At 35.4% G+C, this 40835-nt stretch carries 40 protein-coding genes and 1 tRNA gene; 6 read left to right on the top strand and 35 right to left on the bottom strand.

What is annotated here, in order from left to right:
• From Q4Q55_RS00515 to Q4Q55_RS00525, 3 genes are all read right to left on the bottom strand, one after another.
• Nucleotides 1-5468 (bottom strand): DUF4011 domain-containing protein (locus Q4Q55_RS00515; RefSeq protein ID WP_303370869.1); only part of this gene is annotated, 5468 nt, incomplete at its 3' end.
• Between the two features lie 152 nt (nt 5469-5620).
• Complete coding sequence (locus Q4Q55_RS00520) at nt 5621-6442, bottom strand: PfkB family carbohydrate kinase (RefSeq protein ID WP_303370870.1); 822 nt, start codon at nt 6440-6442, stop codon at nt 5621-5623.
• 11 nt (nt 6443-6453) lie between these two features.
• Nucleotides 6454-7302 (bottom strand): cation diffusion facilitator family transporter, encoded by an 849-nt coding sequence (locus Q4Q55_RS00525; protein ID WP_303370871.1) that lies wholly within the window; start codon nt 7300-7302, stop codon nt 6454-6456.
• Nucleotides 7303-7413: 111 nt separating this feature from the next.
• Here Q4Q55_RS00525 and Q4Q55_RS00530 point away from each other — a divergent pair, with 111 nt between their 5' ends.
• A complete protein-coding gene (locus tag Q4Q55_RS00530) occupies nt 7414-7593 on the top strand; it encodes a hypothetical protein (RefSeq protein WP_303370872.1) in 180 nt (59 codons plus the stop codon).
• On the opposite strand, the gene Q4Q55_RS00535 is transcribed toward Q4Q55_RS00530, so the two are convergent.
• The 18 genes from Q4Q55_RS00535 to Q4Q55_RS00620 form a co-directional block, all read right to left on the bottom strand.
• Nucleotides 7585-8274, bottom strand: coding sequence for a HisA/HisF family protein (locus tag Q4Q55_RS00535; protein ID WP_303370873.1), 690 nt, complete (start codon nt 8272-8274; stop codon nt 7585-7587). The genes Q4Q55_RS00530 and Q4Q55_RS00535 overlap by 9 nt on opposite strands.
• A gap of 581 nt (nt 8275-8855) precedes the next feature.
• Nucleotides 8856-9140 (bottom strand): DUF3194 domain-containing protein, encoded by a 285-nt coding sequence (locus Q4Q55_RS00540; RefSeq protein ID WP_303370874.1) that lies wholly within the window; start codon nt 9138-9140, stop codon nt 8856-8858.
• A gap of 34 nt (nt 9141-9174) precedes the next feature.
• Entirely contained in the window at nt 9175-9522 is a 348-nt protein-coding gene (locus Q4Q55_RS00545; protein ID WP_303370875.1) for a prefoldin subunit beta, read from the bottom strand.
• A 38-nt stretch (nt 9523-9560) separates the two neighbouring features.
• Nucleotides 9561-9827 carry a KEOPS complex subunit Pcc1 gene (locus Q4Q55_RS00550; RefSeq protein WP_303370876.1) on the bottom strand — a complete coding sequence of 89 codons (267 nt, stop codon included), beginning with the start codon at nt 9825-9827 and terminating at the stop codon, nt 9561-9563.
• The gene (locus tag Q4Q55_RS00555) at nt 9820-10305 is read right to left on the bottom strand and encodes a Brix domain-containing protein (protein WP_303370877.1); all 486 of its coding nucleotides are present in this window, start codon (nt 10303-10305) and stop codon (nt 9820-9822) included. The genes Q4Q55_RS00550 and Q4Q55_RS00555 overlap by 8 nt, the downstream gene beginning before the upstream one ends.
• A 42-nt stretch (nt 10306-10347) precedes the next feature.
• Nucleotides 10348-10479, bottom strand: a complete 132-nt coding sequence (locus tag Q4Q55_RS00560) for a DNA-directed RNA polymerase subunit P (protein ID WP_292608962.1) — start codon at nt 10477-10479, stop codon at nt 10348-10350.
• Between the two features lie 3 nt (nt 10480-10482).
• Nucleotides 10483-10752 (bottom strand): 50S ribosomal protein L37Ae, encoded by a 270-nt coding sequence (gene rpl37A / locus Q4Q55_RS00565; RefSeq protein WP_292874571.1) that lies wholly within the window; start codon nt 10750-10752, stop codon nt 10483-10485.
• A 265-nt stretch (nt 10753-11017) separates the two neighbouring features.
• A complete protein-coding gene (gene guaB / locus Q4Q55_RS00570; protein ID WP_303370878.1) occupies nt 11018-12502 on the bottom strand; it encodes an IMP dehydrogenase in 1485 nt (494 codons plus the stop codon).
• A gap of 12 nt (nt 12503-12514) precedes the next feature.
• Nucleotides 12515-13228, bottom strand: coding sequence for a (5-formylfuran-3-yl)methyl phosphate synthase (locus Q4Q55_RS00575; RefSeq protein WP_303370879.1), 714 nt, complete (start codon nt 13226-13228; stop codon nt 12515-12517).
• Nucleotides 13229-13330: 102 nt separating this feature from the next.
• A complete protein-coding gene (locus Q4Q55_RS00580; protein ID WP_303370880.1) occupies nt 13331-14533 on the bottom strand; it encodes an LUD domain-containing protein in 1203 nt (400 codons plus the stop codon).
• Entirely contained in the window at nt 14520-15191 is a 672-nt protein-coding gene (locus Q4Q55_RS00585; protein ID WP_303370881.1) for a (Fe-S)-binding protein, read from the bottom strand. Before Q4Q55_RS00585 ends, Q4Q55_RS00580 begins: the two co-directional genes overlap by 14 nt.
• A 5-nt stretch (nt 15192-15196) precedes the next feature.
• Nucleotides 15197-15544, bottom strand: a complete 348-nt coding sequence (locus Q4Q55_RS00590) for a DUF2304 family protein (RefSeq protein ID WP_303370882.1) — start codon at nt 15542-15544, stop codon at nt 15197-15199.
• A gap of 12 nt (nt 15545-15556) precedes the next feature.
• The gene (locus tag Q4Q55_RS00595; protein WP_303370883.1) at nt 15557-16261 is read right to left on the bottom strand and encodes a glycosyltransferase family 2 protein; all 705 of its coding nucleotides are present in this window, start codon (nt 16259-16261) and stop codon (nt 15557-15559) included.
• A 12-nt stretch (nt 16262-16273) separates the two neighbouring features.
• On the bottom strand, nt 16274-16732 hold the full coding sequence (gene ribC / locus Q4Q55_RS00600) for a riboflavin synthase (protein WP_292608987.1): 459 nt from the start codon (nt 16730-16732) through the stop codon (nt 16274-16276).
• A gap of 141 nt (nt 16733-16873) precedes the next feature.
• On the bottom strand, nt 16874-17707 hold the full coding sequence (locus Q4Q55_RS00605; RefSeq protein ID WP_303370884.1) for an ATP-binding cassette domain-containing protein: 834 nt from the start codon (nt 17705-17707) through the stop codon (nt 16874-16876).
• A gap of 1 nt (nt 17708) precedes the next feature.
• A complete protein-coding gene (gene cbiQ, locus Q4Q55_RS00610) occupies nt 17709-18401 on the bottom strand; it encodes a cobalt ECF transporter T component CbiQ (RefSeq protein WP_303370885.1) in 693 nt (230 codons plus the stop codon).
• A gap of 39 nt (nt 18402-18440) precedes the next feature.
• The gene (locus tag Q4Q55_RS00615) at nt 18441-18728 is read right to left on the bottom strand and encodes an energy-coupling factor ABC transporter substrate-binding protein (RefSeq protein ID WP_303370886.1); all 288 of its coding nucleotides are present in this window, start codon (nt 18726-18728) and stop codon (nt 18441-18443) included.
• Nucleotides 18729-18738: 10 nt separating this feature from the next.
• Nucleotides 18739-19404 (bottom strand): energy-coupling factor ABC transporter permease, encoded by a 666-nt coding sequence (locus Q4Q55_RS00620; protein ID WP_303370887.1) that lies wholly within the window; start codon nt 19402-19404, stop codon nt 18739-18741.
• Between the two features lie 199 nt (nt 19405-19603).
• On the opposite strand from Q4Q55_RS00620, the gene pyrF reads away from it, so the two are divergent.
• Both pyrF and Q4Q55_RS00630 read left to right on the top strand, forming a co-directional pair.
• A complete protein-coding gene (gene pyrF / locus Q4Q55_RS00625; protein ID WP_303370888.1) occupies nt 19604-20251 on the top strand; it encodes an orotidine-5'-phosphate decarboxylase in 648 nt (215 codons plus the stop codon).
• An 85-nt stretch (nt 20252-20336) separates the two neighbouring features.
• Complete coding sequence (locus Q4Q55_RS00630) at nt 20337-20582, top strand: DUF5654 family protein (RefSeq protein WP_303370889.1); 246 nt, start codon at nt 20337-20339, stop codon at nt 20580-20582.
• A gap of 146 nt (nt 20583-20728) precedes the next feature.
• Here Q4Q55_RS00630 and Q4Q55_RS00635 read toward each other — a convergent pair whose 3' ends face one another.
• The 4 genes from Q4Q55_RS00635 to Q4Q55_RS00650 all read right to left on the bottom strand — a co-directional run bounded on the left by Q4Q55_RS00635 (nt 20729) and on the right by Q4Q55_RS00650 (nt 25813).
• Nucleotides 20729-21652, bottom strand: coding sequence for a deoxyhypusine synthase (locus Q4Q55_RS00635; RefSeq protein WP_303370890.1), 924 nt, complete (start codon nt 21650-21652; stop codon nt 20729-20731).
• A gap of 15 nt (nt 21653-21667) precedes the next feature.
• Entirely contained in the window at nt 21668-22570 is a 903-nt protein-coding gene (locus tag Q4Q55_RS00640) for a CBS domain-containing protein (protein ID WP_303370891.1), read from the bottom strand.
• A 143-nt stretch (nt 22571-22713) separates the two neighbouring features.
• Complete coding sequence (locus Q4Q55_RS00645) at nt 22714-23703, bottom strand: ATP phosphoribosyltransferase (protein ID WP_303370892.1); 990 nt, start codon at nt 23701-23703, stop codon at nt 22714-22716.
• Between the two features lie 64 nt (nt 23704-23767).
• On the bottom strand, nt 23768-25813 hold the full coding sequence (locus tag Q4Q55_RS00650; RefSeq protein WP_303370893.1) for a cation-translocating P-type ATPase: 2046 nt from the start codon (nt 25811-25813) through the stop codon (nt 23768-23770).
• Between the two features lie 205 nt (nt 25814-26018).
• On the opposite strand from Q4Q55_RS00650, the gene Q4Q55_RS00655 reads away from it, so the two are divergent.
• Nucleotides 26019-26153 (top strand): zinc ribbon domain-containing protein, encoded by a 135-nt coding sequence (locus Q4Q55_RS00655; RefSeq protein WP_303370894.1) that lies wholly within the window; start codon nt 26019-26021, stop codon nt 26151-26153.
• Between the two features lie 173 nt (nt 26154-26326).
• Here Q4Q55_RS00655 and Q4Q55_RS00660 read toward each other — a convergent pair whose 3' ends face one another.
• From Q4Q55_RS00660 to Q4Q55_RS00670, 3 genes are read right to left on the bottom strand one after another with little or no spacing between them, the layout of a single operon-like run.
• Nucleotides 26327-26455, bottom strand: coding sequence for a hypothetical protein (locus Q4Q55_RS00660; protein WP_303370895.1), 129 nt, complete (start codon nt 26453-26455; stop codon nt 26327-26329).
• Nucleotides 26456-26468: 13 nt separating this feature from the next.
• The gene (locus tag Q4Q55_RS00665; protein ID WP_368660124.1) at nt 26469-27593 is read right to left on the bottom strand and encodes a TIGR04083 family peptide-modifying radical SAM enzyme; all 1125 of its coding nucleotides are present in this window, start codon (nt 27591-27593) and stop codon (nt 26469-26471) included.
• Between the two features lie 2 nt (nt 27594-27595).
• Nucleotides 27596-27805, bottom strand: coding sequence for a TIGR04165 family Cys-rich peptide (locus Q4Q55_RS00670; RefSeq protein WP_303370897.1), 210 nt, complete (start codon nt 27803-27805; stop codon nt 27596-27598).
• Between the two features lie 158 nt (nt 27806-27963).
• On the opposite strand from Q4Q55_RS00670, the gene Q4Q55_RS00675 reads away from it, so the two are divergent.
• On the top strand, nt 27964-28146 hold the full coding sequence (locus Q4Q55_RS00675; protein WP_303370898.1) for a hypothetical protein: 183 nt from the start codon (nt 27964-27966) through the stop codon (nt 28144-28146).
• On the opposite strand, the gene Q4Q55_RS00680 is transcribed toward Q4Q55_RS00675, so the two are convergent.
• Both Q4Q55_RS00680 and galU read right to left on the bottom strand, forming a co-directional pair.
• The gene (locus tag Q4Q55_RS00680; protein WP_303370899.1) at nt 28143-29366 is read right to left on the bottom strand and encodes an aldo/keto reductase; all 1224 of its coding nucleotides are present in this window, start codon (nt 29364-29366) and stop codon (nt 28143-28145) included. The two genes, Q4Q55_RS00675 and Q4Q55_RS00680, sit on opposite strands and share 4 nt — an antisense overlap.
• 45 nt (nt 29367-29411) lie before the next feature.
• Complete coding sequence (galU, locus tag Q4Q55_RS00685; RefSeq protein WP_303370900.1) at nt 29412-30266, bottom strand: UTP--glucose-1-phosphate uridylyltransferase GalU; 855 nt, start codon at nt 30264-30266, stop codon at nt 29412-29414.
• 58 nt (nt 30267-30324) lie between these two features.
• Between galU and Q4Q55_RS00690 the strand changes: the two genes are divergently transcribed.
• Nucleotides 30325-30579 carry a hypothetical protein gene (locus Q4Q55_RS00690; RefSeq protein ID WP_303370901.1) on the top strand — a complete coding sequence of 85 codons (255 nt, stop codon included), beginning with the start codon at nt 30325-30327 and terminating at the stop codon, nt 30577-30579.
• A gap of 121 nt (nt 30580-30700) precedes the next feature.
• Here the strand turns inward: Q4Q55_RS00690 and Q4Q55_RS00695 are convergent, their stop codons facing one another.
• The 5 genes from Q4Q55_RS00695 to Q4Q55_RS00715 form a co-directional block, all read right to left on the bottom strand.
• Nucleotides 30701-32446 carry a hypothetical protein gene (locus Q4Q55_RS00695; RefSeq protein WP_303370902.1) on the bottom strand — a complete coding sequence of 582 codons (1746 nt, stop codon included), beginning with the start codon at nt 32444-32446 and terminating at the stop codon, nt 30701-30703.
• Between the two features lie 51 nt (nt 32447-32497).
• Nucleotides 32498-36157, bottom strand: coding sequence for a hypothetical protein (locus Q4Q55_RS00700; protein ID WP_303370903.1), 3660 nt, complete (start codon nt 36155-36157; stop codon nt 32498-32500).
• Nucleotides 36158-36237: 80 nt separating this feature from the next.
• Nucleotides 36238-36321: transfer RNA gene (locus Q4Q55_RS00705), tRNA-Leu, on the bottom strand.
• Between the two features lie 675 nt (nt 36322-36996).
• The gene (locus tag Q4Q55_RS00710; RefSeq protein ID WP_303370904.1) at nt 36997-37410 is read right to left on the bottom strand and encodes a DUF371 domain-containing protein; all 414 of its coding nucleotides are present in this window, start codon (nt 37408-37410) and stop codon (nt 36997-36999) included.
• A gap of 258 nt (nt 37411-37668) precedes the next feature.
• Nucleotides 37669-40835: Ig-like domain-containing protein (locus Q4Q55_RS00715; protein WP_303370905.1), on the bottom strand; the 3167-nt coding region annotated here is incomplete at its 5' end.

Here is a 40835-nt window from a genome sequence, read left to right on the forward strand (position 1 = left end):
GCAATACTATCTTCAAAGTCCAAGTCAACTTTATCATCATATTCCCGAGCAGATTCATCTTTAACATCCGATTTTAGCTCATTTTCAAATTCTTCATGAGCAATACTATCTTCAAAGTCCAAGTCAACTTTATCATCATATTCCCGAGCAGATTTTTCTTTAACATCTGATTTTGAATCTTTTTTAAATTCTTCTTGAACAATACCCTCATCAAAGTCCAAGTCAACTTTACTTTCTTCAACAGGTTCTCCATTAACCTCATCCGCTTCATCAGGATTTACATCAACTTTACTTTCTTTGACAGGTTCTTCATAACTATCAAATACGAAGGGTTCATCTTCATCATCCAAGACCCTTTCATCATCATGACTGTGATCCACATAAATGTAATCATCATCAGAACCCAAATCAACTTTGTCATCATCACTTTGAGAATCAGATGAAATATTTTTCGCTGCTGCGGCTGCTCCTGCTGCAAATTTTACATTTTCAGAATTTTTATCCAGTGATTCTTCGAATTCTTTTTCCAAATCAGAATTTTTACCTAAATCTTTAGTAAATTTAAGTCCTGAAAACAATGGGTTTTTATCCATTTTTTCTTCGGAATCATCTCCCTTAAAGAAGGATTTTATTTTTTCGCGTATTGGATTTGATGATTTTTCATCGGTAGCTTCATCAGAGTAGTCTTTTTCATCTTCCCAAACTTCTGCATTGTCTTCTGGTGAAATTCCTTCATCATCTTCCCAGATTTCCGCATCATCATTTTGAGGGGAATCGTCATCTTTTAATTCCCAAACTTCAGCATCATTCATGTTACTGGTTTCATCAGCTGCATTAACATCCTCTGAAACAAAGTCTGATTCTTCTTGAACATATTGTGCATTTTCAGTTTTAACTTCTTCGTGAGAATCAACAACAAATTCTGAATCATTTTCTACATAAACTTCGTTAATGTTTTCATCCTCAACACCAACAAACTCAGAAGCATCCTCCACATCAGAAGTCTTTTCTTCGTTTATTGATTTTTTAGGAGATTCCTCTTCAAAGAATTCGGAAGGATCTATTTCGCCTTCATCAGTACCAACATCCTTAAAACTGATAAATTCAGAAGCATCTTCCACATCAGAAGTCTTTTTTTCGTTTATTGATTTTTTAGGAGATTCCTCTTCAAAGAATTCGGAAGGGTCGATTTCGCCTACATCAATAGGTTTTTCCATGATATCCCCATCGTCAACCTTTTCAACTTCCACAAAATCGCTTGGTCCAATATCTTCAGGATTTATTTCAGCTTCTTCCTGAGCTTTTCTTTCAGCTTCCTCTCTTTCACGGGCCAAACGTAATTCTTCAGCTTTTTTCTCAGCTTCAAGTCTGCGTTTTTCGGCTAATTTTTTAGCCTCTTCGGATTTGCGCCTTTCCTCTTCACGTGATTTTTTGATAGATTTTTCAACGAAATCTAGGAGTTTTTTACGACCCAGGTCCCTGTTTCTATACCAGTCGGTTGACCATAAATGGTACAGTTTCCAACCCAGACCTGTCAGCACCTGTTCACGGAGCCTGTCCCTGTCACGGGCAACTTTGCTTGAGGAATACATTTTTCCATCTGTTGTGATTCCCAAAATATATTTTCCAGGATTTTCATCATCGACAATAGCCAAATCAACTCTGAATCCTGCACATCCAATTTGTCTATCTACAGTGTATCCATTTTCCTCTAAAAAGCTTGCTATAGCGTCTTCAAACGGTTCCCTGCTGTGGATTTCAGGACCGTGTGTTCCCAAGGTTAAGTTTTCAGCATATTCCAAAAATTCCTTTAAGGATTTTACACCATATGGAGGGTTGGCTGTTAGTTTCATGTCGTATGCCTTGAAGTTTGAGAATACTACACATTTTTCTCTTGCACGTGTAATCAGAACGTTAAGTCTTCTTTCCCCTCCGTCCTGATTTAAAGGACCGAAGTTGAGTGACATCTTTCTGTCATTGTCATAACCGTAACCTACACTTATCAGAATGACATCCCTTTCATCACCCTGTATTGTTTCAAGGTTTTTGACGAAGAAATGCTCATCACGGTTATCTGAGAATAACGGTTCATACTGAGGGTTTTCCTTACGCCTGACTTCCAGTTCCTCAAGGATTGCATTCTTTTGGGCTACGGAAAATGTTCCGACACCAAGACTTTTTGTATCACCATACTTTTCAAAGTGATTGAATATTTCTTCTACAACGTCTTTTGCTTCCAGAGGATTTGCAGATGATGAACCCCTGTCGTATGCTGTATTTGGATTATAATGTAATTTCAGACCTAACTCAGGGTCTGAATGTGATGGGGACGGATATACCAGTAAATCGTCATCATAAAATTCCCTGTTTGAGACTGCAATCAATGATTCGTGACGGGACCTGTAGTGCCATTTAAGCATTTTGACAGGGAATGAGAGCTTACATAAGTGCAGTATGCTTTCCATGTCCAGGGAAGTCGCTTCCTCTTCATCGCTGTCCGCATCGGACATCTGATCGAAAAATGAAGTTGGTGGCAATTGCTGGGTATCTCCCATTACGACAGCTGTTTTTCCCCTCATGAATGCTCCTAAAGCGTCTTCAGGTTTTACCTGACTTGCTTCGTCAAAAATAACTACATCAAATTGCAATTCCTCATTGGTCGGATCGAGATATTGTGCGATGGACAACGGACTCATCATAAAACAAGGTTTGATTTGCTTTATCATTCCGCCGGCTTTTTCAAGGAGTTTTCTGACTGGCATGTGTCCGCTTTTTCTTGTGAATTCACCTGCAAGTATTTTGGCTTGAGGGTTTTCAGTTCCGCCGAATATTTTTGGTATGTTGCTATTGAGTTTATGATAAATTCTCTTTCTGTTTAAAACCAGGATTTTTTTATCCAAATCCTTGAATTCACGAATTCTGTTTTCATGCAGTTCCCCGATGAATGTGGCCAGTTCCTGATTTTCAACGAATAATATGTTTAAAAGTGAGTCTGCAAAGTTTCCTTCTACCAATGCTTCTATATCCTCTTTTTTGATGTTTCTTTTTTCAATTGAATCGACGAATTTAGATGCATTTGAGCTTTTCAGGGCATTTTTAGTATTCAGGTATTGGGACCATAAATGAAGGCTTGACAGCTGTCCTCGCCATTTGTATAACTGTTCCTGCCATGCCTCAAAACTTACATCTCCTGTTTCTCTTTTGAATATTAATTTGCTTCTTGGATTTAATTTGTCTTTAAGTTTGGAAAGTACGCTAACAAATTCCTCTCCTGAATCTATGTAATCGGCAAGGTCCCTTTCTGGATTAATGTCAAAGAGGTCTTTACTCATCAAATCAATGGTATTTTGTGAGAATGTTCCTTCACGCACCAGTGCTGAAAATTCATTCATCCATCTTGCAATTGATTTTAAATCATTAGGATCTGCATTCAGATGCCAATATGCACCATAGTATTTTTCACCTAATGACCTGTTTGCTTCTAGATTATTTCTTATTTTAATAACAGCTTTTGCCTGCTGCAAATCCCTTATGATTTCATCAACACTGCCGTTGACGGGCACTGCATAGTACCTTTCGACAAGTTCTATGTGCTGTTTGTTGTTAAAGAACCTGAATTTTTTGTTGGAAATGTTTCGCAACTCGTATATCAGACGGTCAATATCTGCCTGAAAAATGTTTTGGTTGAATCTATTTAAAATTCCGGAGTATTTCTGATACCTTTCAAGCTCCTGTATTAATCTGTATGCATCATCATTGTTATTATTCCATGCCCCTGATTTCAGGATGCTTCCGTCTATCAGCTCGGCATTCTGAGACTTTATAATTTCAAAAGCTGAAAGTGAATTCTGAAACTCGTTTAGAGTATCCGGCTTTTTGATTCCATAAATGTCATATACCCTTCCACGTTCCACCAAAAAGTTATCAAGGGAATGGAGAGTATCGTTGATAAGCATTTCAATTTCCCTTAAGTCTGCAGGTAAAAGACTTTTAGGAGAACATTTGCTCCACGGATTCTCTTTGGAAATTGTCTGATAAAGCTCAGCCAGGTTTTCCAAAGACACCTTCATGTCATCCAAATCTTTTAGAGATATTGTTTCGGGATTCTGAAATCTTACCAAAGGCATTATTGCATTTTTGCGGGCAAAATGATCATCTGCAGATTCTTTCATCCCATATAACTGGAACGGTGACAGATTAACCGCAAAGGCAGGGCGGTGAATGATTTGAGAATAGTCATCAAGCTGGCGACGTAGAGTCTCCAATTTACGGATAGTCTGGTCAATGTTCAACGGCTCCTGAGCCCTCACATTAGTTGCCTTTTGCAGGTCTTTAAGGAATTTCTTACGTCTGGTCTTATGGGAATGCAACTCCAAAACAAACTTGCCCAGACCCACGCCTGTCAGCCTGTCCTTTACAACATCTAGTGCAGCCATCTTTTCTGATACGAATAAAACTGATTTGCCTTCAGCCAGAAGCTCAGCGATTAAATTAACAATAGTCTGTGATTTACCTGTTCCCGGAGGTCCTTCAACGACCAGGTTTCTTCCTGCCTTGACATCCTGTATCGCTGCAATCTGAGAGGAATCAGCATCCAGAACCTGATACATGTCCTGATATTCAAGTTGTGAATCAATATCCTCTTCCCTAAATGCCTCCTGGTCATTTTTGGCGGGGTTGAAAATCGCCTGTATCAGTTCGTTTTTGGTCAAATCAACATTTTCAGCCCATGATTCCGGATTCAAATCATTATACATTACGAATTTTGTAAAACTAAAGAAACCTAATGCCACATTACTGTTTACTTCCCATCCATCCATTCTGCTGACTGCACGGCGCACGCTTGCAATATAATGATCTATAACTTCCCCATATCTTTTAAACTCAAAATTAGGAAGTTCAATACCTGCCTCCAGCAGTTTGGCCTTAAGTGAAATGTTGGTCTGAATATCCTCTCCAGTCCATTCGAGGTTGAATGATTCTCCAACTTTTTTTCTCTCCATTGCAACAGGAATCAGCACAAGAGGAGCATTGTTTTTCTGTCTTGGTTTTGATTTGTCTTTCCACTCAAGGAACCCAACAGCCAAATACAGAATGTTATAACCCTGCTCCTGAAGCATTGTTTTAGCCTGGTTGTTGATGTAATAGAGTCTTTTCTGAAGTTCCTTTGGAGTCAAATCAGTGGCCAACTTCTTGTCCCCTTCAGAAAACTTGGAAAAATCAAAGGGAATGTGATCCCACACTGAAGACTTGTCTTCCTTCTTGTCCTTTTTATTGGCTACAAAATACATTTTGTTTTCCTGCAGCACCAATGTCTGAAAAAGGTTTGTAGGGGATTGATTTACTACAGTGATGGTTTTAGCCCTTGTTTTAAAGTTAAGAAGCTGATTTCTTAAAGTTAAATCTAAAAGCTCTTTACGTAAATTCTTAAATTCCTTCTCGATTATATTTGATGATTTGTTTAACATGATGACCCTTTGTAGTGTTTAAAAATACATTATATAATTATAATAATATATATTAATAAACTTTTCTAAATATTGCAAAACCAAATAAAAACAATGAATAATAAGATAATTTACAATTAAAAATAAAAGTAATACTTTTATAAAAAAATAATTTATTTTTTTGATTTATACGGTCCAAAATAGTTAATTTTTTCACTAGCAATCAAAGAAGCGAAGTTACCTGCTTGTTTTGATGATTTAGCTTTTAATCTTTGAGAAATATATGCCGCCATATATGTGTCCCCACAGCCTGTCGTATCAACAACACTACCGCATCCGACAGCATCAATTTTTATCTCATCATCTGAAATAATTCTAGAACCATTAGACCCGTCAGTTATAACCATCTCATCCACATCAAAGCGGTCTGACACAATGCTCTTTTCAGACTCATCCAAAAATATTATAGAAACCCCTTTTAAAATGCTATGCAATTCATCGAAGTCCTGCAAATCTATTGTGAAATTTTCATTTGCTTTATCAAAAGGTGTTCTTAAAAATCCCTGCAAGGATATGAAAACAGGAATCTCAAAGGATTTCAAAAATTCAACAGTTTCGACAGGAAAATCAAAACGATTCAAAGGATTTAAAACAAAACCGTCAATGTTTTCAGGCAAAATATCTTCCAAATCCCCTTTCAAAATAGGGATGTCAGCAAAATTACTCAACTGCCTTCTGATGTCCAAATCATCAGGAAAAGGATATTCATTGATGAAAAAATGAGTATTGTCCTTTTTAATTATTTTCACTTTATCAGGGTCTGGAAAATTACAAGCAAATTTATCATCTGCACAGTTCACAATAGCCAAATAGTCCGGATAAAACTCTTCAAAAACAAATGACTGAAAATAAGTTGCCCCACCTGTTTTGGAGTACTTATCCTCACCAATAATAACCAGATCCTCTGTAACAGGACCAATAACCACCAGAGTCATGAATATCAATCCTAATCCAATTCTATTGTAATGTCTACAACATGATGCCTGTTTGAAATGACATAGATTTCCTTTTTGATTTCCTCAACATTCTCCACAAAGTCAACGTCAACCTTCAATGTCATGACCGAATCGATGCCGTCCAAAGACCAGATATGAAAATCATCAATCCCATTGACACCCTCAATCGCCATGATTGCATTTTTAAATTCATTTACATCAAAGTTGTCGGGTGTCTTTTGAAGAAGGACTTCAACTGACTTATACAGATTCCTTCCAAGATTAAATATTAGCCATAATGCTATTCCAATTGATACGAAAGGATCCAGATATGGTGCTCCATCCCAGAACATCAGCACCAGACTTAAAATCAGAATTGCAATCCATTCAAAGACGTCCCCCAGCTGATGAAACAGGATTGCCTTTTCATTGAACGTCTCGCCCTCATGGAGCTTGTAGACTGAAACTGATTTGAAGACAATTCCGACAACTGCCACCAAAAGCATTCCCCCGGCATCAACTCCTTCGGGTTTGAATAAACGTGGAATCGCTTCCTGAAGTATCACCAAAGCCATGACAATAACAAAAACGGAAATTATTACTGCACCGAGAATTGAAAATCTCTGATAGCCGTAAGAGTACTTGTCGGTTGAATCTTTTTGCGCCACATGCTCAAGCACCCACGCAAGAGCGATTGAAATTGTATCTGACATGTCATGAATGCAGTCTGCCAATATGGCCATACTGTTTGTTGCAAGACCTCCTACGATTACAAGAATATTGAATGTCAGGTTCATGAAAAACACGAACGCCAGATTCTGACCTGCCTTTTTGTGATGTTGATGCATATCAATTCTCATAGTTATTAATATTTGAGGTAATACAATAAAAAAGTTATTTAATCTGGAGAATACAAATATTAAAGTTATATTTATATAATTAAAAAATGTAAATTATAATAGTGATATAAAATGGCATTAATTGGAACAACAATATTTTCTCATATTTTACCTGTAATTTTAGGATTTTTTGCAGTCGTGATGATTATTTCCGGTTCTTTAGAAGAAAATAAAGGAAAATTAGCTTTAGGAGCAATATTATTCGTTGTAGCTTGCGCATTCCCATATGTAATTTTAAGCATTCTAGTCTAGAAGCCTTACTTCACCGGAATGCAGACTGGTTCCAATCAACACTTTTTTTATGCCCAATGATTCAAGCTCACCTAGGGAATCCTTATTCAAACCACCTGCTATTATCAGTTTATCTTTCATGTCAGAGAACTTGTCCAAAAGCTCCTTATTGTAACCCTTTTCCGTGCCGACACCAGTAATATCCAGAAGGATTATTTCATTGGGATCAAGCTCCTTTAGGATTTCCTTGAATTCCAGCAGGTTCAAGTCAATGTGTTTTGCCAGAAGCTCATCGTTTTTGACATCGACACTTATCACTATTCTTTCTTTGGGATATTTTTCAAAGATTTTTCTCATCTCATCGATGCTTTCCAACGTTTCTGTTGGAATTATTATTTTATATGCACAGTCAAGGAAGAATTCGAATGATTCGCAGTTTTTTACGCCGCCGTCAAAGATTACCGGCAGAATTGTGTTAACCATCTTGATGTCTGTGATGTTGTGTCCCTTTGATTCTATCAAGTCCAAATCTGCAATATACATTTCATCGGCACCGTTGAGTTTTAAGCCCTGGGCTATTTCAACGGGGTTTGATGATGGTGCAAATATTGTCCTCAATGGCTGGTAGGTATCCCTCATGCCGGATTTGCCGCTTACGGCCTGGTGCTGTTTTAGGTCTATGACAGGTATTTTCTTAATCATAATATTAAGTTAGGAAAAACAAGTATTAAAAAATTTGTACACAAGGAGGTGAGAAGAGCCGAATTGTTCTTCAGCCCCTCTCGAGTATACTAAAAATAATGATCAATTTCGATTAATAACAAATATGTTATGAACCTCTATTTAATTAATTTATTTACATAGTATATAAATGTTACTGAAGTTTAAAAAAATTAAAGTAAACTTGAATATATAATTTTTAATAAAATAGAAAAAACTTTAATAAAAATTTAATTCAAAATATGATTAATTATACAAATTAGATAAAAATTTAGGAAATTTTGAAATTGGCTTTTTTAAAGGGCTAATAAAACGTAGTTTATAATAAAATCAGATTGATAAAGTCAAATTGAGAAAAATAAAGTAAGAAGTTTGAAGTAAAAAAAAGAGGGAAAATTGAAAGATAGTATTACGTGTTTGTCGATATATTGCTAAGCTATTGAGATTACTTCAAACCTAATTAATAATAGAACATAATAATATAAATACTTTTTTATAAAAAAGTATTACTTAAATAGTAACAATTTTAAAAAAAGTATTACATCAATTTTAAAAAAAAATAATCAGACCCTAAAATTGTCATCAATATAAGAATCAAACTTCAAATAGGCTTCATCGATTGCCTTGATGATTTGGTCTTGAGTGATCTCTGAAAGCTCATCAAAAATGACTCCAACGTCAACATCAACGTCCAACTGTTCGTTTTCATAGATGATAACGATGTCCAAGTCCAAGTCTTCCAATTCTTTGGTGGAAATTGTTTTTGAAACTTCACGTTCAAGAATTTCACCGAAATCGTCAGAAATAGTTGACAAATCTTCATTAGTTAATACTTTTAACTTTGACATAAAAATCCAAAAAAAAGAAATAAAGAAAATAAGCCTATTGGCCCATTCCTTGCATTGCAGTTTGAATAGTGTTCTGCATCTCTTCAAGTTTTTTCATGACTCTTTCCTCTTGGCGAGCCATGGTCTGTTTTCTTAACTCGAGAGTTTCTAATTTATCTTCCATTTCAGCTAAAGCATCAGCATATTCCACTTTAATAAGTAAAGTGCCTGCCTGTTTGAATACTTCAGTATTTTCATCGGTTTTTTTGAGTTCATCCAATGCTTTTTCAGTTTCTTGAATTTGAATTTCAACATTTTGAACCTGCATGGTTACAGCCTGAGCCTGTTGTTGTAACTGTTGAAACTGATTTAATTGATGTTGAATATTTTCAGGAATCTCCATAATATCACCTTGTATTTTATTTTATAATCATATGAACATTAATTTGTCAAGTTATTTATTTCCAATGCCAGTTTAATCCACTTTATTGCAGAGTTAACAGAAGCCCTGAAGGATGTGGAATCCTCCGCGTCAATGTTAATCAGTATTTTAGAGCCATCCAGATTTATTGTCATGGATGACCTGTAATCCGGAGCCGTATCAAATTCCAAAATAATTGAATCATAAATTATTTTAGCCTGAGAGTCGCTTTCAAATTCAATAGCTATGTCACTTTTAACAGATTCAAGAGGGCTTTCATCAGTCATTAGCTACCTCTAAAACTTTTTTAACGTTGATTTGGAAATTAATCCTATCGCCGAACTTGTTGATGAAGTTGATCTTAGCTATCAAATCGTCACTACTAGAGATTAAGATATAATTATCCTCTGCATTATCGACAAGCTCAATGTCCAGAATTTCACTTAAAACATCGAGCCTTTTAACTTGTGAAACCATTTTCAATTTGGATGGAGCTATATTCATCTTGTCATTTTCAGCAGAAGCTCCGATGAGAACTGCAAGTAAAATTTCACCTTTGTTTGAATAAAATGTTATTTTACTTGGATTTCCTTTAATCTCATTTACAATTGCCAAGTTAAATTCATCTAATTGCAAAGCCTTCAAAAGAAGCTCACGCATGTTCATTTTTCCTCTATTGACGGATGTTGAACCTGTTGCATGTGCCAAATCTTTACAAAACTTTCTAGTTTTTTGAGAAGGTTTTCTAGAAGTTGAAATTAACATATAAAATCAAAAATAGTAAAAAATATAGAAAAGCAGATGTGATTATCTTGCTTTTATAACTCTAGTTGTCTCTGGAACATTCTTGAATAAAATCCTATATCTGCATTTAGGACATTTATTTTCCATGTAGCTTTTATGGTCTACTTCAGCTCCACAACGTGGACATCTATACAACGTCTATTCCTCCACTTTAATGTCTCTGATACTGCGTGCAGCAGATTTTGCCATAGGAGTTTGAGGAACGTAAGCTCCACCGGTGAATACTGCACCACATTTTCTGCATTTCCAAATTCCAGCAGCTTGTCTTTTTACATAAGGTCTATCACATTTAGGACAAACATGATTCTTTTTCATGTTTTCTTCGATGATTTTAACAGATCTTTTTGCTTTTCTTCCGTATCTTGCACCAAACCTTCCTGTGATACCTACTTTTTTAGTTCTTGCCATTTAATATCTCTCCATAATAAATAAAATTTAATCAAAAAATGTAAATTAATTTAATTTACATAGATTATCTAAAATAATCATAAAATTATCTAATATGATAATATAGTATTTACTTATATTTAAAGGTTTGCTAAAAATTAGTTAATTTAATAAAAAACAATGATATTGGAATAAAATATATATAATTTTGATGAGAATCACTTCCCCCTATAAATCAGTTATTTTATCAGATGCTCATCAAAATATAATATTAAAGAATATCCAACTAGTCAAGAGTTGGATAATTAGGGCTTTCATTAGTAATTAACAGGTCATGAGGATGAGATTCCTTAATTCCACTGCTTGTAATTCTAACGAAGTTTGCTTTTTCCTGCATTGCCTTAATATCTTTTGCACCACAATAACCCATGGATGATTTCAAACCACCCACCAATTGGAATAGAATTTCTGCAATTGTACCCCTATAAGGTACAGCGCCTTCAATTCCTTCAGGAACATATTTAGTGTGGTTCATTTTACTTTTATTTCCTTGGAAGTATCTGTCTGATCCTCCATCATACTCACTGGTCATCGCACCCATGGATCCCATTCCACGGTATTTTTTGTATTGTTTACCGTTCATAACAACAATATCACCAGGAGCTTCAAGAGAAGCGGCAAGTAAGTTTCCAAGCATTACTGCATCAGCACCTGCACCAATAGCTTTAGCAACATCACCGGAGTATCTGATACCACCATCAGCAATTACAGGGATACCTGAATCCGCTGCAGCATCAGCAACATCTGAAATTGCAGTAAGTTGTGGTACACCAACACCAGCCACAATACGAGTAGTACACATTGAACCCGGACCGATACCGACCTTAAGCGCATCAACACCCATGGAAATTAAATCTTCAGCAGCTTGGGCGGTAGCAATGTTTCCCACACACAATTCCGCATCAATATTATCCTTAATGGTTTCAGTGAATTTGACCACATTCATGTTATGTGCATGAGCACAGTCAATGGAAATGATATCCGCACCAGCCTCATCAAGTGCCATTGCCCTGTCCAAATCAAACGGACCGCATGCAGCGGCAACCAAAAAGTTACCGTCATCATCACGGGCGGCATCAGGATACTGATTTTGGTTTAGGATATCCTTAATAGTGATAATTCCAACCAATTTGTCATCGTGGACAACCGGAAGTCTTTCAACTTTATTTTCATAAGCAACATTCAACGCTTCTTCAGCAGAAACCCCTTCTTCGACAGTCACTACATCAGAAGTCATTATATCCTTAATTACAGTGTTAGGTTCGGATTTTAAAACCGGTCTGATATCCCTTTTTGAGATAATACCCATGATTTTATCACCATCAACCACCGGCAAACCACTGATGAGCTCATCACGCATTAAAGATAAAGCTTCTGTAACAGTTGAATCCGGAGAAATGGTTATAACATCACGAATAGTCAAATCTTCAGCATTTTTTACCTTTTTGACTTCCTCAACCTGCCTTTCCTGTGAGATGTTTCTGTGGAGTACACCTACACCACCTTGCTGTGCCATGGCAATTGCAAGTTCCGCTTCAGTTACGGTATCCATAGCTGCGCTTAAAACAGGAATGTTAAGTTTAATTCCTTTGCCCAGTTCAATTTTGGTATCAATGTCCTTAGGTTCCACATAACTTGCATTAGGGGTTAAAAGAAAATCATCAAAAGTATAAGACATTCTTGCTTCCTGAACTTTTTTTGAAAATGACATAATTACACCTGATTAGAATGAATCCAATAATTCTTTAAGCTCAGCTACGGCAGTGCGGTGTATTTTACCAGTATTTCTGTCACCACCCACACATGCAGCTCCCCTGATACCAACTACATCACAACCTATGTCATGTAGAGGTTTTAACTGTTCTTTTTTAACAGAACCTGCAAGTGCGGTCAACAAATCGTAACTGTGAGCCTCTTCAACAAATTCCTTTAATTGGTCAATATCCAAATAATCAAATAAGGTATGACCGTCTTTAACTGCAGTATCCAGCATTGCAAGGTCGCATCCTGCATCTTTTGCCACTTTTGGAATTTCCATAGGATCGACCGCACCTACACGGTGAGCATCAGCATAACCTGCAGCCACAATAATTGTATCTTCACTAACATCTTTTACAGTTTTAACAACATTTTCCATGACTTCAACAGCTTCGTCATGGTCTTTTGTTCCGTATAATCCAACTTTAATGTAATCCGCTCCGGAAACGTGAGCGCCCATTGCCGCAAGGGAAACAGTACCTGGTTTGTAAGGTACATCACCTAAAGTAGCGCTTACAAGCTTGTCTTCAGGAGTCAATTCCCTGATTTCTTTTATAACCCATGGGAAATTGGCACCCAGGGAACCTTCCTTAGGGTTTTTTACATCTACAATGTCTGCTCCACCTTCAATTGATTCAAGAGCTTCTTCACGATTTATAGGACTTATTAATAGAAGCATGTATTTCCTCCAATAAAATATAATATTATAATATAATAATATTACTTCTTTATTATTTATAATAGTATTGGTTTTATTGAAAATTTTTAAAAAAAAGTAGAATTAATAAGGTGAATCCTTATTGGATACATTATCTTTAATTATGCCGTGAGCTTTCGGATAAAAACCGACATCTGCTGATAACTTTCTCATGTTTTCAATAATTTCATTAGTGGGAATTGCCACAGGACAGTTTAGTGTGCACAATCCGCATAAGGTGCACATGTAGAGGCCTGAATTGTAGCATGTCTCATCATCCTCTATGAATTTTGACATCGCAACACCACGGCCGCCCAGGTAGTTATTGAATCCGAATTCATTTCCTACGGCATTGTATACCGGACAGTGAACAACACAGTTTCCGCAGCCTATGCAATAAAGACATTCTGGAGTTGCTTCACTTCTTCCATTATCCAGAAGTATAACCACAACCTTTTCGGCACCGTACATATTCTTTAAGAGTTTTTTCTCAATGTCTGCTGTTTTTGATGGGCCTGAAATTACGTTCATGTATGAGGTCACATAGTTTCCGGTTGCAAAAATTGTCTCAAGCTTTACAACGGAGATTGCGTCCTCCAGACAAGGCACTATTTTATCGATTCCAGCTACAATTATATGCAAATCTTTTAGTGAAACTATTGAAATATTACCCTCATTGTGCACCATTACAAGGGACCCCTCTTCGGACGCTATTGCATTGGCTCCACTTATACCTACATTGGCATTTTCAAGGCGTTTTAGCACATCACTTCTTACAGTTTCCATGATTTCCCTGGCCTCGGGATGAACTTTAACGTCCAGTGATTCATTGACAATGTCTGTAATCTTTGATATATTCAAATGGGAAGCTGGTCCTGTCGGATGAACAGGCTTATTGTCGGTTTTCTTAAGCTGCAGAATCCGATCTCCCAAATCAGTTTCGACAACATCAATACCCGAATCTTTCAGATGATTTTTAAGATTGATTTCACCCAACGTATTTGATTTGGCTTTGGCTATTGTAGTGCAGCCATATTCTTCAAGCAATTCGTCAATGATGTTCAATGCATCCCGTGATGAATCGGCAATATTAAAATCGATACCATTGCGTTTAAATGACTCCAAAACCTGGCCAAAGAGCTCTTCATTATGTTCGATGGAATATTTTTTGATTTCCCGGACTCTTTTTGTCAGCCTTTTGGTGGAGGGTGAGTCCTTAATGGTATTTGACCTTTTTTTAACTGTGTTGAATGATTTTCTCATTGTTTCTAGTTCACTGGCTTTCATCCATCTCACCATATTCCATTAAGAATTCTGTCAAATCAAGTACTTTCAAATCATCATTTTCAAGATTGAGCTTGCAGAAAGGACATGAGGTTATAAGTATCCCGCATCCTGTCTCTTTTGCCTGGGAAATTCTTGTTGATGCCATCTGGTCTGCAATTTCGGGATATGCTGATTTTACGCCCCCTCCGGCGCCGCAGCATAAGCTGTTTTCATGGCTGTTTTCCATCTCAACCAGATTTGCAGCTGACCTGATGACATTTCTGGGTTCGTCGAATACATTGCAATGACGTCCCAGGTGGCAGGAATCATGATATGTAACGTCCAAATCCTTCTTAGACACCTTAAGTTTTCCATCGCTGATCAGTTCATCCAGCAATTGGGATATGTGAATAACATCAAGACCTTCATAGTCATCTTTCAATGTCTTATAGCATCCCGCACAGGAAGTGATGATTTTTTCTCCTTTTAAAATCCCAGTATTCTTTTCAATCTGATTTTTGGCATCATCTATAAAACCGGTTCTAAGCAAAACAGATCCGCAGCATTTCTCATCTTCCAAAATGTGAAAATCAACGCCTGCAATTTCCAGAAGCCTTTCTGTTGCTTCGCCAATGGCTGTCTGTTTTTCCCGTGCAGTGCATCCTCTAAAATATAACATGATAATTATTCCTCTTCATCTTCAAGAGTAATCTCGTTTTGTATGGCCACTTCCTTAACAATTTTGTTTAAGTCATTTTGCATTTCATCCACAATGAAGTATAGTTTCAAAACAATGTAGAACAGTATGATAAATACCAGAATAATTACAAAATCCAAACCACGGGTTATGCCGAAAAAGCTTGCAAACGAAGTACTTAAATGTGGGAAAAGTGCAAATACACTAACAAAAATCCAGAATATGGACCATAAAATGACTGTAGTGAAGGAATTTTTCCTTTTCATGTATCTTAAAATAATTCCCACAATAGCTATTATAGAAATAATCGGAAATATTAAAGAATATAAAAACATAAGTATCACCATTTAAAATTGATGTTTGATCATCTGGAACAATATCTTAATTGCAACAGTGACGTTTGTTCCTTTTGCTTGAGTTTCTGGAGTGTAAATAGTTTCAATCGGAACTTCTGCGAATGGAATATCATTATCATTAATTTCACGTATAAATTCTGAAGATATTAAATATCCGGTTGCATTAATAGTAATCTTGTTCAATGCATTTCTTGTCAGGGCTCTGAATCCTGTTTGAGAATCGCTTACATTCACCCTATAAAAAATTCTAGTTAAAATATTCATTATCGCATTTGCAAAATTACGGGTGAAAGGCATGTCCTTAAGAGGCCTTACTCCAATAACTGCTTCGGCTTCGCCTGTAACCAACGGCTTTATTACATCATCCAAATCATCGGCAGAGTGCTGTCCATCAGAATCCATGCTTACAATATATTTTGGATTGTATTTTAAAACAGCATCAAAACCTGTTTGGGTTGCAACGCCAACGCCCCTATTTATAAGTAGGGAATAAACATGAATCCTGTTCGGATATTTCCTTTTGGATTCCATAATAACATCCAAAGTGTTGTCTGATGACCCGTCATTGACAATTACCATATTATATCCTTTCTCTGCAATGGCTTCGATTACAGGTTGGATTCTTGTTGCTTCATTATATGCGGGAAGAACCACATATGTTGCATCCTTATCTTGCGCAGTTATTTCATATTCCATTTTACACCTTTTCTATAATGGTCCTGCATCCTCTTTTCCTTCACGCATTCCCATTCCGGCTTCCTTTCTCATTGCTTTTCTGTGATACATCATTTTAATCAGGTTCTGTGCATGTTCACGGGCTCTGTTTTCTGCAAGCTTTGCAAGTTCAACCGGATCTTCCTCCTCATCCTCATGGACAAAAACTTCCAAAATATGGGTGTTTGTCATGAGCTGTGCATTGATTAGACCAGTTGAGGCCTCATGAGCACACATCTTATCTTTTTCCATCGGACCGGGCATTCCAAGTGCCATAACTATATCACAGTTTTCCTCTTCAATGAGAATCTTTGCAGTCACCGGCAAGTCCTTAACGCCAGGGACTGTCTCGCGGATTATCTTTAAATCATAAGCGTTATTCTTAAGCTCATCTATGGCAGCGGATGCCATGTCAAAGCGAGCGAATGTAGTGTCACAAATTCCAATTCTCATGTAAGTTCACCTTATGAAAAAGTATGTTCTTAATAATATAAATGTTTAGTCAAAATAAGAAAGTATTATGAATTATTACCGAAAGTAATACTTTGAGCTTTATAATTATGAAAAAAATTTTTTACAAAAAAAATATGTAAATTATTTATTTACGAATTTCAAAAACTTATCCTTAGCCTCATCAATTGTCAAAGGATAATCACCCTGCATGTCAAATCCATGTTCTGATTCAAGCTGCTGGAACAACTCGGTAACGATAGGCACCTTTAGATTTGCCTTTTCAAGAATTTCAGGTTGTGCAAAAATCTCTTTAGGAGTACCTTCACCAATTAATATCCCATCAACCAAAACAAAGACTTTATCTGCATAGTTTGGAACTAAATCCACTTCGTGAGTTGAAATGATGATTGTAATTCCTTCCTCATTAAGCTCATTCAATAAATGATTTAAATTAACCACACCCTGCGGGTCAAGACCGGCAGTAGGTTCATCCAAAACCATTATTTCAGGTTTCATTGCAAGAATTCCTGCAATGGCCACTCTTTTCTTTTGACCTCCACTTAAATGATGAGGGGCTGTCTTTTCAAATCCGCTCATACCAACACGTTCAAGCGCATCAGTTACCCTGTCTTGGACTTCCTCCATTGATAATCCTAAGTTCAACGGCCCAAAAGCGACATCTTCTTCAACAGTCGGTGCAAATATCTGATCATCAGGATTTTGAAATACAATGCCCACTTTTTGTCTGAATTTAAGTAAAGATTTTTTATCATATTTTAACTCTTCACCATCGATGAAGACCTGTCCTTCATCAGGTTCGTAAATCCCGTTCAAATGCAGAAACAAAGTAGATTTACCTGCACCGTTTTTACCTAAAAGAGCCACCATCTGACCTTTTTCAACTTTTAAGCTTACGCCTTTCAGTGCCTGATAATCCTTATTGTACGAATATTTGATATTTTTAACTTCTAACATATTAATTCTCCTGTTTTGGTTCATAAAGTGGGAGTTCACCGGTATACCCTCTTGAGTCCAGAGCAAATTGAAGTGTTTCACTTTTATCAAGAGACCTCAGAAATATTGTACTTGTAAGGGCACCTAATGATTTGAATGATGTCCAGTAAGAATGATATCCCAATCTTGTATCCTGTGCCTTCTGCATGGTATCAATTTCGTTTAAGAAAATAAATATTGCATTATACATTAAAAGACCAATTTCAATCATGATTTTTGGAACTTTAAGAGTTGCCAAACAATGTAGGATTTTTGCAATAGGAGTTGTAAGTGCTAAAAAGCCCAAACAAGGAAAACAACCCAATACTCTCATAAATGTATAAACTGCATAATGAAAAGAGTCAGTTGTTACAACAATCCCAAAAATGCCTGTTTCATAAATCACATCTCCCTTTCCAAAAAAGAACATTAAAAATAAACAGGTAATCACTAGAAACGCAACAGGAATTGTTAAAAATTTCAAATATGACCAGATACTTATTTTTGCAATAAACAATATCGCAATTGACATTACAATAAAAATTAATACATCAAAATATAGATTATCAAGTGCCAATGTAACAATTAACAATACAATTGTTAAAAACAACTTAAGATAAGGATTTGTTTCTGTTAATTCATTGTGATGAGCAATATAATCCATATCAAATTTCATAATATCCCTAAAAAAAGAAAAAATAAAAGAATAAAAAAATTATTCTTCTTTACCTTGTCCTCTCCAATAACCAAATGCATATCCGATAATGATTGCACCTATAGCTGCTTGAAGAGCAAATAATAAACTTTCTATTTCACCACTAGGTGGCTCCCATATAGATGAAAACCATGGTTTAAAGTGAGTAGATTCGATAGCTTCACTTGCCGCATCATCGGATCCACCAAAGTATCCATCATCTTCCCCATGACCATTATACATTGCCAATGGCGCAATGAAGATAATTGCACATATAATTGCTAAAATTATTAAAGTTGATGTTTTCATTTAAATCACCTTATGCTTCATTAGGAGCTAATGCGTTAAGTTTATCCAACAATTTTGGTTTGTAAGCTTTTAATCTGTCCCAGATAATTACTGTTAAGATACCTTCACCAATCGCTAATGGAACTTGAGTTACTGCAAAGATAACCAAGAAGTTAGTTAATGCTCCGGTAAAAGTAGGAGCAGGGAATGCGAAAGCTAATTGGAATGAAGTAGCTACATATGTTAATAAGTCTCCTAAAAATGCTGCAAAGAATATTGCGATTGTAGAAGATACATTAGCTTTAGTAAATCCTTTATATACAAGCCAAGCTACTAATGGTCCTACGATACCCATAGACACAATGTTTGCACCTAAGGTAGTTAATCCTCCGTGAGCAAGTAAGATTGCTTGGAAGAGAAGCACAATAGTTGCAAGTACTGCAGTTACTGCAGGACCAAATAATGCTGCACCTAATCCGTTACCACAAGGGTGAGAACAGCTTCCAGTAACGGAAGGTAATTTCAAAGATGATAAGACGAACATGAATGCACCACTTACTGCAAGTAAAGCTTTGGATTCAGGGGTTTCATCTACGATTTTCTTAATTTGATAAATACCAAATGCGACCACGATGAATGCTACGACAAACCATATAATACACCAGGTCAATGGTAAGTATCCTTCCATAATATGCATAAATAATTTCCTCCAAATAACCTATCAATACAATTTGATATATTACTCAATAAAAATTTAAATTATAGTTAATATTTATTAAAGTTTTATTGATAATCTTATTATATACCTTATTATATATAAATATTATTAGTAATACCATAAACAAAATTTAGGATAACCTAATATTTTTAATACGAACAAAAACAAAGAGGATACTATGAATATAAAAAACAACCTGATTTTAGCCCTTGACGTGGGAAGTGAAAGTGAAGCCATCCAGATATGCGATTCAATCAAAGATTATATTGATACAATCAAGATAGGATATCCGTTAGCACTTGCGGAAGGCCTTGAGATAATAAATAAACTAAAGGACAAATTCGGTTTTCAGGTGATATGCGATTTTAAAGTGGCAGACATCGACGCAACAAACTCCAAAATATGTGATGAAACATTCAAAGCGGGAGCTGATGCTATAATCTGTCACGGATTTGTCGGATCAGACAGCGTTCAGGCATGTCTTGACATGGCAAACAAATACGAAAAAGAGTTATTTTTACTCACGGAAATGTCACATCCGGGAGCAAAAATGTTTCTGCAAAAAAATGCTGATGCAATTGCACAAATGGGGGTTGATATGGGAATAACAAACTATGTTGCACCTGCAACCAGACTTGACAGATTATCAGACATTCGTAATATTGTTGGCAGAGATGCATATATAATCTCTCCAGGCGTTGGAAAGCAAGGAGGAGATGGTAAAAAAACTTTGGAATATTCAAATGCCATTATTGTAGGCAGAAGTATTTACGAATCAGAAAATCCAAAGAAATCATGCGAAGAATTAATTGAATCATTAAAATAAAGCTAAACTATTTTAATTAAAAGAATTAAAAATAATATTGTTCTTATTATCTATGAACAGAATAAGTTAAATGAGGTGAAAAAATATGGCAAGCGAAGTAACAAAATTAATTATGGAAACAATTTTAGGATTAATCACCACTGCATTCGCATTTGTTGCAGGTTTAGCATGGAACGACGCAATCCAAAAATTAATTGAACAGTTTATCGGTGCTGGAGATGCTCTTCCAAGTTTATTCATTTACGCTATCGTTGTAACTGTTGTTGCAGTAATTGTTACCGTATTACTCGCTAGAGTAGCTGCTAAAATGGGTATCGAACTCAGCGAATAGACAATCATAAAGGAATTTTAAATTCCTTTTTTAACTTCTTTTTTTAATTCAAACCATCAAAAATAACTGCCACCAGGATATTTTAAAGATTAAATGGAGACAAATATCCCAAGATAAATTTAAAAAAGTAATATCATATTACAAAATCAATCACTACTGAGTTTATCCAGAGCCGCCGCATAAATAAATGGGAAAATAATAGTCACATCACCAACGACACTAGCCAAATTAGACCCGCATTTAGCTTTTGCCCAGGATTTAGCCTCTTCAAGAGGTGCTCCCCCAAGACTGCCTGCTTCAGGTCTGTCCATAGTAATTTGAATAGCCGCATCCAAACCTCCTTTAATGACATTGGATGCCAGGGTATAATGCTTTGTTAGGCCACCGCCCAAAAGTATTGCTCCCACTTTTTCTGCTTCAAAAACAATATCCGACAGATATGGCATGTCTCCTGCAGCACTGAGTGTAAAATCATGGTCCTGTGAAAAAATCCATAATTGCAAACCCATCATTGAATCAATAAGGCCCGGTGCAAAAATGGGAATGTTGTTTCTTGCGGCAGTTGCTACAAATGATGCATCATCATCCACCAGAAGACCTATTTCATATAATAATTCCTGAATTGAAACTACCTTTTTTCTGTCGGATATCTTTTCGAATATTTTAATAATTTCATTTTCAAAAATAGTAAAGTCATCTGAACCAACATTGATGTCAGCAATACGACCTATTCCCTCTTCATTTAATTCTTCATCATCTTTTCCTTCGTGGCGATAATGAGATCCTCCAAACGCTTCAACAAGATCATGTGTGATATTGGCTCCGCTTGAAACAATTAAATCTACATGACCATCTTTAATCATTTTTGTTATTATGTTTCTCATGCCTCCGGCAATTAAAGGTCCTCCAAGACTCATGAACACCTTCATGTCCTCATCGAGAATCATGTCAACTAAAATATTAGATGCTCTTGCCACTCTGCCTGCGCCCAAAACACCGGATTTATCAAATTCATCCATCAAATCGGACACTTTCATACTGCTATCTACATTAATTTGGTTTACTTTCATTCAATCACATGAAAATTAGTTTGTAATAATTGGAAATTGATCCAAGTTTGTTATGGTATTAATCAAGTCTGTTCTTGTAACAATTCCAAGTAAAACCTGATTGTTATCTGCAACAATTAGTCTGGAAATGGATTTCTTGAGCATTACTTCAATAGCATTGGCTATTTTCAAATCCTCATTTACGATTACAACATTTGTAGACATCACTTCACCTACAGTTGCATCCCCGTTATCATTGGCTACTGCCTTAACAAGGTCTGTTACGGTAAATACTCCAACTACTTTTCCATCCTCCATTACCGGAGCACCATCTATCTCATTTTCATTCAATTTTTTTGCAGCTTCCTTAATAGAGCAATCCATTTTAAAGGAAATAACATCTTTACTTGCAATTTCTCCGACTGTCTTTTTGGGAATGCTTCTAATGGTAGATGTGTCAACTAAAAGAATATTGTCCATATCGTCCCGACCTACGATTTTACCCATTATTCCAAGGTTATTTACAGGAGTGGGACCTATTCTAATAATGTCTCCCAAATTCAAATCCTTGATACTTCCCAAAACTTTAATTGCTGCTTCACATTCACTTGGCTGCGGCACACTGGTGAATTCAATTTTTGCAACGGAAATGTCTTCAATCCTTTCATCATTTTTATAAATGGGAACTTTGGAATCCTCATCAGACACTGAAATATTTAATGAATGATAAGCTTCGATGGTTGGTTTGTAACCTCCCCTCGGGCCAGGAACACCTTTAACCAAACCTAAGCTCCTTAATGATTGCATCTGGTTACGTATTGTTCCGGGATTTCTTCCCATAACCTCAGCAATATCTTCACCCTTTATGGATTTGCCCTTGGAAGATTGGTATAAATTAATCAGTGTTTGTAAAATTTCTTTTTGTACAGATGTTAACATGTTAATCCCTTAAATTTAATATTCTAATATATTTAATTATATCAAGTATACCTTATAAATGTTAATGATTTATAATGATATTTTGATTTCGAAAAACAGAGATATTAAAAAATATTTAAAAAAAAATAAGGAAAATGAAATGATTATTCAACCAGTTGTTTTAAATCATTTCTGATAATTGAAGTTGCATCAAATCCCTTGATGGCATCAATCATTTCAGGGAATTTTGATTTTGGAATCAATACGTTAATCTGTGAGAAATCAGAACCTGGAGTTAGTGTAGGCTCATCGGCACACAGTTTATTTTCAATCAGATAATTGGAAACCTCTTCAATTTTACTGTTGGCAATGTTAAACTTAACATCAAAGTATTTTTTAGCTGTAATGGCTCCAAACAATTGCTTGTAAATCATTTGAGCTTTATCCATTTTCTCACCGGTACAGCTTACACCTGCATAAAGACCTGCTGAAGAGTGCAATATTGTTTCAATTTCTTTTAAACCTGCTTTTCTTAAACTGCTTCCAGTTTGTGTATTATCCACAATCAGATCAGCACCTTTTGCAATGTATACTTCAGTAGCGCCGTCGGAGTTGATGACCTGCACCATCTCATTATCACCGTCAGTCAGCCCCCTAACCTGGACAAATGGTACTGCATCCCCATATATTTCCTGATATACCTCATTTTCCATGATGAATTTTCTAGTTAAATTAGGATATTCCGTAAAACATAAAATTGGAGTTTTTCTATCTTTATTTGCTCTTAAAAGATCTGATAAACTATTATATGGAGAGTCTTTAGGAACAGCAACAATCAAACGGGTCTGTCCGTAATCAAGATCACCAATTTTAACAGTATTAGTTTCTCTTAAAACTGATTCTTCTTTAATCCAGTCTTCCCCAACAATAGCAATATCTACCATTCCTCTGTTAAGCTCAACAGGAGTGGACTGCGGACGAGTTAAGAAAGCTTTGATTTCATCATCATTTAAAATATTTATTTCATAAGATTCATTTCCAGGTTCATAGCCTCTGACTTCATAACCTGCATCAACAAATAACTGATAAGTATTTCCTCTGTTTACATTATTTAAACTTCCTTTTGGAAGTCCTAAAATTATTTTATCGTTCATAATAATACCTACAAATAAGATTATTCATTAAAATATTTAATGTTTATGGAAAAAAAGAAAAAGTTCAGTTGTGATATGCTTCACAACTTTGTCTTGATAGAGCATGCTTGTGGGCATGCATATGTTTAACACCATTATCAGTTACAATCTCATCAATGATTTCAACGCCCTCGTGGGAATGTGTGTGTTCACCGTCTGTGTGGAAATGATAATGTGAGTGTTCAAGATTTTCAGAATCAATTTTTTTGATTGAATCATCGAATTTCCTGTCATACAATAAAGCTGCATTCAATACTACAAGACATGACCCCGCATTGTGGACAATAGCTCCTGTTACCGGATTCAATAGTCCTAAAACAGAACAGACAATGGCTAACGCATTGATTGTCATTGAAATTGCAATGTTTGCTTTTATTGTAAACAATGTGGAATTTGACAGTTTTTTAAGATATGGAATTTTTCCAATGTCATCACCTAAAAGCGCGATGTCTGCCGCCTCAATAGCCACATCACTTCCAACAGAACCCATTGCAACACTTACATCAGCTGTTTTGAGTGCTGGTGCATCATTTACACCATCTCCAATCATACAGACTTTTTTGCCTTCACCTTTAAGTTTTTCAATCCATGAAAGCTTTTCTTCAGGCAGAAGATTACCGTAAACTTTTCCTATTCCAACCTGTGAGGCGAAGTAATTTGCAGTTTCGGCATTGTCTCCTGTAAGCAATATGGTTTCAGTGCCCAAATCATGCAGACTTTGAATCATGTTTTGAGAATCTTCACGAATCACATCAGACAGGCCGACAAAACCTGCAACGCCATCATTTAATGCAACGATTATTGCAGCTTTTCCCTCGCTTCTGAGTTTGTCGAGATAGCTTTCATCAACTTCAATATTGTTTTCAGCCAAAAATTTGGCATTACCTGCATAGACTTTACCATATGAATTACTACAGCTAACGCCCTTTCCAGGATACATCTTAAAGTCTTTAGGCTCTTCAATATCCATCTCCAGCTCTTTAGCTCTATCCACAATCGCCTTAGCCAATGGATGTTCGCTTAAAGTTTCACATGATGCAACAATCTTCAGCAAGTCAGTTTGTGATAAATCATTATTGACCGGAATTACATCGGAAACCTGCAGATTACCATATGTCAATGTTCCTGTCTTATCAAACACCAATGTATTCAGGGCACCTAAGGTTTCAAGCGCTTCACCTGATTTGATTAATACACCATATTTTGTTGCCTGGCCAATTGCGGCCATAATGGCTGTTGGTGTAGCAAGTATCAATGCACAAGGACAGAACACTACTAAAACTGTTACTCCTCTTTCAATATCACCGGTGACAAGCCAAGCTACAATTGCGATTATTAATGCGACAGGAACAAGCCATGTTGCCCATTTATCAGCAATCCTTTGGGTTGGAGCCTGCTTTTCATCGGCTGCCTTTACAAGATCAATCAACTTCTGAAGTGATGAGTTTTCGCCCAAGCTGGTTGCCCTAATATCAATTGCACCATACATGTTCATGGTTCCGCAGAACACTTCATCCCCAACTTCCTTATCTATAGGGAGGGATTCACCAGTCATGATTGACTGGTCAAGTGAACTGGTTCCGGCAATAATCTCACCATCGACAGGTACGCTTTCACCAGGAAGTATTCTTAAGGTATCACCGATTTTTATCTCATCTACAGACACCTCTTCCTCGACACCATCAACAATTCTTCTTCCGGTTTGCGGAGTCAAATTGATAAGATTTCTTAATCCTTTTTTAGCCCTTTCAACAGTCCAGTCTTCAAGAAGTGCACCTAATGCCATAATCCATGCAACTTCACCTGCAGCAAAGATTTCTCCTATCAGAAGTGAAGCGACCATGGCTATTGCAATTAGAAGTGCTGATGAAATCCACTTTTCACGAATCAGTCTTGTCAAAGCCAAAAGCAGCATTGGAATACCACTGATTATTACTGCTCCCCATGCAGGATTCAGATAAATCGGAGTGTCAATTCCAAGTATCATGAAAATAATTGCGATTACAAGAAATACAGCAGAGAGGATAGTCATTTTCAAGCCAAATAAAAAATCTGTTATCTCATCAATCACATCTTTCACCTTCATCAAAATTTATTAAATGTATTACTTTTTTTGGATTCATTTATATATGCAGTATTACTATTATATTGTTTAGACTTCATTTTATATAAAAGTATTACTTTTTTTGAATTCATTTAAATACTCAGTATTACTGAAATTTTTTCCAAAAAGGATATAATACCATGAAAGTGAAAATAACATCGAGGCAATTACAATGAATTTTGAAGATATGAACTTCTGCCGGTCATGTGCAATGCCTATGACAAAAGACAATTACGGAAGCGAAAAGGACGGCTCTAAAAAAAGGACTACTGCAGATATTGCTATCATGAAGGTAAATTCAAAGTGATGTTAGAATGGAAGAAATGATTGATTTTTACATTTCAAAAACTGCACAAGCCACATGAATGAGCGAAAAAAGCAAAAAAATGTCTATGAAATCTTTCAAAAATTAAAATGTAGGATGAAATAAACATCCATCCTTTTTTAAATATTTTTTGACTGAAAAAAAAGAAAAATAATCTAATTATCCTCATCAACTTTCTCAAAATTGATGCACTGCTTAACATCCAATAATTGATGTTCATGAAGTTTGCATACAATTTTGTATTTGTTTCTAAGTTCCAAGTGTTTACATTCATCACAAATCATATCAGCAACCCCATTATTTCATTGCAAGGTCCATTATGCTGAAGGGTTCACCTTCTTTTCTTGGAGCCGGTGCCCCTAGGCCAAATGCAGATTTTGCAAATTCCTTATTCATTCTTTTTGAAACTTCATCAAAAATCATCTTGTATGCTGTGCATTGCGGGTCAACTGCCTCAGGAGTCTGATATGCGACAATTGCATTGTACGGACATCCTCCTTCACAGTACTTTTTATGCCTGCATTTCTTACAGCTTTCATCGACATGATTTCTGAATAGCTGAAGTTTTGCCCATGCATCTGAAGTTTTTAAATCGTCAAAACTCGGATTATCCCCTACATTGCCCAAAACATACTCAGACATTCCTACAAATCTGTAACAAGGATAAATTGAACCGTCTGATCCGACTGCCAAAGTGGTACCTATGCAGTCTGCAAATGTACAGAGGGTTCCTCTGCGCCTTAGGGAAGATTTGCAGATATGGTCCAGATCCATTATTGAGAATTTGTCCAAATCATAAAGGTATTTGTCAAGCCAGTCTACCAAAAGTTTTCCATGTTCTTCCTGGTCAAGTGCCCATGGATCTGCATTATCCCCTCTAAGGGACGGCAGTGCTGCATGAATTTTAAGGCTCATTTTTTCACCTTTAAAGAATTCATACAATTCATCTGAAAAATCCTTTGAGTAATCAGTTACAGTTAAAACAAAGTTTATAATCAGTCCTTTACTTTTAGCCAACTCGTATTTTGACATGGTTTTGTCAAAGTAACCGTCGCCTCTTTGATAATCATTGATTTCCTTTGGTCCATCTATACTTGTACTTACGACAACACCGTATTTTACAAACAAATCTATAAGTTCATCTGTTAAAAGCCAGATGTTGCTTTGAAGAGAAAATCCGTCGAGATTTTCCAGTTGGGACAGCTTTTCCAATGCCACCTTATAAAAATCATAACCTGCAAGAAGGGGTTCGCCACCATGGAAAGTGAAGTGAACCTTATCATCCCTGAAATCATCCAACCAAGCAATAATCTGGTCGATAATTTCCGAATCCATCATCTCTTTTTTATTTTCAGAACCCCAACAGTATTTGCAATTTGACGGGCAGTTGAGAGTTGGAATAATCATTACATGAAAAGTCATTTTTATCCGTGAATCTTGTTTAATTCGTTTAATAACTGTTTTTTCTCATCAGGATCCATGTTTTCGTTTACAAAGAATATGTATCCGCATTCTTCACATTTGACTGCATTCATTTCTGCATGAGCTCTGTGATTATCCAATAATCTCCTTTGAGCAATCTTATCTTTTGAACCACATTTTGGACATGGTGCTAAAAGTTCTTCGAGTTTCATGTTAAATAATTTTGATTTCAAGATATATTAATTTTTTCGAAACCGAAAACTTTAAATAAGTTGGTTAAATGACTACAATTTTACAAAATGACTTCAACAAGGTTTAAATATTATTTAATCCAATAATAATTATTAAATTAACATTTAAGGTGATTATAATGCCATATGATTTGTATGATTACTTTTTAAAAGAGAAAAATAATCCAATCTTCACCGAAGTTACAGATAAAGTAAGAGAAAATATATGGAAAGAAAGCATTGCCTTTATAACCTCCATCGAATGGATGACAATGGAAAATAAAATGATGGTTAAATTATATTACTATCTGAGATACAGTTAACGGTTTAAAATCTTAATAATATATTTATAAATCGGAATGCCAACATATTTTGCAACAGGCAGAATATATTTAAATCCCGGCATTTCAAACTCTTTTTTCACTTTTTCAAGCTCAAAAATAATGTCCAATTTTTGAGGGCATTTCCTTAAACATTTTCCACATCCATTACATAAACCGGCATTGCCCTCCTTTCCCATCACTCCGCCAACATACTGATAATAGTCAATTAAAGAAGTGTTGACAAAGCCTTTATGGCCGAACAGATACTTTTCATTATAAATCTTTAAACATTCCGGAATGTTGACACCCTGAGGACATGGCATGCAATATCCGCAGGTGGAGCAGTTGATTTTTAGGGAATTTCTCATCACCCTTTTTACAAGTTCAACAGTTTCCATTTCTTCAAAAGTCATGGACAGAGGAGTGGTTTTATCTGCAACATCCAGATTTTCATCAATCTGCTCGATTGAATTCATTCCTGAAAATACGCATGAGATGTTTCTATTGTTTAAAACCCATCGAAGAGCCCATTGGGCTGCTGATTTAGTGGAATCTGTTTTTTTGAATATTTCTTCAGCATCCTCGGGCATTTTCCCCGCAAGAATTCCACCTTTTAACGGTTCCATTACAAAAATACCCATTCCTTTCAAAGCAGCATATTCGATTCCTTCAACACTGGCCTGGATGTTTTCATCAAAGTAATTGTACTGAACCATCACAACATCCCAGTCATAAGCGTCAATTACTTCTTCAAACTCTTCCTTTGGCCCATGATAAGAAAAACCCGCATGTTTGATTTTTCCTTCACTTTTGGCATTGTCTAAAAATTCAAGCAATCCTTTTTTAACCAGCCTGTTGAATGTTTTCAAATCTATGGAATGAACAAGATAATAATCAATATAATTCCTTTTAAGACGCTTTAGCTGCTCATTTAGAAATTCTTCCATATCATCATATTTTCTGACATGGATTGCAGGAAGCTTAGTGCAGATTTTAACTTTATCTTTATATTCGCCCTGTAGTATTTCACCTAAAAACTTCTCACTGTCTCCATACAAATAGGCTGTGTCAATAAAGTTAATTCCGTTATCTATTGCATAATAAATTTGTTTTCGAGCCAGCTCACGATTAATCTTGCCGTTTTTTAGGGGAAGCCTCATCGCTCCGAAACCTAATGATGATACTTCATCGCCTGTTTTTTCAATCAATCGATATTGCATGCTACCAACTAAAAAAAAAGATTAAAGTTATTTCAATTGAAATAACTATTTATTTTCATTGATGATTTCTTTCATATAAGTTACTAAATCATCTTTGGATTCATCATCATCCATTGCAAATTCAATTGATGTCTTGAGCCATTCGAAACGGTTACCTATATCATAGGTCTTTCCTTCAAATGTAACGCCATAAATTGCATCCAATTTCTGAAGTGCATCGGTTAGCTGAATTTCACCGCCGACACCTGGTTCTGTCTCATCGATTTTATCGAAAATATCCGGTGTCAGGACATATCTTCCCATGATTGCAAGATTTGATGGTGCCTGATGAGCCAAAGGCTTTTCGACAAGCTTTTCAATATTATAAACATTATCTTCCACTTCAGTTCCCTTGATGATACCATATCTTTCTACCTTTTCTTTCGGAACCGCTTCAAGCGAAATTGCAGATGCATCATATTTTTCATGAACGTCAATCAACTGCTTTGTGCATGGAGTCGGACCTTTAGTAATTGAATCCCCCAAAAGCACTGCAAACGGTTCTCCGCCGATATGCTTTTTAGCACAGTATATTGCATCACCAAGACCCCTTTGCTCCTTTTGTCTGACATAGCAGATATCTGCCAAATCTGTGATTGCCCTGACTTGCCTTAGGCGGTCGTCTTTTCCTGCGCTCTGAAGGGTCTGTTCAAGTTCAAATGATTTGTCAAAGTGATCTTCAATGGATCTTTTGTTTCTACCTGTCACTATTAATATGTCATCGATGCCTGAAGCCACTGCCTCCTCGATAACATATTGAATGGTTGGTTTATCATAAACAGGCAACATTTCCTTAGGTTGCGCTTTAGTAGCAGGCAAAAATCTAGTACCGAAACCTGCTGCCGGAATTACAGCTTTCATAATTTATCACCATAAGTTTTAATTAATTATAATCTTTGGTTAAATTATTATAAATATATTGTTAACAAAAGTTAGAGATTTAAAAAAAAATACAAAAGTGAATAAGGACAAATTTGTTGAACAAATTTTGACACATCCTTATTCAAACAGAATAACTAATGTTTTAATGATATTAACAAGCAAATATTGTTCAAACACCCCCATTCAGATGGGGGAATTATACCTGACTGCTGAAAATATAGTGCTTGTTTCGCCATATTTTGCCCTAGCAAGATACTATATTCAGTTAGGCATTGAAATTATAATGACCTAAAGAACTGTGATGTTAAAGGAAGAACAGTTGGATTAGTCCAAGATTATTCTAATCTGATGAATCGGCAATTCAAATGAAGATTAGCTTTTAATATGTGTTTTATATCTTCCTTATAACATTCTTATTTTTTTACTATAATTTTATTGGAGTTAATCAATCCATTATATGATGCTTTTATAACATATTTGCCAACCTTTAAATTCTTAGGTATGTTAAACATGGCTATTCCTTTAGAGTTGGTTTTAATTTTATAGGTCTTGCCTTTAAAAGTAATCTTAACCACTTTTTTGGCAAATGCCTTTCCCTTACTGTTTAGGACTTTGACATTGAATTTTGCTGATTTTTTAACCTTTTTGGATAAGTCTTTAGTCACCAAGGTTGTTTTAATGGTTATCTTATTTTTTACACTGACATTTCCATATCTAACAGCAATAACATACTTTCCGGGTTTTTCATTGATTTTTAAAGAAATCATTCCATTTTGATTTGTGAATCTGAAAAATTTCTTTTTATTTATAGTGAAAGAAACCTTTTGATTTTTAGCCAATTTGCCGAATTTATTATAAACCTGAATTTTATAATAAGCTGAACTGCCAAAATACATTACTACATCTTTATTGCCAGCAATTCTTGATAAGTTTTTATTGTATTCGACTTTAGCGGGATACACTTTCATTAAAATATTTTTAATATGATCTTCTTTGTTTTTAAATGAATCAATAAGATAATCAGGAATTTCACTATCGTTTAATAATTCCTCCAAATTGGTCAAATTTCGCTCACCGTTTCTTCCAATGAATTTAATGGAATCATTACTAATAACTATAACGTTTAATGCATTGAGCATATTGGAATTATTTTTTAAATAAACCTCATTGGAATTGTTCGCATTATTATTATCAAAAATAACATCCTCCAATGATAAGTTTCCACCCAAACAACAGATTCCACCACCGTTATTTACTGCGGAATTGTTTAGGAAGATGCAATTTAGAACAGATAAATTGCTGCCTGTCAAATAAATAGCTCCACCATCATAAGCATTATTATTTACAAAATAGCAATTAGAAATAATGCCTTCATCAGCCTTGTAACTGATAGCTCCACCATTATAAAAATACATGCTTCTAACCATAGGATTTGCATAGGGATTAACGCTTATACAATCCCAAACATAATCTAAAACAATTTTTGCCTGATTTAGTGAATAATTATAATCACCATTATTTATAAAGGAACAGTTATCAATTAATCCTCCCTTTGCTCTCCAACACACTACACCATCTACTGAAGCGTTGTTGTTAATGAAATTTGAGTCGATCAGCTTTCCGTTAGAGTTGTCCCAAAGTATTAATCCGAATGATTTAACTGAATTGTTTATGAAATTGCAATTTACGATATTTCCATTTATACCTCTCCAGTGGACAATTTCAAAATCAGAAGAATGATTCATGAAATTACAATCAATAACTGACCCGTTGGCACCATTCCACTTTATACATTCGCCACCTCGATTGCAATTAACAAATGTAATGTTTTTCAAAGTAACATTATCAGATTCTATGACGAATATGCAACGAGAGTTATTGCAGTCAATTTCATATCCCTTTCCATCAATTGTTACTGTTCTGTCAATTGAAATTCCGTCAGTACAATTTTTATCAACATTTGAATTATAGATATAATTTTCCTCCAAATAGATTACATCATCATCATCACCAATCCTATTTGCCAAATCGGTGAATGTGGGCTGGGATGCATTATTTTCAACTGAATATAATGTGAAATTCCCATTATCCTCTGCTGAAACAGCAGAAATTGATATCAAAATAAAAATCAAATAAATAATATAAACCTTTTTAAACATTTTATCATCATGACATGAGCTGAAATTAATTAAAAAAATAAAAAATTATAGTTATTTATTAACTATAATTCTGTTAGTGTTTGTTAAACCGTTATAAGTGGTTTTTATAACGTATTTTCCAACCTTTAAATTTTTGGGAACATTAAAACCAGCAATTCCTTTTGAATTGGTTTTAATTTTATAGGTCTTGCCTTTAAAAGTAATCTTAACCACTTTTTTGGCAAATGCCTTTCCCTTACTGTTTAGGACTTTGACATTGAATTTTGCTGACTTTTTAACCTTTATGGATAAGTCTTTAGTCACCAAGGTTGTTTTAACTGTTATCTTATTTTTAACTTTCACATTACCATATGAAGTATAAACAACATAGCTGCCTGGTTTTAAACTTATCTTTAAAGTTGCAATGCCGTTTTTGTCTGTGTTTGCATAGTAGTTTTTCTTGTTGATTGTAAATTTAACTTTTTTACCTATCACTTTTCCAGCATAATCCTGAACTTTAACTGAATAGGAAATCTTTTTAGCATAATATCTAGTTAAGTCTTTACTTTTAATGGCATCTTTTGTATCGACGGCAACATTAATTTTGCCGTTTACATAGGTAATGTTTAAAAATCCTGTTTTTTTAGCAACATATGATATTTGGGAAGAGTGATTGATCAATCCAAGATAACTGGACTGACTGCCCTTCTTATTCACCAGTGTTGTCATGTCGGCCTTAATGATTAACCTGTCTCCTTTTTTAACAAATTCGCCGTTATGTGAAAATTTAATAACAATCCAGTTTGAGATGTTGCTGATTTTGGAAACACCATTAGGATTTTCTAAGGTATCTCCCCAGAAGTTGTAATCGGCATTTACATCGCATCCAACCGGGCATAGGGCCATGCGATAGCCTGTGCTAAGCAAAATTGAATTATGTACAGTTCCATTTTTACCAAACCAGTAGATTCCTCCGTCGAAAAATGAGCTGTTTGCAATTATTGATGACAATACTGTTCCATTATCGCCTACCCATGCAATTGCAGAACCGCACCATGCATCATTTCCATAGAATTGGGAATCAACTACATTTCCGTTGTGCCCTCTCCAGCAGATTGCACCACCTAAATTCGGATAGCCTACACCGTTGTCTGTGAAAATGCATTTTGATACTGTTCCGTTTATGCCATTCCATACTATAGCTCCGCCTTCATTGGTTTTAGCACCCATTGGTCTCATGCGATGTGAAAACCATATAGTTCCGTCTTCATCAATCGATACTGTATCCTCATCAAATGGATCATCCTCGATTTCTCTTCCATAATTATTTGTGAAAGTGCAGTTTTCTATATAACCGTTGTCTCCGCTCCAGTAGATTGCACCTCCGCCTGCTATACCACCATATCTTCCAAATGCATTTCCGTTGATGAAACTGGTGTTTTTGATTGTAACATTATCAGATGTTATATTGAACATTCTTGAGAGTTTGTTACCATTTAATATGTGTCCCGCACCGTCAATGGTTATTGATTTGGAAATTAAAATTCCCTTATTACATCCAGTAATAAATTCATAATCCCTATCCAAAACTAAAACACCACCTTCTGGAGTGTTATGGATTTTTATCAGCAAATCGTAAAAGTCTCCACTTGAATTATAAGGAGTTACATCATATGAAAATTCATTTCCAATATAGGATACGTTCAATATTCCTGTTTTGTTTGAAGTGAAATTGATGCTTCCTGATTTGCCATCCAAACCGTTATAACGGTATTTATCATGAGATTTGTCCATTACAGTATCAAATTTGTAATCAATCATGAATGATTCATTTTCAAAAACAAAATCTTTTTTAGAACTTACATCCATTAAAACCCAATATTTCACATCGGAACTTTTATTAGCGATGTTTGGATTGTCTTTTGTATCTCCCCAGAAATTAAAATCAGCTTTTACACTAACTGAATATGGAGATATCACACATCCGTTGTCTAATGATGAAAGCAATATTGAATTTTTGATTTCTCCGTTTTTGCCTGTCCAGTATATTCCGTTGTCGCAGATTCCTGAGTTTATGAATGTTGAAAGTGAAATTGTACCGTTCACTCCTTTCCAGTTAACTGCTGCACCTCTATATGCATCATTGTCATAAAACTCTGAATTAATGATTTTTCCGTTGGCACCTGCCCAGAAGATTGCCCCTCCGTCATTGGCGTATCCTACAAAGTTGTGTTTAAATATTGAGTTTACTACTTTACCGTCATCTCCAATCCATGCGATTGCACCTCCCTGACTGGTTTTCGCACCAGCAGGAACCATATAAACATAAACATATTCTATGCGCATAGTTCCGTCATCACAAACAACAATTTCCTGGCGCATATATTCATCAGAGTCCAAGCTATACAATCCGTTGTTTGTAAAGTTACAGTTTTCAACATATCCGTTGGAAGCGTTCCAATAAATTGCACCTCCACCATGGACAATACCATAGGAACCTATTGCATTTCCATTTATGAAATTGACATTCCTAATTGTTACATTGGCTGCTGTAATATTGAATATTCTTGACAATTTACTTCCGTTTAAAGTGTGTCCTGCTCCATCAATGGTAATTGATTTGGAAATTACTATTCCGTTAATTGATCCGTTTATAAATTCATAATCCCTATCCAGAATTAAAAGACCGCCTTCTGGAGTTAAACTGATTTCTTCGGATAAATCCTCAAAGTCTCCAATTCCATATGTAACATTTTCATAAGTTACATCATACCATGAATCGATTGATGATTCATCTTTAAAGGTGGTGTTGGTGATTGTTGCAGCATTTGAGTTCAAGAACAAATCGTTATGTGAATTATGGAAAAATTTCAAATTAGATAATGATGCATTATCCCCATTCAAATCTATGGCTCCTCCATTATATCCTGCAGAATTGTTTCTGAATTTTGAAGAGGATATGGAAACGTTGTTTCCCCAGTTGACTGAAATGGCTCCACCGTTCAATAGGGCAATGTTATTGTAAAATCCACAATTGTTAACGGATACATTATTTCCGCCAATGTAGAGAGCGCCACCTTCACTGTTGACTATTTGAATGTGAATTACGCGTGGATCAAAGCTTTCCTGACATGTCAGACTAACTGCCTGACCGAATCTTACATCATTGTTTTCAAAGTTACAGTTGCTTATTTTGCCTGAATTTCCAATCCAGCATACAGCTCCGCCTCCGGAGCTTGCGGAATTGTTTGTGAAATTACAGTTGTCCAGGGTTCCGTTATTTCCCAGCCAGGAAATAACTCCGCCTGCAAGTCCTGCTGTTTTTGAGTTGATGAAATTGACATTCTTTATGCAGACATTATCTGCTTCAATCAAAAAGACTCTCTTAACGTCGGGAGCCTCGATAAAATGATTTTGACCGTCTAATGTTATTGATTTTGAGATAATTACTTGATTTGATGAGTTTGCAGTTTTATAGTCACTTTGAAGATAAAGTGTTTCGCCCTCATCTGTGGTGTTCACCTTACCTGCCAAATCATCAAAATCGCAAATAGCTGTTTTTAGAGTATTATCAAATATATCGTTTTTAATAATTAAATGATTATTTTCAACACCAATTGCATCGCCATTAGTTTCCAGTGAGATATTTTCACCATCCATTGCACTTACGGCAGATATGGAAAAAATGACTGCAAGCAATATTGATAAAATTAATAATTTTCTATTTAACAATAAATCATCTCCATTTTTATAAACATTAATTATATTTGAAAAATCAGTTTAAATAATTTTTTAAAAATAGTAACATATAGTGCGGGGGACGGGACTTGAACCCGCGAAGGGACTGACCCACTAGGCCCTCAACCTAGCGCCTTTGACCGCTCGACCACCCCCGCATAAAAAACAAAAGTAGTTATAAAAAAATATATTTTTCAACTTATATATAGTTAACGATTTTTTGCAGGATTTTATAGTAACTTGCACGATTTTTTCATTTTTAAATTAAGTTTCAATCCAGAACCATCGAAATTTTAACTCAATCAAATAACTGGTTAAAATCAATTTCGAAGATGGACTTTTAGAAAACACAACCAGATTGTTTTCGCCGAGGCATTCATACCTAGAAGAACACTAACCAATTACATTACCCAAAAAAATTACATTTATCTGAGTAATGCAAGAATACCATGACTTCTTTAAGTCATGAATGAATTGCACAAAAAAGGCAGATTACTTCTCAAATGCTCTCTGCTAATCTTTAAATAACTAGCCAAATATAATAATTAATGACAATAAAAAGTTTAATTCAAAATTTTTCAACGAAAACCAAGTTAAAAAAAATAAATTAAACTACAAAAGTCTTAACCTTCGGGACGAGGGGGATAGCACGGTAATCCTACACTCATTGGAGTGTGCAGCCCGTGAAGTAAGAATCCTCAACTTCTATAAGTTGAGGTAGTTCAACTCCAAACGAGGAAAACCTCAAATGAATCATTAATGTTTAAATGTCTAATTGGTGGTATTGTGAGGTAAAACTCACAATATAGGCATTTAAAAAAAAACTATTTTTTTCAATTTAATTTAATGGTGACTTCCAGAACTTTTCCGTTTTTCAAATCATCGATTAGGTCCCTGTCAAGATCTCTGGCCGCCTTATCCGCCTTAATCATCAAAGTCCTGTCACAGGTGTAATCGCTTTTTCTAATTACTATATCTGTTGGATGAGTCAATGTCAAATCCTCATGGCCGAAACCATTTATTTCGTCATGGCCGTTTTCGGTTTCCAATTCGACAGTGATTTTAGTATTTGAATCGGCAATTTTATCCCTGAACTCCTGAGGGAAGTCAAGCATGGTCTGGTCCATGTCAACTCCAATGATACAGTCTGCAGTCGGACCGATTTCTGCATCCCTGGTTATTTCAAAGGTGGATTTGTGATTTGAAGTTACATTCTTATGGCCCCTTGTTCGGATTTTAAAAAACATGAATATATCTTAGGTTAAAAAGAGTAATAAAATTATTGCATCTGAAATTATGGCATTAATGGAAAAAAAATAAAACATCATAAATTCCCCTTGGATTATTCTGGATTGTTCGATTAACAATCCGGTGATTTTGCAAAAAATATGCAAATATATGAAAAGCAATTTCCATCAAATGATAGAAAGCTAAAAAATTGCATAAATTAAATTAACTAATCTACATGAAAAAATAAAAATATTGAAAGTTTTAAAAAAAACCTTTTATTTAATAACTATTGTGTTTTTAACAGATAATTTTCCATAACTGGTGACAATATTATATTTTCCTACCTTTAAAGAAGATTTTAAAACAATGCCTGCTAGTCCATACCTGTTTGTTTTAACAACATATTTTTTGCCATAGAATTTGAAAGTAATCTTTTTGCCTTTCAGGATTTTGCCGTTCTTATTAACCAGTTTTGCTTTGAAAATGCCGGACCTGGATTTCTTTTTAGACAGATTCTTGGTTATAATAGTTGATTTTACTGTGACTTTATTTGTTACCTTATACCCTTTATATGTTGCAGTAATAGTGTATTTTTTAGGTTTAAGTTTAATCTTAAATAAAGCATATCCGTTTTTGTTTGTTTTAACCTTGTATGATTTACCGTTTATTTTAATCTTTACAACTACACCTGCACCGACTGCCTTTCCATTATCGCCATATGCTCTAACTTTATAATACTTGTTAGCCCCGTAGTATTGGACAACGTTTTTATTTCCTGCAAGTCTTTTGAAAATCTTAATGGTATTTTTAGCCTTTTCACCGGTTACAGGATTAATTGCAGTTATTGTATAAGTTCCGCATTTGAGATTTATGTTCAGTCTGGATATTCCGTTAGGAAGAGTGGTTGTTGTAATTGAATTCTTTCCTATTGTGAACTTAACCTTGGTATTTGCCAAAACCTTACCATTGGAGTCACAGAATATTGCAAAATACTGGCTTCCGCTGCCGTATATCTTAATCAAGTCAATTCCTTCAACAGTGGAGTACACTTTAATTGAGGCGTTGGCTGATGCTGAATGATATCTTGCAGTCTGATTAAAGCTAATGTATGCAATATAATTTCGTGATGCCAAATTTAAGTCAAGTGAGGCTTTACCATTTTTATCCGTTATAACGGAATATTTTTTACCTGCAATTGTAACATGAACAGTCTCACCTGAAATAGCTTTACCTGAAGCTGAAAGCAGAGATATTTGGAGTTTTTCACTGCCCTTGTAATACATTTCAACATTTTTAGCCGTAAGATTTACAGCTAAAAGATCATTTACAACTATGAACTTGCCTTCACAGGTGCTTCTGGAGAAGTTTTCATCACCGTCATATGTTGCCATGAATGTGTAGTTGTTTTCTTCAAGTTTTCCTAAAACGAATGTTGATGCACCATTTAAAACACGAACATTATATGATTTTGTGTTGATTTTCAGTAATATTGTTGCATTTAGTTTGTCTCCGTCACTTGAAAGCAGGCTAATCTTAGCAATCACCCTGTCATTGAGACCTGCATCATCAATTGAAACATCCAAAACAGCTTTTTTCTGAGTGATATTTAATATGTACGTTGTATTTGAAGCATAATAGTTACTGTCCCCATTATATTCAGCCAATATCGTATATGAACCTGTTTTTAAAGGGGAGATATACCATGTTGCCTGTGAATTGGATATTGTCTTGCCCCTTGGTGAATAATAACCAATCATGCTGAATGAAACTGAACCTGTAGCGTTTTCACTTAGTTTTGCAAATATTCTGATGTTTTCTCCCAAATACGCACCCTCATCATATACAACAATATTCGAATTGGATTTTAAGACATTGAATGAAGTTGAATTTGATGAAGAGATATATAAATTATCTCCCAAGTATTCCGCATTTACTGTATAATTGCCTACATCCAACCATTTAAATTCACATTCGGCAATGCCGTTTTCAATTTTGGTATCCTTAGAAATGTTGCCAACGGTAAATCTAACAAATCCAGTTGCATTACTGGACAGGTTAGCCATTATCCTAATATTTTGGCCGTAGCAAGTGTCATTAACATTCAATACAATATCGGAATAAAATTCCTTTACATAAAATACAGTGGTTATTGTGAAATTATTGTAGTTGTCATCACCGGAATATTTGACGGTCATCTCGTAAGTTCCAGTTTCTAATTTTGATAAATTCAAACAGCATTTAGAATCAGCGATTTGCTTTGAGTGTCCATCACCATTGACAATGAAAACAATATTTCCAGTTGCAGATGAGAGATTTGTAACTTCAATAATCTGGTCGAAACCAACACCAACATTATCCGCTTTAACAGTGACATTCAAATCTGCTTTATTAATAACGAATTTAATTTTTTTGTTTGAATTAAGATAATATGCATTTAAAACATAGCTTCCAACTTTTAAAGAGGAAGTGTTGAAAAGAGCCCTTCCGTCAACAATATCTGCCGTTACATTCAACACGCCTGAAATCACGAAGTTGACTTTACCGTGAATGCCATCTTTGAATGCTGCTTCAAAAATCTCCACATCCCCATAGGAAATATTATTGGCAGTGAGGTTGAATTCTATCGGATTGACAGTTAACGTATTGGTAACTGTTGCATTTTTATAAGCTGCAGAAATATGATATTTTCCGACAGAAAGATTTAATTTAAAGTAAGCAAAACCATTGTCATTGGTTGTGACATTATATTTTTTCCCATCAAATGATATTGAAACAATCCTGTTTGGCAGAGGAATTCCATTATCTTCAAGAAGCCTTATTGTGTAGTTGAAATCATTTTCCTGCCATGCAGTGACATTTTTTCCAAGCAATACAACTTCAGCGTCCATTCCCAAAGTGGTGTTCCAGTCGGCACCGTCAAAATAGTAATCCCCATCATAGAAGACATAAATATAGTTTGTTCCCTTGTAGTATTCAACATTGAACACTGCTTTTCCATCTGTGAGATTTAATGTGTAGAAATCATAGTTGATGTAAACGCCGACAGTACCTGTACAGTTTAGAGGATTTGTTCTAACAGTAACTGTTCCCTTCAATGTCTTTTCATCATAATCAACCTCAACATCCAAACTAGAATGTGTTTTTAAAACTTTAAATGAACATGTTGCATTTGATGGACGGTATTTTGCATCTCCATTAAATAGAACTGTAACATTATATGTTCCAGCATCCAAATTGGAGAGGGTTACATTTGTCAGACCATCCTCCAAATAGATGACAGTATTGTAATTGTTGATTACCAAAGCGGCTTCTCCTCTCAAAGTTTCCGGAACCACATTAATGCGTATAGTGGCGTTTTCTCCAATTTTAACATCACTTGCTGATACATTCAATGCAGAATCATATTTAGTTACCCTTAATATGTCTGATGCAGTAGCCGAAT

Origin of the sequence: Methanobrevibacter sp. (genome assembly GCF_030539555.1) — an archaeon.
GTDB lineage: Archaea > Methanobacteriota > Methanobacteria > Methanobacteriales > Methanobacteriaceae > Methanocatella.

Excerpts from the sequence above, each read along its gene's own strand:
- Q4Q55_RS00520 (WP_303370870.1), bottom strand. The coding sequence starts at position 6,442 with ATGACTCTGGTGGTTATTGGTCCTGTTACAGAGGATCTGGTTATTATT.
- Q4Q55_RS00525 (WP_303370871.1), bottom strand. The coding sequence starts at position 7,302 with ATGAGAATTGATATGCATCAACATCACAAAAAGGCAGGTCAGAATCTG.
- Q4Q55_RS00530 (WP_303370872.1), top strand. The coding sequence starts at position 7,414 with ATGGCATTAATTGGAACAACAATATTTTCTCATATTTTACCTGTAATT.
- Q4Q55_RS00535 (WP_303370873.1), bottom strand. The coding sequence starts at position 8,274 with ATGATTAAGAAAATACCTGTCATAGACCTAAAACAGCACCAGGCCGTA.
- Q4Q55_RS00540 (WP_303370874.1), bottom strand. The coding sequence starts at position 9,140 with ATGTCAAAGTTAAAAGTATTAACTAATGAAGATTTGTCAACTATTTCT.
- Q4Q55_RS00545 (WP_303370875.1), bottom strand. The coding sequence starts at position 9,522 with ATGGAGATTCCTGAAAATATTCAACATCAATTAAATCAGTTTCAACAG.
- Q4Q55_RS00550 (WP_303370876.1), bottom strand. The coding sequence starts at position 9,827 with ATGACTGATGAAAGCCCTCTTGAATCTGTTAAAAGTGACATAGCTATT.
- Q4Q55_RS00555 (WP_303370877.1), bottom strand. The coding sequence starts at position 10,305 with ATGTTAATTTCAACTTCTAGAAAACCTTCTCAAAAAACTAGAAAGTTT.
- rpl37A (WP_292874571.1), bottom strand. The coding sequence starts at position 10,752 with ATGGCAAGAACTAAAAAAGTAGGTATCACAGGAAGGTTTGGTGCAAGA.
- guaB (WP_303370878.1), bottom strand. The coding sequence starts at position 12,502 with ATGTCATTTTCAAAAAAAGTTCAGGAAGCAAGAATGTCTTATACTTTT.
- Q4Q55_RS00575 (WP_303370879.1), bottom strand. The coding sequence starts at position 13,228 with ATGCTTCTATTAATAAGTCCTATAAATCGTGAAGAAGCTCTTGAATCA.
- Q4Q55_RS00580 (WP_303370880.1), bottom strand. The coding sequence starts at position 14,533 with ATGAAAGCCAGTGAACTAGAAACAATGAGAAAATCATTCAACACAGTT.
- Q4Q55_RS00585 (WP_303370881.1), bottom strand. The coding sequence starts at position 15,191 with ATGTTATATTTTAGAGGATGCACTGCACGGGAAAAACAGACAGCCATT.
- Q4Q55_RS00590 (WP_303370882.1), bottom strand. The coding sequence starts at position 15,544 with ATGTTTTTATATTCTTTAATATTTCCGATTATTTCTATAATAGCTATT.
- Q4Q55_RS00595 (WP_303370883.1), bottom strand. The coding sequence starts at position 16,261 with ATGGAATATGAAATAACTGCGCAAGATAAGGATGCAACATATGTGGTT.
- ribC (WP_292608987.1), bottom strand. The coding sequence starts at position 16,732 with ATGAGAATTGGAATTTGTGACACTACATTCGCTCGCTTTGACATGGCA.
- Q4Q55_RS00605 (WP_303370884.1), bottom strand. The coding sequence starts at position 17,707 with ATGTTAGAAGTTAAAAATATCAAATATTCGTACAATAAGGATTATCAG.
- cbiQ (WP_303370885.1), bottom strand. The coding sequence starts at position 18,401 with ATGAAATTTGATATGGATTATATTGCTCATCACAATGAATTAACAGAA.
- Q4Q55_RS00615 (WP_303370886.1), bottom strand. The coding sequence starts at position 18,728 with ATGAAAACATCAACTTTAATAATTTTAGCAATTATATGTGCAATTATC.
- Q4Q55_RS00620 (WP_303370887.1), bottom strand. The coding sequence starts at position 19,404 with ATGCATATTATGGAAGGATACTTACCATTGACCTGGTGTATTATATGG.
- pyrF (WP_303370888.1), top strand. The coding sequence starts at position 19,604 with ATGAATATAAAAAACAACCTGATTTTAGCCCTTGACGTGGGAAGTGAA.
- Q4Q55_RS00630 (WP_303370889.1), top strand. The coding sequence starts at position 20,337 with ATGGCAAGCGAAGTAACAAAATTAATTATGGAAACAATTTTAGGATTA.
- Q4Q55_RS00635 (WP_303370890.1), bottom strand. The coding sequence starts at position 21,652 with ATGAAAGTAAACCAAATTAATGTAGATAGCAGTATGAAAGTGTCCGAT.
- Q4Q55_RS00640 (WP_303370891.1), bottom strand. The coding sequence starts at position 22,570 with ATGTTAACATCTGTACAAAAAGAAATTTTACAAACACTGATTAATTTA.
- Q4Q55_RS00645 (WP_303370892.1), bottom strand. The coding sequence starts at position 23,703 with ATGAACGATAAAATAATTTTAGGACTTCCAAAAGGAAGTTTAAATAAT.
- Q4Q55_RS00655 (WP_303370894.1), top strand. The coding sequence starts at position 26,019 with ATGAATTTTGAAGATATGAACTTCTGCCGGTCATGTGCAATGCCTATG.
- Q4Q55_RS00660 (WP_303370895.1), bottom strand. The coding sequence starts at position 26,455 with ATGATTTGTGATGAATGTAAACACTTGGAACTTAGAAACAAATACAAA.
- Q4Q55_RS00665 (WP_368660124.1), bottom strand. The coding sequence starts at position 27,593 with ATGACTTTTCATGTAATGATTATTCCAACTCTCAACTGCCCGTCAAAT.
- Q4Q55_RS00670 (WP_303370897.1), bottom strand. The coding sequence starts at position 27,805 with ATGAAACTCGAAGAACTTTTAGCACCATGTCCAAAATGTGGTTCAAAA.
- Q4Q55_RS00675 (WP_303370898.1), top strand. The coding sequence starts at position 27,964 with ATGCCATATGATTTGTATGATTACTTTTTAAAAGAGAAAAATAATCCA.
- Q4Q55_RS00680 (WP_303370899.1), bottom strand. The coding sequence starts at position 29,366 with ATGCAATATCGATTGATTGAAAAAACAGGCGATGAAGTATCATCATTA.
- galU (WP_303370900.1), bottom strand. The coding sequence starts at position 30,266 with ATGAAAGCTGTAATTCCGGCAGCAGGTTTCGGTACTAGATTTTTGCCT.
- Q4Q55_RS00695 (WP_303370902.1), bottom strand. The coding sequence starts at position 32,446 with ATGTTTAAAAAGGTTTATATTATTTATTTGATTTTTATTTTGATATCA.
- Q4Q55_RS00710 (WP_303370904.1), bottom strand. The coding sequence starts at position 37,410 with ATGTTTTTTAAAATCCGAACAAGGGGCCATAAGAATGTAACTTCAAAT.